The organism is Microbacterium sp. TWP3-1-2b2, from assembly GCF_049896145.1.
Lineage (GTDB): Bacteria > Actinomycetota > Actinomycetes > Actinomycetales > Microbacteriaceae > Microbacterium.
The window spans coordinates 111478-167479 of sequence record NZ_JAFCTS010000002.1 but is presented as its reverse complement, the minus strand read 5'-3'; the positions used below and the strand labels follow the sequence as shown (position 1 = coordinate 167479).

Below are 56002 nucleotides of genomic sequence, written 5' to 3'. Positions count from 1 at the left end.
TGCCGCGCCGATACGTCGCCGCGCACCCTCGGCGCCGTCCTCCCGGTGGACGAGCCCGAGGTACAGCTCCGCGATCGGCGTGAGCGCGGCGATCGGCGCGAAGTACTCCGCGTCATCGCGCGTGATCGGCACCGGCAGATGAAGCCACGTGAGCTCGCGAGCGGATGCCGCGACCACCGCATTCGCATAGCGAACCAGGGTTCCGGCATCCGTCGGCTCGAAGAAGTGCCTCTCGCCGGCGTCGCCGTAGCAGAGGTGCACACCGACCTCGACGCCTACCGGCACGGCATCGACGAGCGAAGCGAGCCGCGCGACCAAACCGTCGAACGGGTCACCCTCCCACCAGGCATCCATCACCTTGCCGTACCCCGCGGCGTGTTCGATGATGCCCATCTCGCTGGCGACGTCCCACTGCACCGCAAGGTCGTCGTGCGGCACGGCGGCCAGAATCTCATCCAGTTCGCGCAGCATCGCCGCCGTGTACACCGGCTCGAACGCCGCACGATCGTCGCCCGAGAAGAACGAAGAGATGATCGCGACGGGCGTCGGCAGCGACACTTGGAAACGGATGCCGGCAGGCACATCTCCTTCGTCGCGCAGCCGTGTGAACACCGCGTACGACTCGATCGCGGCATCCGCGTATCCGAGCGGCGGCAACTCGATGCCCGCAGCATCTACACCCTCGGCGATGCGCAGCGGACGCGCGTCCAGCCCTGCCTTGAAGGGGATCGGCTCATCAACCACCCGCTCGAGGCCATCCGCCCGCCCCAGCACGTCGGGCTGGAACATGATCCAGTGGAACCGCTTGCCGACCTCACCGTCAGGGATGCGCCCCAGGCGATCTCCCAGCAGCGCCGCCGCCGTGCGCATCGTCGTCTCGGCGTCGTCGTAATTCACACTGCCCACGAGAAGGGCGCCCTGCGGCTGAGTCATCCCTCAAGGCTATCCGCCCGTGTCGCGCCGGTCGCGGCGTCCTGCGCCTTCGGCGCGCGCTGGTTAGGATGGCCTTACGAGCGGACGGAGACGCCGGCCCGGGAAGGTTCACCACATGAGCTTCATCACGTCATCGGCGTTGCAGGAGACGGGATACGTCGCCCTCGACCGGTACGATCAGGCGGCCGACCCTGCAGAGTGGTTGGACCTCGAGTACATCGGCTGGCGATCCTCCGGCATCACCCGCTTCGCACCTCTCGCGAGCTATGCCGGCGAGGTCGAGTGCAACGGCTTCTGGAACCACACGCCGCCGCGCACCGACAAGGACGGCGTCTGGATCCCGTCACAGATCGAGAAGGCACCGAACCTCGTCCGGCGAGCGCAGGAGCCCGGCGCGAACGTCGGGCGCTGCCGCGTGATCGAACTGCAGCCGAACACGTACGCCGACGCGATCTACAACCTGCACCAGGACGACAACAACCGCATGAACGAGGAAGGCGACGGCTGGGTCGTCCGAGCCTGGTTCAATCTCACCGATGACCCTGACTCCCTCCTCATCCTGCGTGAGGACCGCTTCGACCCCAGCACCGAGGTGAGGCTTCCCCTGCCCGCAGGCAGTCGGATCATCGTCGACACCCAGCGCTTCTGGCACGCCGTCTGGCACCGCGGCCCCGCACCGCGCTACTCGCTCATCACGTCATGGACGTCGGGCCCTGAGCTCGACGCCTATATCGACGAGAACCATGGCGACCAGCATCCGCAGAGCGTCGCGCTCGACCAGCAGATCGTCGACGAGGCTCAGGTCGAGCTGCACAGGCGCATCGAGGAGCGCCGCAAGGCATTCGAAGCGCAGGGCATCGTGATGGAGCCACCCGCCGATCTGTACAACTGAGGCGCAGCCCTCAGACCGTGCGCCCGCCCTCGATCCGCACGACGCGATCGACGGTCCCCTCGGGCGGATCGACGTGCGAGATCAGCAGCACCGCCTGGTCGCCGGCGGCACCCAGCAGATCGCGCAGCAGCGCATCGGATGCTGCCGGATCCACCCCGGCGGTCGGCTCATCCAGCACGAGCACCGGAAATCCTCGCAGCAATGCCCTGGCGAGAGCGATCCGCTGGGCCTGCCCTCCCGACACGAGGGCCCCGCGGTCGCCGACACGCGCATCGAGCCCGCCGCGCTCGCGCACCCAAGCCCCCAGGCCCACGCGATCCAGCATGGCGAGCAGGTCATCGTCCGTCGCGGTCTCACGCGCGAACAGCAGGTTCTGTCGGATGTCCTCATCGAACAGCTGCGGGGACTGCTCACACACGCCGATCGTGCGTCGCAGCGTCGGACCGCTGAGCCTCGCGGCATCCACCCCGCCGATCGTGTACTCGCCTTCAGAGCGCAGGAAGCCGACCAGCACCGAAGCGAGCGAGCTCTTGCCGGCGCCGCTCGGCCCCGAAACCAGCACCCGCTCCCCCGGCTCGACATCGAGCGACACCCCACGGAGCGCGGGGGCGCCACCCGGCCATGACGCGCGAACGTCACGCAGCCGCACGGCCGTGCCCGTCGGGGCGTCATCTGATCCGGCATCCGAACGCAGCTCATCCGGAACCGACGCCGGCAGCACGTCGACGATGCGCGCGGCGCTCGCACGAACGCTCCGCCAGGATGCCGCAGCGATCGGCACCGCCCCGAACACCTCGAACACGACCATCGGTACGAGGACTGCGACCGCGAGCCACGGTCCGTCGATCACACCGGACGCGAGGCCGGGTGCCGCGGCAGCGAGCGCCCACACCGATGCGATCCCCGCGAGCACTGACAGCACGCCGGCCGCGACGGCCTGCGACAGCGAAGCGCGCGTGACCGAACGGCGCAGCATCGCATCGGCACGCTCGATCCGCTCGCGCGCCTGCGGTTCGGCGCCGTACGCGAGCAGGACGTCAAGACTTCCGAGATAGTCGACGAGGGATGCCGAGAGCTCAGCGCGCTGCGTCGACACGCGCGCCTCAGCGCGAGAGCCGAAGATCCACCCCAGTCCGATCGCCACGGCCGCCGCGACGATGAGGCACACCGCGAGCGTGAGGGAGGCGACCGGTGAGATGAAGGCGATGAAGCCGACGGCTCCGACCGAGACGACGGCAGCCACCGCGAGCGGCTGAACCACGCGCAGCGGCAGGTTCTGCAGATTCTCGACATCGTCGACCAGTGCCGACAGCACCTGTCCGCGATCCGTTCGTCCCAGTCCGGCGGGCGAGAGCGGGATGAGCCTGCGCACCATGTCGGAACGGGTCGTGGCGAGTTGGCGCAGTGCCGCGTCGTGCCCCGAGAGCCGCTCCAGGTAGCGGAACACCGCACGCGAGACCGCGAAGAATCGCACGCCGACCACGGCCACCGACAGCGGCACGAGCGAATCGACGATCGAGGCGCTGACGATCAGCCAGCCGCTGACCGCGAGCAGCGACACCGCAGCGGCCGCCGACAGCACTCCCCAGATCAGCCCTGGCAGGAACCGGCGCACCGGCGGCTGCGCGAGGCTGAGGATGGCGCGCACGTTCGTCATACCCGCACCCCCAGTGTCACGACGTGATCTGCGATGGCGCGTGCCGTGCGGCGGTGCGAGACGAGCAGGATCGTGGCGCCGGCATCCGCCCGATCTCGCAGGGCCGACCAGAGACGAGCCTCGGTGTCGGCGTCCAGCGCGCTCGACGGTTCGTCGAGCATGAGCACTCGTCCTGGGTCAGCGGCGTGCCGGTACAGTGCCCGCGCGACCGCGACGCGCTGCGCCTGACCGCCAGACAGTCCGCTGCCCTGCACACCCAGCTCCTGCGCGGGATCGAGGTCTCCCGCGCACGCTTGCATGAGCGCCTCGCTGGTCCGCTCCGCAGACGGGTTCGCATCGCCCAACGTCACGTTCGACGCAATCGTGCCCTGCAACAGGCCAGGCGCCTGCCCGGCCCAGGCGAGCCAGTCGGAAGAGGCGAGGGTACGGACGTCGTCACCGGCGAACAGGGCGGTGCCGTCGAACTCCACCGCGCCTCGCAGGGCGGCCAGAAGGCTGGACTTTCCGGAGCCGCTCGGCCCTTCGATCAGGGTGATCGTGCCTGGTTTCGCGTCGAACGAGACCGGCGGAAGAGCACGGACTCGCACCTCGGCGACGCATAACTCCGGAGATTCTGTCCGCGATCGCAGCTCCGGGGCCGACAGAACAGGGATCTGCGAAGAAACTCCGGAGTTGTGCGGGCGCACCCGGCCGGCAGCCGCCGCATCGAGCACCTCGAACACGTCCTCTGTCGCCGCTACCCCCTCCGACGCGGCGTGGAACTGCACTCCGACCTGCCTGATCGGCAGGAACGCCTCCGGGGCGAGCAGCAGCACGAACAGCCCGATCTCCAGCGGCATCTCCCCCGCCAGCAGCCGGAACCCCACCGCCACTGCGATCAGCGCGACGGCGAGCGACGCGAGCAGTTCCATCGCGAAGCCGGAGAGGAACGAGAACCGCAGTACCTTCATCGTCTCGCGGCGGTACTGGTCGGCTGTGACCTCGATCTGCGTCGCTGCTCGCCGCTCGCGCCCGAACAGCCGCAGCGTGGAAAGCCCCTGCACCGTGTCGGCGAAGCGCGCGGCCAGATGCTGCAGCGTCTGCCACTGCCTGCGCTGGACGGTGCGAGTGGCGATGCCGATGAGGATGAGGAACAGCGGGATCAGCGGCAGCGTGATCGTGGCGGTCAGCCCACTCGGCCAGTCCTTCCACCACATCACCAGCACGATCACCGGCGTCGCGATCACGGTCAGCACGAGCTGCGGCAGATACCGCGAGAAGTACGTGTCCAGCGCCTCCAGACCGTGGCCCGCCGTCACGGCGAGGGAGGCCTGATTGCGCTCAGCCAGCCAGCCAGGACCGAGCCGGCCGACGGCGCGGATAAGTGCGGAGCGCAACTGCATTCCGGTGCGAGCCGCAGCGGCCGTGCCTGCTGCATCGGATGCCGCGATCAGCGCGCCGCGCAGCAGCGCGAGCCCGAGCAGCCACACGAGCGACGCGACGAACGGGCGCCCGGCCAGCGCTCCGGTGACGGCCTCCGTCAGGAACCACGCGAAAGCGATCACCACCGCCGTCTGCAGCACGCCGATGAGCGCTGCGAGGACGAAGAAGCCTCGCGCGGCGCCGGCGTACCGCAGCAGTCTCGGATCGACGGGTTTCACGCGTGCGCCGGTGCCCCCTCGATGGATGCGCGGGTGACGCGCTTACGGAACACCCAGTATGTCCAACCCTGGTACAGCAGCACCAGCGGCAGGGCGACGAGCGCCGTCCAACTCATGATGGTGAGCGTGTACTCGGTGCTGGAGGCATTCTCGATCGTGAGGCTGAACGCCGGGTCGATCGTGGAAGGCATCACGTTCGGGAACAGCGCGGCGAACAGCATGACGACCGCGAACAGCGTGGTGGCCGCGCCGAATCCGAATGCCCAGCCTTCCCGTCCACGCAGGTTCGAGACGATGGACAGCACCAACGACACCGCGGCGAGCGCCGCGACCACGAGCACCAGAAGGGAGAAGTGCGCAGCGACCGTCCATGCGAGGAAGACCGCAGCGGCGACCAGGGTGATCAGACCGGCACGGAAGGCCAGACGCCTGGCATCGCTTCGCAGCTGACCGTCGGTCTTGAGAGCGACGAAGGTGACGCCGTGCGTGAAGAACAACAGCAACGTGACGACGCCGCCGAGCAGTCCGTACGGATTCAAGAGATCGAACACCGTCCCGATGAACACGTGCCGCTCGTCCAGGGCCACACCCTGCACGATGTTGGCGAAAGCGACGCCCCAGAGGAACGCGGGCACGGCGGAGCCGATCACGATCATGCGGTCGAAGCGCGCCTTCCAGCGCGCATCGTCGCGCTGATGCCGGTACTCGAACGAGACTCCGCGCAGGATGAGCGTGAGCAGGATCAGCAGCAGCGGCAGGTAGAAGCCGCTGAACAGCGATGCGTACCACTCGGGGAAGGAGGCGAACAGGCAGGCACCCGCGACGATCAACCAGGTCTCGTTGAGATCCCAGACCGGGCCGATGGTGTTGATGATCTGCCGGCGCGACACGTCGTCGCTGTTCTTACCGATGCCGCCGAGGAACGGCAGCGACATGCCGACGCCGAAGTCGAACCCGTCGAGCACGAAGTAGCCGACGAAGAGGAAGGCGATGATGCCGAACCAGAGTGTGGCGAGATCCATGATGTCCGTCCTTCCTCTCAGTACACGACCGACGCGACTTGAGAAGTCTCGTCATGGGGTTGTTCGCCGGTGTCCGGCCCCTTCTGGGCGGCGCGGATGATCAGGCGCACCTCGACGACGGCGAGCGCGGCGTAGATCGCGGTGAAGGCGATCAGCGAGATCAGCACCTCGATCCCCGATGTGCCGGGCGAGACGCCGTCGCGAGTGCTCATCAAGCCGAACACGATCCAGGGCTGGCGGCCCATCTCGGTGAAGACCCAGCCGACGATGTTCGCGAGCAGGGCGAGTGGGTACGACCAGATCGCGAGCTTCCACATCCACTTCGCCGGCGGGTTCTTGGCGTTCTTGCGAGTGACCCACAGGCCGACGAGGGCGATGAACGCGTGCAGCATGCCCAGGCCGATCATCCAGCGGAACGCCCAGTAGGTGATCCACAGCACCGGAGCGAAGTTGTCGATGCCGAGGTCCGCGTACTGCACCGCATATTCGGCGTTGAGGTCGTTGATCCCGTGCACACAGGCGTCGAGCGTATGGGTCGACAGCAGCGACAGCAGGTACGGCACCCGGATCGAGAACAGTTCCGAGCTGCCATCCGGTGTGCCGAGCGTGAACAGACTGAACGAGGCGTCAGCGCCGCACACGGTGTCGAAGGTCGCCTCTGCCGCCGCCATCTTCATGGGCTGCGCCGCGTACATGGCGAGTCCCAGCTGGTCGCCGGTGAGCGCCACGCCCGCGGTGGACACCAGCATCCCCCACAGGCCGAACTTCAGCGAGATGCGCATGGTGTCGGTGTGCTGGCCGCGCATGAGGTGCCATGCGGACACAGAGATGATGACCCCTGCCGCGAACATGAACGCACCGAAGATCGTGTGCGGGAACGCGGCGAGGGCGACCGGGTTGGTCAGCAGCGCCCAGATGTCGACGAGCTCGGCACGGTTCGTCACCGGGTTGTACTCGTAGCCGACCGGATTCTGCATGAACGCGTTGGCGGCGATGATGAAGTACGCCGAGAGGACGCTGCCGATCGAGACGCACCAGATGGTGGCCAGGTGCAGCTTCTGCGGCAGCTTGTCCCAGCCGAAGATCCACAGACCGATGAAGGTCGCTTCGAAGAAGAACGCCAGCAGTCCTTCGAACGCCAGCGGTGCGCCGAAGACGTCGCCGACGAAGCGCGAGTAGTCCGACCAGTTCATGCCGAACTGGAACTCCTGCACGATGCCCGTGACCACACCCATCGCGAAGTTGATGAGGAAGATCTTCCCGAAGAAGCGCGTCAGGTGCAGGTAGTGGATCTTGCCGGTGCGCACCCACGCCGTCTGGAAGATCGCGGCCGAGGTGGCCATGCCGATCGTGAGAGGCACGAACAGGTAGTGGTAGATGGTCGTCAGACCGAACTGCCACCGGGAAAGGACCAGTGGATCAAGCCACTCCATCAGAGGACTCCTTCTCTCGAAGGTGCACTGCCTGCACCCGGGAGTGGGCCGGAATCGGCCCGCAGACGAGACGTCGTTGGCGTTGTCTCCAGTATCCCGTGCGGCGGTTCAGCATGTGAGCCGAAAGCGCCTATGGGCGATAGGGATGTCGGATGCCGTCGATAGCCGCGAAGCATCGACGCGGAACCACCTACCGGATCAGCGCCGTCGGACGGCGGGCTCAGGTGTCGGATGCCGCGACTAGCCTGTAGGAATGGCAACCCGTCGCCCCGCTCCCCCTGCTTTCGTCTGCACCGAGTGCGGGTGGACGACGTCGAAGTGGGTGGGCCGCTGCGGTGAATGCCAGCAGTGGGGCACGGTGCAGGAGCAGGCCGCGAAGACGGGCATACTGCGACAGATGACCCCGCTCGCGCCAGGGGCGGATCGTGCGGCACGCCCCATCACCCAGATCTCGACGGCAGACGTCCCCCGCCGCTCCAGCGGCGTGGGCGAGTTCGATCGCGTACTCGGCGGCGGAATCGTTCCCGGTGCAGCGATCCTGTTGAGCGGCGAACCCGGGGTGGGCAAGTCCACCCTGCTGCTCGAGGTCGCAGCACAAGCGGCTCGTGGTGGCCGCAGGGTGCTGTACGCGAGCGCAGAGGAATCCCAGGCGCAGGTGCGGCTGCGAGCAGAGCGCACCGGCGCCCTGCACGACGAGCTGTACCTGGCGAGCGAGACCGATCTCGCCACGATCCTCGGTCATATCGACGAGGTGAAGCCGCAGCTCGTGATCATCGACTCGGTGCAGACCGTGGCATCCTCCCTCTCAGACGGAGCGGCGGGCCAGCCGAGCCAGGTGCGTGAGGTCGCGGCCACTCTCATCCGTGTGGCGAAGGAGCGGAGCCTTCCGGTCATCCTCGTGGGCCACGTCACGAAAGACGGGCAGGTCGCCGGTCCCCGCATCCTCGAGCATCTCGTCGACGTGGTCTGCCACTTCGAGGGAGATCGGCAGACCGCACTGCGATTCATCCGCGCACTGAAGAACCGGTTCGGCCCTACCGACGAGGTCGGCTGCTTCGAGATGACCGGCGACGGCATCGCCGAGGTGCCCGACCCGAGCGGTCTGTTCCTCGGCCACGGTTCGACCGAACCAGGCACCTGCGTCGCGATCGCGATGGAGGGCCGCCGCGCCCTGCCGGTTGAGGTGCAGGCGCTGACCGTGGAGTCGACAGCGCCGAATCCCCGTCGGGTGGTGTCAGGGCTCGACGCGGCACGGGTGGCGATGGTGCTGGCGATCCTCGAGAAGCGCGGGCACATCCCCACGGGAAAACTCGACGTCTACGTGTCGACCGTCGGCGGCGTGCGCTTCACCGAACCTGCGGCAGACCTCGCGATCGCGATCGCTGTGGCAGGGTCGATCCAGCAGTTCTCGGTGCCGCGTACGATCGCGGCAGTGGGCGAACTCAGCCTCGCCGGCGAAGTGCGCGCGGTGACGCAGGCCACGCAACGTCGATCCGAGGCAGCGCGCCTCGGGTACGAGCAGGTCATCGACGAGCGCTCGAAGTCGCTGGACGCGGCACTGAACGACGTGAAATCTCGCAGCCGGTCAGCGCATCCCACGAGGACTCGTCGCGAGGACGATCTACCGCCGTTCTGACGCCCCTTCGGCGTCCGTCACCGTGCGGGAAGCGCGGTCAGGCGTCGAGCGCGGCGAGCAGGTCGCCCGGCGGTGCCTGCATCGGATGGGGTCCTGCGATGTCGAGGAACACCGTCGTGATCGTGTCGCGGTGCGTCGTCAAGAACGCCCGCAACCACTCCGACGAGTAGATGCCAACGCCCGGCGGCAGATTCGCCGGCTTGTTCTTTGCATCGCTGAACAGCAGAAGAGCGACGTCTCCGGTGGCCCCGTCACGGTAGGTCCAGACTTCCCCGCCGTCGAGCGGGTTGTCGCGGTCGCCGGATCTGATCAACGGCACGACGGTCGTCCCGTGGCGCAGTGCGAGAGCGACCGCAGCCATGTCCTGCTTCTCGAGTGCCTGCGCGAGTGCTTCGGAGCGGAACTCCTCCGCTGCCGGCTTCTTGCCCGCACCCTTCGACTTCTTCGCTGCCATGCATCCAGCCTAGAGACTGTTCACCAGGGGCAGAGTCGGCGTGGGGAAATGATTGGGGCCCTCTCGAGTCGTCCATTGGGGACTGGAGTACTCGAAAGGGCCCTCGAACTCTCGAACGGTGAATGTCGAAGCGCTGGGGACGCTGTATACGACGCCACTGGGGATGGCTTGCACCGAAGAATCCCGAGAGTTGATCCAATGGTATCCCAAAGGAATGCGTCTGTCTGCACCACTTCGATGTCGCCGCCCGATCGGTGCACGCACTCACAGCATTTCTTGTGCTCAGTACAACAGGATCTGCCGCGTCTCCGCAGCCTCGAAACCGCCGATCGAGACCGCGACGTGGTACGACGCGCCGCCCCCAGGAGCGCGGGGACGATTCTCCTGATCGCACGTCGCGACGTCGGAGCGCGTACGGTCCCACTGGACCGGCGTCGCGCTCTTCACCGTCTGCCCCGCAGCGAGCGTCACGACCATGCTGCTCGGGCTCTCCTGGCAATCGGTGGAGCGCCACCACGTGTCGCTCCCGCTGGACACGGTGAACACCTGGGTGGTCGATCCGACGTCGATCGTGCAGTCGGATGCGCCCGTGTTCGTGAGCGAGATGGAAAGCTGCGGCAACGCGCCGGCGGGGTAGGTGTCTGCGTCCGTGACAGCCTCGACGGTGACATCGCCCGCCTGACACGGCACCGCCTTCGCGTCCTTCTTCGTGGTGGGCGTCGGGGTCGGCGCCGCAGTCGGGCTGGGGCTCGTCTCGGTGGGCGTTTCCGACGGTGCAGGCGTCGCCGCCGGCGATGGCTCTGCCCCGGCATCCGACCACGGCTGTGCGACGGCGAGCCATATGCCCGCTGCGAGCGCGAGGATCACAACGATCAGACCACCGAAGATCACGACCCGGCGTCGCCGGTATACCGCTGCCGATCTGCGACGAGCCATCACAGATTCTTCAGCATCCGCGTGTTGCCGAGGGTGTTCGGCTTCACATGCGCGAGGTCGAGGAACTCTGCGACGCCCTCGTCAGGGCTGCGCAGGAGCTGTGAATAGACATCAGGGTCGACGACCTGCTCGCCGATCGGCGCGAATCCACGGCGGGTGAAGAAGTCCACCTCGAACGTCAGGCAGAACAGTCGCCGCAGCCCGAGGGCGATCGCCCGCTCCTCGAGCCCGTCGACGATCGCACCCCCGATGCCGTGGTGCAGCCAGTCGTCGCGAACGATCAGTGTGCGCACCTCGCCGAGGTCCTCCCACATCACGTGCAGCGCACCGCATCCGACGAGCTCGCCGTCGAGCTCTGCGACGACGAACTCCTGCACCGCGCCATAGAGCACCGCGAGGTCCTTGCCGAGCAGGATGCGTCGCTCGACCAGCGGCTCCAGCAGAGTGTGGATGCCGAGGATGTCGGCGCTGCGCGCCGAGCGGACGGTGTACTCGCTCACCTCTCCAGCCTAAGGTCGCGTCGCCCCAAGCCACGCATTCGCACACTGGTTGCCTAAGGCAACTATCGGCGTAGAATGAGCTCATGAGCAGAGATCTGGCATCCACGTCGGCAGACCTGCTGGCATCGCTCACGCATCTCATGGCCAGCTGGGCATCGACCCGCACGCAGGCCGCTGTCGCCGAAGAGGCGGGCGTCGAGACGGATCCGCTCGATCTTCCGCCGCTGTACATGCTCGGACTGCAAGGACCGTCTCGAGCGGGCGACCTCGCCACAGCCCTTCACGTGACCCGACCGACGATGAGCAAACAGCTCGTGCGCCTCGAACGTGCAGGCTTGATCGAGCGCCACGCCGATGCCACTGATCGTCGTGCGAGCGTCATTCACCTCTCATCCAGCGGTGCGGCAGCGCACGACCTGCTCGTCGCCCGAGGCGTCGAGATGCTGCAGGAGGCGATCTCGGACTGGGACGACGACGAAGCGGTCCAGTTCGCCACCCAGCTCGGTCGATTCGTCGGCGCGCTGAGACGTCAACACACTGAGACGTCAACACGCTGAGACAACATCACGACCTGACCGTCCGCGCACCCGCGGACGCAACCATGCGACTGCAACAACGGTCGCGAAACGGAGGAAACCCATGACCCGCACCTATGTCGTGACCGGATCCGCTTCCGGCATCGGAGAGACCACCGCTCGGCTGCTGCGCGACCGCGGCGAGCGCGTGATCGGCATCGATCTGAAGAACGCCGATGTCGAGGCCGACCTGTCCACTCCCGAAGGGCGCACTGCAGCCGCAGCCAAGGCCATCGAGCTCGCCGGCGGCACCGTCGACGGCGTGATCGCATGCGCCGGCATCTCGGCCCCGATCCCGAAGACGATCTCGGTCAACTACTTCGGCGTCACCGAGCTTCTCGAGCAGCTTCGCCCCGCTCTCGCCGGGTCGGATGCCCCGCGTGCCGCAGTGGTCTCGTCCATGGCGTCACTGCAGAACCACTCGGAGGAGATGGTCGATGCCGCGCTCGCCGGCGACGAGACGAAGGCTCTCGAGATCGCTGCGGAGCTGACCGCTCAAGGGCCGCAGATCGGCTATCTCGTGTACCCGTCATCGAAGCGGGCACTCTCGCGCTGGGTGCGCCGCCAGTCGATCTCACCCGAGTGGGCGGGCAACGGCATCCCTCTGAACGCCGTGGCTCCCGGCACCGTGCTGACCCCGATGACGCAGAAGCTGCTCGAGACCGAAGAGAGCCGGGCGATGGTCGACGCGAGCGTTCCGATGCCGCTGAACTACCACCAGTCGCCGGAGTCGGTCGCGAACCTGCTCATCTGGCTCACGAGCGTCGAGAACACTCACCTCGCCGGCCAGGTCATCTACGACGACGGCGGTGCCGAGGTGTCGCTGCGCGGCGAAGATGTGTGGTCCTGGGCCGACCGGAAGTAGCCCGGTCACTGCTCGGGCAGAGACGAGAAAAGGGCGGATGCCGAAGCATCCGCCCTTTTCACATAGGTGCCTACTCGCCTGACGCAGCCGCCAGGTCGGGGCTCGAGGTGATCGCGCCGCCGGTGTTGATTCCGACCGAGACCTTCTCGCCGCGCGGGGCGGTCTCGAACTGGAACTTGCCGTCCTCAGCATCCACCTTCACGTGGTCGCCGGGGTTGAGCTCGCCGTGCAGGATCTTCTCCGACAGCTGGTCCTCGATCTCACGCTGCATGGCACGACGCAGGGGCCGGGCGCCGAGCGCGGGGTCGAAACCGATCTCGATGAGACGCTCCTTGGCCGGCTGCGACAGCTCCACCGTCATGTCGCGATCGAGCAGACGGTCGCTGAGACGCTTGACGAACAGATCGACGATCTGCACGAGCTCTTCCTTCGACAGCTGCGGGAAGACGATGACGTCGTCGACACGGTTGAGGAACTCGGGCTTGAAGTGCCGCTTGAGCTCTTCGTCGACCTTGCCCTTCATCCGCTCGTAGCTGGTCTGCGCGTTGCCCTCGACCTGGAAGCCCACCGGGCCTCCGGCGATCGCAGACGAGCCGAGGTTGGTGGTCATGATGATGACCGTGTTCTTGAAGTCCACGACCCGACCCTGACCGTCGGTGAGGCGACCCTCTTCGAGGATCTGCAGCAGCGAGTTGAAGATGTCGGGGTGCGCCTTCTCGATCTCGTCGAACAGCACCACGCTGAACGGCTTGCGGCGCACCTTCTCGGTGAGCTGGCCGCCCTCTTCGAAGCCGACGAACCCTGGAGGGGCGCCGAACAGCCGCGAGACGGTGTGCTTCTCGCCGAACTCGCTCATGTCGAGCGAGATCAGGGCGCCTTCGTCGTCGAACAGGAATTCGGCGAGGGCCTTGGCGAGCTCGGTCTTTCCGACACCGGTCGGGCCGGCGAAGATGAACGAGCCGGAGGGGCGCTTCGGGTCCTTCAGACCCGCACGCTGACGACGGATCGTGCGGGAGAGAGCCGCGATGGCCTCTTCCTGACCGACGACGCGCTGGTGCAGCGCCTTCTCCATGAAGACGAGCCGGCTGGACTCTTCCTCGGTGAGCTTGAACACCGGGATGCCGGTGGCCTGTGCGAGGACCTCGGCGATCAGGCCCTCGTCGACCACTGCGGCGGTCGCGACGTCGCCGGAGCGCCACTGCTTCTCGAGGCGCAGGCGCTCGGCGAGCAGGCTCTTCTCCTCATCGCGCAGCGATGCGGCCTTCTCGAAGTCCTGCTCCTCGGATGCCGCTTCCTTCTGCTCGCGCACTGCGGCGATCTTGTCGTCGAACTCGCGCAGCTCTGGCGGGCTGGACAGGATCGACAGACGCAGACGTGCGCCGGCCTCGTCGATCAGGTCGATGGCCTTGTCCGGCAGGAAGCGGTCGGCGACGTAACGGTCGGCGAGGTTGGATGCCGCGACGATCGCGCCGTCGGTGATCTGCACCTTGTGGTGCGCCTCGTAGCGGTCGCGCAGCCCCTTGAGGATGTTGATCGTGTGGGGCAGGCTCGGCTCGGCGACCTGGATCGACTGGAAGCGGCGCTCGAGCGCAGCATCCTTCTCGAAGTGCTTGCGGTACTCGTCGAGAGTCGTCGCACCGATCGTCTGCAGCTCGCCACGGGCGAGGAGAGGCTTCAGGATGCTGGCCGCGTCGATCGCACCCTCAGCGGCACCCGCACCCACGAGGGTGTGGATCTCGTCGATGAAGACGATGATGTCGCCGCGCGTGCGGATCTCCTTGGTGACCTTCTTCAGGCGCTCCTCGAAGTCACCGCGGTAGCGGGACCCGGCGATGAGCGAGCCGAGGTCGAGCGAGTAGAGCTGCTTGTCCTTCAGCGTCTCGGGCACATCGCCCTTGACGATGGCCTGGGCGAGGCCCTCGACGACGGCGGTCTTGCCGACGCCTGGCTCGCCGATCAGGACGGGGTTGTTCTTGGAGCGGCGGGAGAGGATCTGCATGACCCGCTCGATCTCCTTCTCGCGCCCGATCACCGGGTCGAGCTTGTTGTCGCGGGCAGCCTGGGTGAGGTTGCGACCGAACTGATCGAGCACGGCCGATCCGCCCTGGGCGGACTGCTGGCTGTCGTTGGTGGTCGCGCCGACCGATGCCGGCTCGCGGCCAGGAGCACCGGAGAGCAGCTGGATGACCTGCTGACGCACCTTGTTCAGGTCTGCACCGAGCTTGACGAGCACCTGAGCGGCGACGCCCTCGCCTTCGCGGATGAGGCCGAGCAGGATGTGCTCGGTGCCGATGTAGTTGTGGCCGAGCTGCAGCGCTTCGCGCAGGCTCAACTCGAGCACCTTCTTCGCACGGGGCGTGAAGGGGATGTGGCCGGTCGGCTGCTGCTGGCCCTGACCGATGATGTCCTGCACCTGCTCGCGCACGGCGTCGAGCGAGATACCGAGGGACTCCAGGGCCTTGGCGGCGACGCCTTCACCCTCGTGGATGAGGCCGAGCAGGATGTGCTCAGTGCCGATGTAGTTGTGGTTGAGCATCTTCGCCTCTTCTTGGGCGAGGACGACGACACGACGGGCTCGGTCTGTGAATCTCTCGAACATTGTCAACTCCTTGGTTCGCACCGGGGCGAATGCACTGACGCCAGACGGCTCTTCAGCGCCTGTACATCGAGCGTAACGACCACGCAGGCCGGGTATGCCCGTGTTCGCCGTCGGCATAGCGGGGTGACGCGGTCTGACGAGCGGATGTACGGGCGAGGGTTGACCGAAATATCGATAGTCGTTATGTTAACGAAAAGCGATAACAACGAATATCGATATGGGGGTACTCATGGACAATCGCAGCGCACACCCGTCGCTGAGCGAGGCAGTGGCACTCGGCCTGGTGGCGACCGGCGCCGTGAGCATCGGGGTCGCATCCGTCTTCGGCGCCGTCGGTGCGGGGATCGAGATCTTCGGGTCGCCTGTGCCCGTGAGCCTGCCGGTCGATGGCGCGCAGATGGCTTCACTCTCGGATGCCGACGGCATCGCTGCGGCGGAGTACACGCAGTCGGTCGTCTCGTTCGAGAGCCTGGATGCCGGCACCCGCTGGTTGCTGCTCGCTGAGGCCGCGCTTCCCGCGCTCGCGACAGTCATCGTGTGCGCGTCGCTGTGGTGGTTGGGCTTGTCGCTCATACGTCAGCGGGCGTTCCGACGCTCGATGGTCCCGATGCTGGCGACCGCGGCGCTCGCGCTCATCGTGACGGGGATGACGGGGCCACTGTTCGGCGCGATCGCTCGCGCCCAGGTGGTCGAGCAGCTCGCGGCGTCCGGTGCCGACACAGAAGGCTTCTGGATGTTCCTGTACGAGTTGAACCCTGCGTCGATCGGCTGGGGCATCGCCCTGGCACTCGTAGGGACGGCGTTCGAAGTCGGGCAGCGCTTGCAGCGCGAGACGGAGGGGCTGGTCTGATGATCAACTTCATGGGTGAGTTCTGGCCATCGCTGGGAAACATCGGAATCACACTCGCCGTGCTCAGCGCTGTCGTCGGCTTCGTCGTCTGGCGCGGCCGACGTCGAGGCAGTAAGACAATCGCACTGGATGCCGCGCTGACGGTCTCGGGTTTGTGGGTGATGTCGTCACTCGCCGGCGCTGTGATCATCGTCCTCAAAGCATTCACGGTGGATTGGGCAGAACTCCACGGAACGACATCCGTATGGTTCCCTTGGCCAACAGACCTGTGCAGCGCACTCGCGATGGGAGGTACGACGACCTGCCAATCTGAGAATCTGTCCGACTTCACAGTCGAAGGCGCGTCGCTCGGGCTCCGGCTGCTGGCGGGCTCAGCCCAGCTCTTCTCGATGGCGTTCTCGACGACTCCCGCCATGATGCTGGCCGTGATCTGCTTCCAGACTCTGCGTGGGCGCACCTTCTCGCGAACAGTGACGAGGGTGCTGACTGGCGGAGCAATCGCGGTGCTGGCGCTAGGCATCGTGTCTGAGCTGCTGGGCGGCGTCGCCGCGACGCTCGGACTGCGAGAAGTGGTGGACCAGAGTTCGCAATGGTACCCAATGGTGTTCCAACTCACCGTGACGCCCCTGCCGTTCGTGGGCGCCCTCGGCCTTGCCGCACTCGCAGCCGTATTCCGGCAGGGCATGCGCCTGCAAAGCGAGAACGAGCTTCTGCAACGCGAGACGGAGGGCCTGGTGTGACTCCCGCGGTCGAAGAAGAGGACACCGGCATCCACTGCCGCCTCGACGAGCTGCTCGCCGAACGCGGAATGACGCTGACCGAGCTGAGTGCGAGGGTCGGTGTGAGCATCGTCAATCTGTCGGTGCTGAAGAACGACCGCGCACGCGCCATCCGCTACTCCACGCTGCGGGCGATCTGCGACGCGCTCGATTGCGAGGTCGGCGAGCTGCTCGTGCTCGCCGCCCGCGACTGACTCGGGCGGGACGGGCATTCCTGCCCATCCCGCCCGCCAATCCGGACACCCGGACTGCGTAGGGTTGAACTCATGAACATCGACCGGAACCTGCGCTCCCGCATCCTCATGACCTTGCCGATCGCAGTTGTGGCCATCTCGCTCGCCGCCTGTGCCGGTGGACCGGGTGGCGGGTCCGGCGGCAGCTCTGACCGGCCATCCGCAGAAGAGCTCAGCACCGGCATCACGACGATCCTCGAAGACAGCGGCCAGGGTGACCTCCTCACCGCGGATCAGGTCGACTGCATCGCGGGTGAGTTCCTCGAATCCGAGGTCTCCGATCAGGATCTCAAGAACATGGCCGGCGGTGAAGACCTGCAGACCTCCGAGGAGGCGAAGCAGCTCGTCACGACGACGATGCAGGATGCCGTCGGCGCCTGCGCTGCAGAGTGATCCGCCCCGCCTAGCGCGACGCGCCCCTTTCGAAGGATGACGGATGCTTCGGCATCCGTCATCCTTCGTCATCTCCGCACCCACAACGCATGACTGCTCGTAACGTTGATCCGCACGGCGCACATCCCGGCGCCCTTCGACTTGGAGTCTCATGAGCAGCACCACTCGCGCCCAGAAAGCGCCGGACACCCGCAGCCCCGCACGGAAGCTTCTGACCTCGTTCGGGTTCCAGATCCTCGCGGCCCTCGTCCTCGGCATCGCCGCCGGGCTCATCGGCCGAAACCTCGGCGCCACCGCGGACAACCCGAATGGCCTGTCCGCGACGCTCGACACGATCGGCAGCTCCTACGTCACGATCCTGCGCGCCGCAGTCGTGCCCTTGATCTTCACCGCGATCGTCGCCAGCATCTCGAACCTCCGCCGTGTGCAGAACGCCGCGCGTCTCGCCGGTCAGACCCTGCTCTGGTTCGCGATCACCGCGTTCATCGCCGTGACGATCGGCATCGTGCTCGGGCTCGTGATCCAGCCAGGCGCCCGCGCGGGCGACGGCCTCGAGCCGAGCGAACCGTACGCGGTAGGCACCTGGTGGAACTTCCTCCTCGGCCTCATCCCGCAGAACTTCCTCGGAATCGGCGTCAGCAGCTCGTTCGACGCAGAAGCGGGCGACGTCTCGTCCAGCATCAGCTTCAACATCCTTCAGGTGATCGTCGTCGCCGCGGTCGTCGGGATCGCAGCCCTCAAGGCCGGCAAGAAGGCCGAGCCGTTCCTCGCGTTCACCGAGTCGCTGCTCAAGGTCATCCAGCGTGTCGTCTGGTGGATCATCCGCATCGCCCCGATCGGCACCTTCGGCCTCATCGGCTCGGCCGTGATCAAGTACGGCTGGGAGAAGCTCGCCTCACTGGCCTGGTTCGCCGCAGCCGTCTACATCGGCCTCGCTCTGGTGATCTTCGTCGTCTACCCGATCCTGGTCAGGACGCACGGCCTGTCGATCAAGCAGTACTTCACCGGCGTCTGGCCCGCCGTGCAGCTCGGGTTCGTCAGCCGTTCCTCGATCGGAACGCTGCCCCTCACCGAGCGCGTCACCGAGCGGAACCTCGGCGTGCCGAGCTCGTATGCGTCCTTCGCGGTGCCCTTCGGCTCGACCACCAAAATGGACGGCTGCGCGGCCATCTACCCCGCGATCGCCGCGATCTTCGTCGCGCAGTTCTTCGGCATCGAGCTGAACCTCATCCAGTACCTGCTGATCGTGCTCGTCTCGGTCCTCGGCTCCGCCGCCACTGCCGGCACCACCGGCGCGACCGTGATGCTCACGCTCACGCTGTCGACGCTGGGCCTTCCCCTCGAGGGCGTCGGGCTGCTGCTGGCGATCGACCCGATCCTCGACATGGGCCGCACCGCGGTCAACGTCGCGGGCCAGGCACTGGTGCCGACGATCGTCGCCAAGCGCGAGGGGATCCTTGATGAGGAGCTCTACAACGCTCCCCGCCAGGGCCTGCCCTTCGCCGACGACTCGGACGAGGATGCCGTGGGCGAGGCCGCTGCAGAGGGCGAGCCCGCCGCCACCCGCTGACGTTCGTCCCGCGAGACCGAGTCTGCGGCGCGAGACTTCCGTTCCCACGGTATGTCTCGTGCTGCAGGCTCGGTCTCGTCGTGCGGGTGACCCAAAGCGAGGCTCAGGCGCGGCCTGGAAGCCGCATCGCACCGCGGGTGTCGAGCGCCAACTCCTCCGCATCCATCGCCGTGATCAGCTCGCGCATCACCTCTTCGTCAAGGTTGCCCGCATCCCGCTCCTCCAGGAGCACTTCTCGCCGCACCTGCAGCCACCCGCGCGAAAGCGCGACCAGGTCCTCGGCTGAGGGCCGCGCGGCCGCCTCTTCCGTCTCCTGCGCGTGGTCCGTGTCGGTCTCGACCTTCGTCATGCGGTTCGCGAAGGCGTCGAACGCGCGCAGGTCGATGTCGCCGTACCTCTGCTCCCACAGCGCACGCTGCTCGGCGAGGAACTCCTTGCCCGCCTGCCTGCTGCGCGCACGCACCGAGGCGAGGGCGCGCATGTCCGCCTCGTGATCGACGTCGCTCGCCACACCGAGACGGCGGATGAGCAGCGGCAGCGTGAGTCCCTGCAGCAGCAGCGTGCCCACCGTGACGATGAACGCGACGATGACGATCGCATGCGACGGCCCTGTGGGGAGCTCTGCGATGTCCGCTGCGGCCAACGCGGTCGCCAGGGTCACGACACCGCGCATGCCCGCCCACGAGATCACCGCGTTGTCCCTCCAGTCGAGCGCCGGTTCGGTGATCCGCTCCTTCATCTTCTCCGGTGTGAGCGGCGGACGTCCCGGCCTCTGCCTGCTCGGATCGAACCGCCCTGCAGCCACGGCCCGGTCCCAGCGCCGCAACCGCCGACGCTCCCAGAATCGGGCCAGCGCATGCGCCGGGTAGATGTAGAGCGGACGCACCAGCAGCACGACCAGCAGCACTGCCCCTGAGAGCCACAGGATGTGCTCGACCGACTCATCGCCGAGGTCGACGAGCACTCGCCGGAACTGCAGCCCGATGTACGCGAACACGAAGCTCTCGAGCAGAAGATCCGCCGACAGCCACAGGGGCGCCTCCTGCTGCCTGGTCGTGTAGTCGGTGCGCGGGGCGTTGTATCCGACGTACAGCCCCATCGCGACGACGGCGAGCACACCGGATCCGCCGAGGTGCTCGGCGATCGCGTATGCACCGAACGGCACCAGCAGTCCGAACGTGCCGATCACCACAGGGTCGGCGACACGCATGCGCAGCTGGTGAAGGAGGATTCCGAACACGAGGCCGACCACGACGCCGATCACGACCGCGAGTACGAACTGCCAGATCCCATCCCACACCGTGAGCGTCGCGCCGGCGATGATCGCAGCGAACACCCGGTACAGCGTCAACGAGGTCGCGTCATTGATGAGACTCTCCCCCGACAGCACGGTCATGACCCGGCGCGGCAGCCCGAGCTTGCGGCCGATGGCTGCTGCGGAGACGGCGTCCGGCGGCGCGACGATCGCGCCGAGCAGCAGCGCGCCGGGAAGCGTGAGCGCGGGAAAGATGAGCCACGCGACGAGTCCGGCCGCGAGAGCGGTGATCAATACCAGCCAGATCCCAGCCGTCGGATCTGAGGAAGGCTGCGCTTGAATCCGACGAACGAGACGTCCAGAGCCGCCGAGTAAAGCAACGGCGGCAGCACGAGGTTCAGGAGCACGTGCCCGTCGATCGCCATCTCGGGCATGAACGGGAGGAAGGATGCCGCGAGCGCGACGACGGTGACGAGCAGGGGAGCCGGCCATCCTCGCCATCGGGCGATCGCCGCCACGACGACCGCTCCGACAAGCACGTAGAACAGGGTGGCATCCATGAGTGAATGCTAGCGAGGCCGACAGTGAGCGTGACAGGAGCCTCACGGACCGGGACGGGTGCCTCGATCTGTCACTCGGACGACTCGTCGAGCTGTCCGCGAAGCTCTGCGTTCTCGTCTTCCAGATCGAGCACTCGGCTGATGCCCGCGATATTGATCCCGTCATCACGAAGCCTCGCCGCCCGCTGCATCCGCTCGATGTCGTCGTCGCTGTAACGGCGGGTTCCGCCGTCGCTGCGCGAAGGTGTCAGCAACCCTCTGCTCTCGAACAGGCGCAGAGTGGCCTCGGGCAACCCGACCAGGGCCGCCGCCACGGCGATGCCGTAGACCGGAGTGTAGGACTTTCGTTCGGCCATCCTGAGAACTTCCTTAAACACTTGCAATTTTCTCGGTCGTTGTTCTATAACAAATCTATAGCACGGGTGCAGATAAGCACCCATAATCGCCCGCACGGGCCGCATGGAAGGAGATTACTCATGGCAATGTCATTCGATCCGTTCAGTCAGCTCGATCGCTTCGCCGCGAGCGTGCTCGACTCCGTTCGCGCGCCCCGGCTCATGCCGGTGGACCTCTTCCGCGACGGAGAGAGGTACGTCCTGCACGCCGATCTCCCCGGCGTCGATCCTGGTTCGATCGACGTCGATCTGGACGGCGCGCAGCTCACGCTGCGAGCGCAGCGCACGGCCGACAATCAGGAGGGCGTGCGCTGGCTCGCGCGGGAACGGGGCGCGGGAACATTCCTGCGCCAGTTCACGCTCGGCGACGGCGTCGATCTCGAGGGGATCAGCGCTTCATACGAGAGCGGCGTTCTGTCGGTGATCATCCCGGTCAGCGAGCGCGCGAAGCCCCGCAAGATCGAGGTCGAATCCAGAGAGCACCGGCAGGCCATCGACGCCTGACCAGGTGCCGATCAACTCGATGAAAGGAGTGTCGAGATGCGCATCACCCCTGACATGAGTCAGTTCCTCGCCGACATGGAATATCCGGCCACGAGGGATGACCTTCTGCGAGAGGCGAATCGGGACGGCCTGGGGCCGGCCGACATCGCTCTGCTCGAGGACCTCCCCGAGCAGAGCTACAGCGCAGGCTGGCACATCAAGTACCGCCTCGGCGCGCGGGCGCTCTCCGGTGCCTTCACGTCGGTCGAGCCGGCGCTCGCCTGACGCGGCGTCGAGCCGGCGCTCATCCGACGGACATCTGCGCCGCCGAAAAGGGGAGGGCGGGAATTCCCCGCCCTCCCCTCCTGTTGCCTTCCGTGATGACTTCCGCAGCCCCCGCCCTGTCCGTTCTCGACCTCGTCCCGGTACGCACCGGCCAGACCAGCGCGGAGGCGATCGCAGCATCCCTCAGCCTCGCTGAGATCGCCGACCGTCTCGGCTACCGTCGCTACTGGTTCGCCGAGCATCACAACATGCCTGCCGTGGCATCGACCACTCCCCCGGTACTGATCGCCGCCGCGGCGTCGCGCACCCAGCGGATGCGGTTGGGTTCGGGCGGCGTCATGCTCCCGAACCACGCACCGCTGATCGTGGCCGAGCAGTTCGCCGCCCTCGAGGCGATCGCTCCCGGTCGCATCGACCTCGGCCTCGGCCGCGCACCGGGCAGCGACCCCGTGATCACGCAGTTGCTGCGCACCACGGGAACCACCAGCGACGTCGAGCAGTTCCCTCGGTACGTCCAAGACATCTCACTGCTGCTGTCGGGTGAGGGTGCGACCGTGCGGTTCACCTCCGGCGGCGAGTACACCGTCCACTCGACGCCCGCGGCGACCGGCGCCCCAGACGTATGGCTGCTGGGCTCGAGCGACTACTCGGCTCAACTCGCAGCATCCCAGGGCCTGCCCTACGTCTTCGCGAACCACTTCTCCGGCCAGGGTCTGGAGCGCGCGCTCGACCTGTACCGCTCGGGGTATCAGCCCAGCGAGGCACACCCGGAGCCGCGCACCTTCCTGACGGTCAACGCCGTCGCGTCGCCCACGGCCGAAGAGGCCGAGGCCCGTGCGCTGCCGCAGCTGCGCATGATGTCGCGTCTTCGCCTGAACAAGCCGCTCACCGCCCTCGAGACCGTCGAAGAGGCGATCGCCGCTGGTATCGCCGAGGCGGATGCCGCGACAGAGCAGGTCGTGCAGGCCGCACGCGAGCGGTGGTTCGTCGGCACCGGAGAGTCCGTCGCCGCAGAGGTTCGCGCGTTCGCCCAGACGCATGGCGTCGACGAGGTCATGCTCTCCCCCGTGGCCGGCGCATACGACGCCGAACCGCAGGATTCAGCCGCCGGACGCGCGCAGACGCTGGAGCTCATCGCCGCCGCGTTGTGATCGCCTCGCCCCGGGTATGGCCTTAACCCTGACTCGGGGGTACGGTCAGCAGTGTCGGAAGGAGTTCAATGATGAGCACCACCAAGACCCGCGGTCTCTGGGTCGCATACGGAACGAACGGCGTCGTCGGCAGCATCCGCCATTCGGATGACGGCTACGTCGTGGTGATGGCAGGGGCGGATGCGCAGACCGGCGCGTATCCGTCGCTCGAAGTCGCCAAGGGTGCGCTGTACTCGCACATGCGCCCGGGCAGCAGCTGGCCGCGCTACCAGGAGCACTGACCCTCCGACTGACTCAGGAACCGACCGGGCTCACTCCTCCGGCGCGCCCGAGAGCAGGTCACGCAGCCAATCGCGCGCCTCGACGAACACGTCGTCGGCGTAGCGATCGGGATAGTGCACGATCTGCCGGTCGGCACGAGGGTACGACCCGAGGAACACGACGCGGGGGCTGAACCGGCGGATGCCGAGAAGCGCGTCCGCCATTCGTTCGTCGTGCACGTGCCCGTCGGCATCCAGCACGAAACGGTACCGTCCGAGCTCGTCGCCGATCGGTCGTGACTCGATCAGCGAGAGATTGATGCCGCGGGTCGAGAACTGCTCGAGCATCTCGAGCAGGGAACCGGGGCGGTCGTTGGGGAGCTCGACGATCAGAGAGGTCTTGTCGGCGCCGGTGGGCGTCGGCGGTGTGGCCGTACGGGTCACGAGCACGAAGCGGGTGACGGCAGAGGTGTTGTCGCCGATCTCCGATGCGAGCACGTCGACGTCATAGTGCTCCGCGATTCCTGGTGGGGCGATCGCCGCCTGGGCCGGCAGCGTGCCGTCGAGCACTCCGATCGCGGATGCCACGTTGCTGGCGGCCGGGACGTGAGAGTGCCGCGGCAGGTGCCCCCCGAGCCATCCATGGCACTGGGCGTACGCCACCGGATGTGCAGCGATCGATGTCACGTCCTCGAGCTTCGTACCCGGTGCGGCGACCAGCACGAAGTTCACCTTCACCAGGTACTCGCCGATGATCCGAAGCCCGGGAAGCGTCGCGAGTGCGTCCTGAGTGGTGGAGACGCCGCCCTCGATGGAGTTCTCGATAGCGATCATCGCCGCGTAGCTGCGGCCCTCGAGCACGTCGGCGAGCGCCTCGCCCACGTTGAGCACGGGCCGCCGCTCCTGGCCCCACGCCTCCGCCACCTGATCGAGCGCAGCCTCGGTGAAGGTGCCCGCTGGTCCGAGGTAGCTGTAGGTACGGCGTTCAGTCACGCGTTTCACCCTAGCCCTTCCATCCGCTGTGAGAACCGGGGGGCGATGATGCGCACACGGCCAGATCGGGGCAGACTGATCTCATGACGAGCCGTGCCGGCCTCCCTGCGGAGGAAAGTGACCTCATCGATGTCGACGAACTGATCGCCGCATACTACGACCGCGTTCCGGATCCGTCGGTGCCCGCGCAGCGCGTGGTGTTCGGCACGAGTGGCCACCGTGGGTCATCGCTGTCGAAGAGCTTCAATGAACATCACATCCTCGCCACGACTCAGGCGATCGTCGACTATCGCCGCGCGCAGGGGATCACCGGTCCGCTGTTCCTCGGTCGCGACACGCATGCGCTTTCGCTGCCGGCCGAGCGCAGCGCGATCGAGGTGCTGATCGCCAACGACGTCGACATGCGCGTCGATTCGCGCGACTCCTACGTGCCGACTCCGGCGCTGAGCCACGCCATCCTCACCCACAACCGCGCCCTTGCCGCCGATGCCGCCGGCCGAGCGGACGGAATAGTGGTGACCCCGTCGCACAACCCGCCGCGCGACGGCGGCTTCAAGTACAACCCGCCGCACGGCGGACCCGCAGACGCAGACGCCACCGGATGGATCGCGGACAGGGCGAACGCTCTGATCGAGGGCGGTCTGGCAGAAGTGAAGTGGAAGAGCTTCGCCGACATCGACTGGGACACGCTTCCGAACTACGACTTCCGCGACGCGTACGTGCGCGATCTTCCGACGATCATCGACCTTGAGGCCATCAAGAAGGCAGGCGTTCGGATCGGAGCAGACCCGCTGGGCGGCGCATCGGTCGAGTACTGGCAGCTGATCAAGGAGCTGCACGGCCTCGACCTCACTGTCGTGAACCCCGAGGTCGACCCGACCTGGCGCTTCATGACGCTGGACTGGGACGAGAAGATCCGGATGGATCCCTCGTCGCCGAACGCCATGGCCTCGCTGGTCGCGAAGAAGGGCGACTTCGACGTACTCACCGGCAACGACGCCGACGCCGACCGGCACGGGATCGTCACCCCCGATGCCGGCCTCATGAACCCCAACCACTACCTCGCCGTCGCGATCGACTACCTGTTCTCGCACCGCGCTCAGTGGCCTCGGGATGCCGCGATCGGCAAGACCCTCGTCTCGTCGATGATCATCGACCGGGTGGCCGAATCGCTGGGGCGTCGGCTGCTGGAGGTGCCCGTCGGATTCAAGTGGTTCGTGCCAGGGCTGCTCGACGGCACGGTCGCATTCGGTGGCGAAGAGTCGGCCGGCGCATCGTTCCTTCGCAAGGACGGAACAGTGTGGTCCACGGACAAGGACGGCATCCTGCTGTGCCTGCTCGCGGCGGAGATCATCGCGGTCACGGGCAAGAGCCCCTCCGAACGCTACGCGGAGCTCGAGCAGGCATTCGGAGCATCCGCGTATCAGCGCGTCGACGCCCCGGCGACGCCCGAGCAGAAGGCGACGCTCGGAAAGCTCGCACCGGATGCCGTGACGGCGACGACGATCGCCGGCGAGAGGATCACCGCGAAGCTGTCACACGCTCCGGGCAACGGCGCCGCGATCGGCGGGCTCAAGGTGCAGACCGAGCACGCGTGGTTCGCCGCGCGGCCGTCGGGCACGGAAGACGTGTACAAGTTGTACGCGGAGAGCCTGCTCGGCGCCGAACATCTCGCTGAAGTCCAGGACGAGGCCCGCGCGGTCGTTTCGGCTGCGCTCGGAGGCTGACACTTCCCTGCGTGTCACAGGCCCCTTTGAGCCGCGGGCGTGAGGTGGCGCAAATGGCCGCATCCCGGCGGGGGACGCAGCATTCAGCGACACCTCACGAACGAACCGTCCCGGCGCCCGGGCGCCCCGCGGCCTCAGTCCGCGACGGCCGGAGCGCCGAGCAGCTCGCGCACGCGACTGGACACCTGGTGGAACTCCGCAGTCTCCAGCACCGCCGCGTAATCGCGCTCGGCCGGCAGATCGACGCGGTGCTCCTCGAGAATGTGTCCAGGCCGCGGACTCATGACGACGACGCGGGTGGCGAGGTACACCGCCTCGGCCACCGAGTGGGTCACGAGCAGCACGGTCGTACCGGTCTGGCTCGTGATCCGGTTGAGTTCGACGTTCATCCGTTCGCGCGTCAGAGCGTCCAGCGCGCCGAACGGCTCGTCCATGAGCAGTACGCCCGGCTCATGCAGCAGCGCACGGCACAGCGACACCCGCTGCTGCATGCCGCCGGACAGTTCGTGCGGAAGCGCCTTCTCGAAGCCCGTCAGCCCGGTCATCTCGATCAGCTCGTCGGCGCGAGCCTGCGCCTTGCGCATGTTCATGCCGCGCATCTCCGCCTGGAGCAGGATGTTGCCGCGCACGCTCCGCCACTCCAGCAGGGCCGCCCGCTGGAACACGAACCCGATGTCCTGTCTTGGACCGCGCACCTCGTCCCCTCGCAGCTTGATCGATCCTCCGCTGGGCGTGGTGAGACCGGCGACAGCCTTGAGGAGCGTCGACTTGCCGCATCCGGACGGTCCGGCGATCGTGATGAACTCGCCCGCCTTCACATCGAGGTCGACCCCCTCGAGCGCCGTGACCTGCCCGCGTTTGGACGCGAATGTGATCGCGAGATCCTTGATCTCCAGCACGGAATCACCGCTGGGTGTCGCCGTCATGTCTGCTCTTTCCTGAATCTGCGTCGTCGGCATCCGGGACTCGCTACTCGCCAGGCGCGAAGGTCGCGTCGAAGTAGGTGTCGACGTCTCCCTCACCGGAGATGAGGCCCGCATCCGACAGCACCGCGAGAGTCGACTCCCAGTCCTCTGTGGCGTTCACGCCCGGGTCTTCACCCTCGGTGGCCTCCGTTGTCAGCAGCTTGATGGTCTCTTCCCACTGGTCCAGCAGCACGTCCTTCTCGGGCATCTGCGGGTCCTTGCCGTCCATTGCGGCGACAGCGGCCTCCGGGTCCTCCTGCGCTGCGGTGAACGCTTCGGACGTCGCGGCGACAAGCTCCTTCACGAGCTCAGGATCGCTCTCGATCGTCGAGGTCGGCGCGACCAGGCCGTTACTGAAGAAGTTGAGTCCTGCGTCGGAGTAGCGCAGGTACTCGACGTCCTTGCCGCTCTTCGCGGCGATCGTCGGGCCCTGGTCGTGCGCGAAGCCGATCAGTCCGTCGACCTGCCCGGAGAGCATGGCGGCGATCTTGCCTGCGGCATCCAGGTTCTGCTGCGTGACGTCGGACTCGCTGAGGCCGACGGCCTCGAGGTACATCGGGAAGGTCGTCGTCGGCGCATCGCCGGCGGAGACCGCGATGGTCTTGCCCTTGAGGTCCTCGGGGCTCTCGATGCCGGAGTCCGCGAAGACCTGCACGGCAGAGGGAGTCGTCTGAAGGAAGACGCCGACGCTCTTGATCGCGACGCCCTTGTCGATGTTGGCGAGCACTGCGGGTGTGTCCGCCCAACCGAAGTCGACCTGTCCCTGCCCGACCGCCTGCGCGGTCTTCGTGGAGCCCTGACCGGCCTTGATGGTGAGGTTGATGCCGTGCTCCTCGAAGATGCCCTGCTCGACGCCGTAGTAGAACGCGGCGTGCTCACCGTACGGGTACCAGTTGAGCATGAGGGTGACATCGGTCATCTCGGCGGATGCGTCACCTCCATCCGAAGACGGTGTTTCGCTCGCGCCGCCGCATCCGGTGAGGGCGAGCGCGGATGCTGCGATCAGGGCGATCGAGCTGAGGACGGTTCCCGACTTCTTCATCAGACTCCTGCTTTCGTTGTGTGGCTGTTTGGGCTGGTTCGGGGTGCGGTCAGAGCCGCACGGTCGCCGAGGCGACATCTCGTTTGGACGCGTGCCACGGGATGAGGAACTTCTCGGCGATCTGGATGATCCCGAAGAGGATGACGCCCATGAGCGACATGATGATGAGGGCGGCGAAGAGCATCGCGGTGTCGAGGTTTCCGTTGGCCTGGAGGATGACGTAGCCGAGGCCCTCGTTCGCACCCACGAACTCGCCGACGACGGCACCCGTGACGGCGAGGGTCGCAGCGACCTTCAGCCCGGACAGAAGTTCGGGCAGCGATGCCGGCAGACGCACCTTGAGGAACGTCTTGAACTTGCCGGCACCCATGGTGGAGGCGAGCTGAAGGATCTCAGGATCGACCGTGCGGAGCCCCGCGAGCCCGGAGATCACGACGGGGAAGAACGCCATCAGGACGGCGACGAGGATCTTCGGCTCTGCACCGAACCCGAGCCACACGACGAACAGCGGGGCGATGGCGATCTTGGGAATGACCTGCGCGAAGAGGATCACGGGGTAGAGCGTCTGCTCCAGGCCCTTGGAGTAGACCATGACGACGGCGACGAAGAGCCCGACGACGACCGCGATCACGAAGCCGATGACCGTCTCGTACGTCGTCACCCAGGTGTGCTGCATCAGGTACGCGAAGTTGTCCGCGAAAGCACTCCAGGTGTCGGCCGGCGACGGGATGATGAACGGCTGCACCCACTTCAGTGCGGTCGCGACCCACCACAGCGCGAGTACGGCGATGACGAAGACCACCGGGTGCCAGTTGCGCGACCACCATCCGACGATCGCATTCGGCTCGCGGCGATCGCGGTCCTTGCCCTGAGCGACAGCGAGCGTCATGGTGGCGTTCTGAGGTGACGACATGGAATTCCTCGACATCTTCGTCTGTGGGTGAGGGGGTGGGAAAGCGTATTCCCATTGGTCTTGGTGCGAGTTTATGTCGCCGATACCGCCGTGTCAATCCGTGCGGAAACCGCTCTCCGCGAGAACCGCACCAGCCGCGGTGAGCCAGCGCGCAGGCTCTGCGAGCGCGGCATCCGCCGACCCGGCGAGCTCGGTCAGAGAAGCGGATGCCGCGAACAGAGCACGATCGGCATCCGAAGTGATGCGGCCTGCGACGATCAACGCCGGCACACCGGCCTCTGCGGCGAGCGCAGCGACGAACGAGGGGACCTTGCCGTCGCCCGACTGCCCGTCGTATGAGCCCTCACCGGTGATGACCACATCGGCAACGCTCACATCGGAGGCGAGGGAGATGAGCCGCGCGACTTCCCCCGCGCCGGGTACGAGCCGCGCTCCCCAGGCCACGAGCGCTCCGCCCACACCCCCGGCAGCGCCCGCACCGCTGGTCGACTCATCCAGCTCGAGCATCCCGGCGAGGCGTGCGAGTGCAGCGTCGACGCTGTCGCGATCGGCCGCCTCGACCAGACCCTTCTGCGGGCCGAACACGTGAGCTGCACCGCGGGCACCGGTCAGCGGATTCGTCACGTCCGAGAGCACAAGCACCTCGGGGGCGACGCGCAGCTCGGAAAGGTCGGCCGCCGTGACACGAAGCAGACCACGCGCGCCGGGGTCGACCTCGATTCCGTCGGCGTCGAGAAAGCGTGCGCCCAGCGCCGCCAGCATCCCGATGCCGCCGTCCGTCGACGCGCTCGAACCTATCCCGACCACCAGGCGGGAGACGCCGTGGTCGAGCGCGCCGGCGATCGCCTGACCGAATCCGCGCGAGTGCGCATCGAACGGGCGCAGCTCGTCGAGCAGTTCGATGCCCGACGTCGAAGCGACATCGATCACCGCGGTGCCGTTCGGCGCATCGTCGGACGGCGGAAGCAGCAGCCAGTCCGTCTCCACCTGCACCCCGGCAGGACCGTCGACCGTGAGCGGCATCCGCTCGGACCCCTGCACGGCGGCAGCGAACGCCGACACCGTGCCTTCTCCCCCGTCGGCCATCGGCCTCAGCACGATCTCGGCCGTCGGATCGACAGATCGCCATCCGCGCGCGATCGATGCCGCGGCATCCGCTGCCGTGATCGTGCCCTTGAAACTGTCCGGCGCCACGACGACGCGCATCACAGTGATGCCCCCTCGGCGTTCGAACGCGGCGGCGTGCTCGCACGCACGAGCACCTCGAGCGGCGCCTCGACCTGCTGCCATTCGTCGTCGACTGTCGCTCTGAACGCCTGATATCCGAAGTCGCTCAACGGCACGCGGACAGTGGTGAGCTGAGGGGTGACGTCGCGGCTCACGGGGGTGTCGTCGAAGCCGCACATCGCGATGTCGTCACCGACGGATCTTCCTGCATCACGGATCGCGGTCATCGCCCCGATCGCGATCACATCGCTGAGTGCGAACACGAGCGTGCCCTGCTCCACACCATCGGCGAGGGCCGCAGCCATGGAGGACACCCCCGATTCGCGCGCGAAGCTCCCCCGGTACTCCCGCGACACCGTGCCGCCTCCGGCCGCGAATCCCGAGTGGAAGCCACCGAGGCGATCGTCCGAGGTGCGCACACCTTCCGCTGCCCCGATCGCGATCGCCTGGCGATACCCGAGGCGCGCCATCTCGCGGCCCAGACGCTCAGCGCCGCCGCGGTTGTCGATGCGGATGCTGCGATCGCCACCCGGCCCGAACGTGACGGTGCGTGCCCCCAGTGCACGGAAGGCCGCGAGCTCCTCGGCCGTGGAGTTCGCGCCGTCGTCGGTGCGCGATGCCGCCAGGATCACACCGCGCGGATGCTGACCTCGCAGCGCGCGCAGGATCTTCTTCTCACGCGCATCGTCGCGCTCGGTGATCGCGACGGTGACGATGAGGCCCTCCTCGTCGGCACCGCGCGCGACTCCGGAGGCGATCAGACCGAAGTACGGGTCGGCGATGTCGGCGACGAGAAGCGCTATCACGGCGGAGGTGCCGCGGGCCGTGGCCTGAGCCGAGGCGTTCGCGGTGTAGCCGAGCCGGTCGGCCGCCTCCTCGACGCGCTCGCGGAACGATTCGGCGACCTTGCGGGTCGAGCCGTTCAGCACGCGAGAGGCCGTCGCAAGAGACACCCCCGCCTCGCGCGCGACATCGTGCAGCGTCGGCGTTTCGGAGCGCGGACGCGATTCACGAGGGGTCATGCGTCGATCCTAACGAGCGGCCGAGGAGCGGATGCTGTCGCGCAGCGTCGCGGCTTCGGGGGCGAGAAGTGCGGGGTCGTCGTTCGGCACGAACTCGAGAAGCGCGTCGCGTGGAGGTGCAGGGCTCGCTGCTGCTGCAGCGAAGACCCGCCGCCAGAGCTCGCCGCGCTCGTGCAGGCGCAGCCGCTGTGTCTCGGGCCACCACGAGAAGACATGCAGTGCGCTGACGTCCGGCGCGATGGCCTCGTACTCGGCGAGCGCGATGTCATCGGAGGCGGCGACCGTCGGCTGCCAGTAGGTCGTGAGAGCGGTGCTGTCGACCTCGCGCAGCACGCTCGATGTCGTCGACGCGTTGTCGGCGAGCGTGCCGGAATGGAACTCGAGGGCGAGGCCGATGCTGCGCTGTTGCGCTTCGGATGCCGCGGACCGCAGCCGTTCGATCGTCGCGGCACGTTCGTCGGGCGTCGCCTCGGTGGAGCCCCGAGTTCCCGCCCAGATGCGCACGCGGTCGGTTCCCAGTGCCTCTGCGCTGTCGAGGACGGGGCTGAGGTCTTCACCCGCTCGCGCACGGAAGTAGGAACCGTACGAGGCGACGACGAGCCCGGCATCCGCGGTGGCCTTCGCCACCTGCTCAGCGCGGATCGGTTCGCCCGGACGAACGTGCCCGTCGCCGCCCCACTCGATCGACTCGAGGCCGGCATCCGCCGCGAGATCGATGATGCGCTCCGGACTGAGGGCGCGGAAGGTCACCGAGCACAGGCCTGCGCGGATCGCTGTCATGGGGGTCATCCTCTCACCCGGACAGGCAAAGAGGCTCAGCGGAGGTGCGGCGATACCGTCGCGGCGAATGCCTCGGCAGTGCGCCGCACCACATTCTCCGGCGCGTCTGCCCAGATGTCGGCGTTGAAGATCTCCACTTCGATGTCGCGGTCGTAGCCGGTCGCGATCACGGCCTCGGTGAGCGAGGCGAAGTCGATCACGCCGTCGCCCATGTAATGCCGTCCGAGCAGCACGTCGGCGGGCAGAGGGGTCTTCCAATCGCACACCTGATACGTCGCGATGCGTCCTTCGCGGCCCGCGCGTGCGATCTGCTCGAGCACCTGCGGATCCCACCAGATATGGAACGTGTCGACCGCGGCACCGACGACCTCGGCGTCGAAGTCCGCTGCGATGTCGAGTGCCTGCCCGAGCGTCGAGACGACAGCACGGTCCGACGCGTACATCGGATGCAGCGGCTCGATCGCCAGCGTCACACCGGCCGCCTGCGCGTCCGGGGCCAGCGCGCCGATCGCGTCGCGCACCCGTTCGCGCGCGCCGACGACGTCGCGGTCGCCCTCAGGAAGACCGCCGGCGACGAGCACGAGCACGGCGGTCGAACCTTCCGCGCCGGCCGCCGCGAGAGTCGCCGTCTCTTCGATCGCCCTGCGGTTGTCGTCGAGCGCGGCGTTTCGCTGCGGCCCGTCCGGCAGTGTGAAGAACCCCCCACGGCAGTGCGTGGAGAACCGCAGCCCAGAGTCGGCCAGCATCCGCACCGCCACGTCGAGCCCGACCTCGTTCACCGGCTCCCGCCAGAGCCCGATCGCCTGTACGCCCGCTGCCGCAGTGACCCGCAGTGCGGTCTCGAGGTTCGCGTGCTTGATCGTGGCCTGGTTGATCGACAGTCGCGGATCCGGGTCGCTCACGCGTCGGTCCTTCCTGCGTCGATGCCGTTCAGTCGCAGCATCCCGTGCCAACGCTCTCGGGCGAGTTCGGGATTCTCGAGGGCGAGCGAGAAGTTCGCGAGCTCGACGATGCGGCTGAGGTGCGGCAGGCTCCTGGCCGAGTGCAGCCCGCCGACCATCTGGAACGCGGGCTGGTGACCGTTGAGCCATGAGAGGAACGCGACACCGGTCTTGTAGTAGAACGTGGGCGCGGCGAACACCTGGCGGCTGAGCTCCTCTGTGGGGCCGAGGATGCGCCGATACGCCTCAGGGTCGCCGACGTCGAGCGCCTGGATCGCGGCGGATGCCACGGGTGTGATCGCCGCGAACGCACCCAGCAGCGCATCCGAATGGCCGTCGCCCTGGCCGATCGTGTCGCCGCCGATCAGGCCGACGTAGTTGAAGTCGTCGCCGGTGAACATGCGCACGCCCTCCGGCAGACGCTCGCGCACCGAGATCTCGGACTCGGCGTTGAGAAGGCTCATCTTGACGCCGGCGACCTTGTCCTGGTTCTCCGCGATGATCTCGAGGAGGACGTCGGATGCTGTCTGCCAGTCCTGCGCCCCGAAATAGCCCGCGAGTTCGGGATCGAATGCGGTGCCGAGCCAGTGCAGCACGACCGGCACGGTCGCCGACTGCAGCACTTCTCGATACACGCGGCGGTAGTCCTCGGCATCCTTCGCCACCCGAGCGAGGTGGCGAGACGCCATCAGCACCGGGCCTGCGCCCTCCTGATCCTCGGTGAAGTGCAGCTGCTCCTTGTAGGCGTCGATCACCTGATCGATCGTGATGTGCGTCTCGACGCCGTGATCAGAGGCGAGGTGGTCGGTGTTCACGCCGACGACGACGGATCCACCCTCCTCACGCGCGACCTGCGCGCTGCGGGCGATGAGCTCGCGGGTGGCTGCGGCATCCAGGCCCATGTTGCGCTGCGCGGTGTCCATGGCGTCGGCGACGCCGAGACCCCACGAGTACACGTTGCGGCGGAATGCGAGAGTCGCGTCCCAGTCGATGTCCGCCGGCTGCCCAGGAGTGTTGTCGGCGTGCGTCTTCGGCACCACGTGCGCGGCAGCGTAGGCGACGCGACTCTGCAGCGGCGCGGTGGGACGTGTGTAGACACCGGAATCGTTCAGGGCAGCATCCGATGCGGTGCCGTCCGGTGAGAGAAGGCGCAGGGTGCTCATGACAGGCTCAACGGCTCGATCGTGACCTTGCGACCTTCTGCGCTCGAGGTCAGCCCTGCCTCGGCGAACTGCACGCCCTTGGCCCCGGCGAGCAGGTCGAAGGGGTAGTCGGTGCCGAGGGCGTAGGAGGTCAGGTACTCCTCCCACTGCTGACGGAACCCGTTGAGGAACACGTCATTGGTGGGCACGCTCTGCCAGTCGGCGTCGTAGTCGCGGGTGTCTTCGAGGTCGGGGTTCCACACCGGCTTCGGTGTGGCGTTGCGGGGCTGGATCTTCGCGCCGAACAGTCCGACCACGGCAGAGCCGTGCGTGCCGTCGACCTGGAACTCGACGAGCTCGTCACGGTTCACGCGCACTGTCCAGCTGGAGTTGATCTCGGCGACGATGCCGCCCTCGAGTTCGAAGATTCCGTAGGCGGCATCTTCAGCGGTCGCGACGTACTTCTCGCCGTTCTCGTCCCAGCGCTCCGGGATGTGCACTGCGGCCTGCGCGTAGACGCTCTTGACCTCGCCGAACAGGTTCTCGAGCACGTAGTTCCAGTGCGGGAACATGTCAGTGATGATGCCGCCGCCGTCCTCGGTGCGGTAGTTCCAGCTCGGGCGCTGCGCCGGCTGCCAGTCACCCTCGAACACCCAGTAACCGAACTCGCCACGGACGGAGAGGACCCGACCGAAGAAGCCCGAGTCGATGAGGCGCTTGAGCTTCTGCAGGCCGGGCAGGTAGAGCTTGTCGTGCACGACGCCGGTCTTGACCCCCGCCGCCTTCGCGAGGCGTGCGAGTTCGAGGGCCTCCTCCAGCGACTCGGCGGTCGGCTTCTCCGTGTAGATCGCCTTGCCTGCCGCGATCGCCTTGCGGATGGCGGATGCGCGCGCCTTCGTCACGAGGAAGTCGGCGTAGATCTCCCACCTCTCATCAGCGAGCGCCGCATCGAGGTCGGTGGTGTAGTCCTCGATGCCGTGCAGGGCGGCGAGTTCGGCGAGCTTGGCCTCATTGCGTCCGACGAGAATCGGCTTGACGGTGACCTTCGTGCCGTCCGGAAGCTCGATGCCGCCCTGATCACGGATGGCGAGGATGCTGCGCACGAGGTGCTGCCGGTAGCCCATGCGCCCGGAGACGCCGTTCATGATGATGCCGATCTCGCGGGTCGTCGCCTGTGACATGTGTGATCCGTTCTGTGGGAAGCAGCTGCCCCACCCGTTGGGTAAGCGCTTTCCGACATACTGACACGTTCATGCCGATCGACGCAACCGTCACGCCGATCATGGCGGTCGACGATCAGGCCGAAGCGGCGCTCTCCCGCTCGATCAGACGCGTGCGAATGATGCCCTGAGCACCGCCGTCGCGCGAGACACCGGCAGTCGCGACCTCGTCGCCTTCGATCTCCGCCACGAGAGCGTCGACGGCTGCGACGGCGAGTGCAGTGAAGTCCTGACGGACGGTCGTCAACGGTGGACGGTAGTTCGCCGCATCCGGCACGTCATCGAATCCGATCACGCTGACCCGATCCGGCACGCAGCGTCCCTGCTCCGCGAACCCTCGGACGAGACCCAGCGCCATCTGGTCGTTCGCGCTGAAGACCGCCGTCGCCTGTGTCAGTTCGGATGCGGCGAGGTGTCCGGACTCGGCCGACCAGTCGCCGCGAACGACGGGGCTCGGCGTGACGCCTCTCGCCTGCAGCATCTCACGCCAACCGCGTTCCCGCTCTGCGGCGGCGAACGAATCCGTGGGACCCGCCAGGTGCCACACGTTCTCGTGACCGAGGTCGAGGAGCTTGCCGGTGGCGACCGCCGCTCCCCCGGCATGATCGCTGTGCACCACGCGCAATCCGGACGATGCCGGCGCATCCACGACGACGAGGTGCAAGCCCTCCGGACGATCGGCGGCCAGGGTGAGCGCCGACGCCTCATTCAGCACGATCGCACCGTCGACGCCCTGATCGCGCAACCGATCGAAGGCGTCGGCGACCGCGTCACCGGCGGTGACGAGCAGAAGTGCGTATCCGCGCTCTTCCGCCGCTTCGGCGGTGGCCTGCAGCATCCGCGAGTTCCCGACCGTGGCGAGGGTCGTCACCACCAGGCCGATCGTCTGGGTGCGCCCCGTGCGCAGTGCGCGCGCAGCACGGTGCGGACGGTAGCCGAGTTCGACCATCGCCGCCTCGACGCGGGCGCGCGTGGCGGGGTCGACGCGGGGGCTGCCGTTCACGACTCTCGAGACCGTCTGTCCGGAGACCCCGGCGCGACCGGCGACCATGGCCATGGAGACGCGGCCCGACGGCGCACGGCCCGACGAGGCGCGGTCTGCTCTCGCATCGCCCGACGAGGAGCGGTCGGACGCGGTCCTCTCCGCTCGCACGAGCCGACCCAGATCATCCCGCTCGCGCATCCGGTTCCCCCTCTTGCCGCCTGCCGCTGACAACTCCTGAATGTTGACGTTATCACCGCCGGGACGGTACCGTGTTTACGTGAACATCCAAGATTCTCCGGAGTTGTGCGCGACCGAGCTGAGCGGCGGCGTCACCAAGCGCGCCACGATGCTGGCGGACGGCCGCGACCTCATCTACTACGACGATCCCGGCACGACACTGGGTGCGGACCGTGCCGTCGACGCACGCACTCTCGACCCCCGCCCTGACACCGCGACCATGCGACTCGACGTACTCACCGGAGACTGGATCACCGTCGCGGCCAACCGTCAGAACCGCGTCATGATGCCCAGCGCTGACGCCGATCCACTCGCACCGCAGACACCGACGAACCCTTCGGAGGTTCCGTCGCTCTACGACGTCGCCGTGTTCGAGAATCGCTCCCCCGCGTTCGGCCCCGCTCTCACGGAAGCTCTGGGCACGGCGCCCGGCGCCTCGAACCCGCCCCGCGGACTCGACGATCTCGACGCGCTGGGCCTCGGCCGCACACGCACCTCGGTCGGGCGCTGCGAGGTCGTGTGCTTCAGCCCCGATCACTCCGGCTCGTTCGGCACGCAGTCCGTCACCCGCGCCCGCACGGTCATCGAGGCCTGGGCGGATCGCACGGCCGCGCTGTCGCAGCTTCCGGGCATCCAACAGATCTTCCCGTTCGAGAACCGCGGAGAGGCGATCGGCGTCACGCTGCCGCATCCGCACGGTCAGATCTACTCCTACCCCTACATCACCCCGCGCACTCAGCGACTGCTGGAAAGCATCGACCGCACCGCGCCTGATCTGTTCCAGCGCATCCTCGAGTTCGAGCAGGGGTCTGAGCGTGTCGTGCTCCAGGGCCAGCACTGGACGGCGTTCGTGCCGTTCGCTGCGCGCTGGCCCGTCGAGGTGCACCTCATGCCGAATCGTCACGTCGCTGATTTCGCCGAGACGACCGAGGCCGAGAGGGACGAGCTCGCTCCGCTCTACCTGCGCCTGCTGCGCGGCGTCGACGCGCTCTACGAGACCCCGACACCGTACATCGCGGCATGGCACCAGGCCCCCGTGAACGTCGGTCGCGACTCGGTGCGTCTGCACCTCGAACTCACGAGCCCGCGCCGCGGTGAGGACAAACTGAAGTTCCTCGCAGGTTCCGAGGCCGCCATGTGGGCGTGGACCGCCGAGATCCCCCCGGAGCAGTCCGCCGCGCGGATCCGTGAGGCCATCGCGCGCGCCGAGGAGGTCGGACAGTGACGGCCCTCCAGCAGTCCGCCGAACTGTTCGAGCAGCTGACCGGCCGCGCTCCCGACGGCATCTGGTCTGCGCCCGGTCGCGTGAACCTGATCGGAGAACACACGGACTACAACGACGGTTTCGTGCTGCCGTTCGCGATCCCGCACCGCACATATGCCGCTGCCGGCATGCGCGACGACGGCCGCATCCGCGTCGTCTCGACATTCGCCGGTGACCAGCCGGTCGAAGTCGCCCTCGACGAACTGGCGACGTTGTTCCCTACGCCGACCGGCGAAGAACCCGCGGTCGCCGAATGGGCCGCATACCCGCTCGGGGTCGCCTGGGCGCTGCAGCTGGCCACGCCTTCGACGGGCTCAGGGACCACGCGCTCCGGGACTCAGTTCAAGGGTGTCGACATCGCGATCGCATCCGAGGTTCCGGTCGGCGCCGGACTCTCATCGTCGGCTGCGATCGAGGGGGCGACAGCCTCCGCCCTCAACGACCTCTGGGACACCGCACTCGATCGCACGGCACTCGCCCGTATCGGACGTCGCGCAGAGAATGAGGCCGTCGGCGCTCCCACCGGGATCATGGATCAGATGGCGTCGATGCTCGGTGAACCGGACGCGGCGATCTTTCTCGACTGCCGCACACTCGACGCGAATCTCGTTCAGGTCGGCATCGCAGAGGCCGGACTCGCGATCCTCATCATGGACACCCGCGTGCAGCACTCGCACGCCACCGGCGGCTATCGCGAGCGCCGGGAGGCATGCGAACGCGGCGCGGCCATCATGGGCGTGCCGGCACTGCGCGATGTGTCCGTCGCCGACCTCGGCCGCGCCGAGAAGCTGATGGATGACGTGACCTTCCGCCGAGTGCGCCACATCGTGACCGAGAATCAGCGGGTGCTCGACACGGTCACCACGCTGCGCGAACGCGGCGCCAGGGCGATCGGAGACCTGCTCGTCGCCTCACACGCCTCGATGCGCGACGACTTCGAGATCTCGGTTCCAGAACTCGACACAGCGGTCGACGCAGCCCTGGCCGCGGGCGCGATCGGCGCACGCATGACCGGCGGCGGCTTCGGCGGTGCCGCGATCGCATTGATCGAGCGGGATGGCGTGCAGGCCGTGTCGGATGCCGTGACAGCCGACTTCGCGGCCTCCGGGTTCGCCGCACCGCACATCTTCACGGTCACACCTGCTGCCGGGGCACGCCGCGACACCTGAACTCGAAACTGCACGACCGCGCCGAGGCGACGCGAGCGAATCGCGCACGCCTCGGCGTGATCGAGCGGTCACTCGGCGTCAGCCTCGGCGAGCGCTCGTCGGATGTCGCTGCGGCTGCGGATCTTGCCGGTCTTGATGCCGTCTGTGATCACGACTTCCTGTGAAGCAGTGACCACCGGCACCTCTTCACCGTCGGCGTCCAGCACCTTGCCGTCCTTGATCGTGTCACCGTCGAAAAGGGTCTCGTTCGCGAGGAGGCGGGCGAGATCGTCCTCGCGGATGATGCGTCCGGTGCCGGGGATGAACGCGGAGCGCTCAGGGGACTTGCCACCGAGGTGGTTGAACAGCAGATTGAGCAGCACCGCCATGATCGCGGCGGATGAGATTCCGGAGTGCAGGATGATCCCCACCCAGCTCGGCAGCGCGTCGTAGAAGCCGGGCATGACCACGGGGATCACGCCGAAGCCGAGCGAGACCGCGACGATGACCATGTTCATGTTGCCCTCGTAGTTCACCTTCGCGAGGGTGCGGATGCCCGCAGCGGCGACCGACCCGAACAGCACGATGCCGGCACCACCGAGGACGGGAGGCGGTACGGCTGCGACGAGTCCGCCGACGATCGGCAGAAGTCCGAGCACGACGAGGATGACGCCACCCGCGGTCACGACGAACCGCGACTTCACTCCGGTGATCGCGACGAGGCCCACATTCTGCGCGAACGCCGACTGCGTGAACGAGTTGAACACGGGGGCGACAGCGGAAGAGATCATGTCGGCGCGCAGGCCGTTGGCGATCCGCTTCGAATCGACCTTGGTGCCGACGATCTCGCCGACCGCGATGATGTCAGCGGTGGTCTCGGTCATCGTCACGATGATCACGATGAACATCGAGATGATGCTCGCGATGCCGAACGTCGGCAGGCCGAACGCGAACGGCTGTGGCAGCGCGACGATGCCGCCGTCTGCCACGTTCGAGAAGTCCGCCCACCCGAAGATCGCGGCGAACGCGGTGCCGAGCACGATCGAGATGAGGATGGCCAGGCGCGAGATGGTCGCAGACGCGACCTTGCTCAGCACGAGCACGACGAGCAGGGTTCCCATCGCCAGACCGATGTTCTGCAGGCTCCCCCAGTTCGGGTCCTCTGCGGATGTGCCGCCCATCGCCCAGCCTGCCGCGACGGGCATCAGCGTGAGTCCGATCGTGGTGATCACGGTTCCGGTCACGACCGGCGGGAAGAACCGCACGATCATCGCGAAGAACGGAGCGACGATGAGGCCAGCGACAGATGCAGCGATCACCGCTCCGAACACACCGGGCAGTCCTTCGCCGGCGGCGAGGATGGCCATCATGGTCGCGACGCCTGAGAACGAGACGCCCTGCACCAGAGGCAGCTGCGACCCGAAGAAGGGCACGCCCCATGACTGCAGAATCGTAGCGAGGCCGCCGATGAACAGACACGAGGCGATCAGAAGGCCGATCTCGCCCGGCGTGAGGCCGGCGGCGTTGCCGATGATCAGCGGTACAGCGATGATTCCGCCGTACATCGTCAGCACATGCTGAAGCCCATACGCGAAGGTGGGACCGAGGCGGAGCCTCTCGTCTTCGGGGCGGCGGATTCTGGGCGTTCTCGACATTGATCTCTCCGTTGAGGTGCGTCTGTCATGGATTCACGCGGTTTCCATATTGTGGAAACGATTTTCCACAATTCTGGTAGCGGCGATGCTAGCACCGAATGCGCGTCGCATGCCAGCATCGTGCCTCATCATCGGGGAGGTCTCTTGCCGCGAGTGCGGAAAGATGGCGACGTGACTGAGAGAATGGATGCTTCGAGGAGAGGAAGTCCATGTCCTGGATCGTCACCGGCGGAGCCGGCTACATCGGAGCGCACGTCGTGCGCGCGCTCGCGGATGCCGGGCTCACCCCAGTTGTTCTGGATGACCTGTCCAGTGGGAAGGCGTCGTTCGTGCCGGAGGGCGTCGTGTTCGTGCAGGGCAGCATCCTCGAACGCGAACTGGTCGAGAAGGCGCTCCGCGAGCACAAGGCCGATGGGGTCATCCACGTCGCGGGCTTCAAGTATGCAGGCGTCTCCGTGCAGCGACCGCTGCACACGTACGCGCAGAACGTCGAGGGCACGCGGGTGATCCTCGAGGCGATGGAAGCCGCTGGTGTCAGCAACATCGTCTTCTCCTCCTCCGCCGCGGTCTTCGGCACCCCTGACGTCCCGCTCGTCGTCGAGGAGACCGCGAAGAAGCCCGCGAGCCCGTACGGGGAGTCCAAGCTGATCGGTGAGTGGATGCTTCGCGACCAGGCGATCGCGACCGCCGAGTCGGAGCATCCGCTGCGCCACACCTCGCTTCGCTACTTCAACGTCGTCGGATCGGCCGACGAGACCGTGTACGACGTCAGCCCCCACAACCTCTTCCCGATCGTGTTCGAGGCGCTGCTCGCGGGCAGGACGCCCAAGATCTTCGGCGACGACTACGCCACGGAGGACGGCACGAACGTGCGCGACTACGTGCACGTCGGTGACATCGCGGCCGCGCACGTCGCAGCGGCGAAGCGCCTCGCAGGCGGTGAGAGCATCGAGCCCGCGTACAACCTCGGCTCCGGTGCCGGCCTGAGCGTCAAGCAGATCATGGATGCCGTGGTTCGCGTCACGGGCGTCGACTTCACCCCCGAGATCGGCCCACGCCGTGCCGGCGACCCTGACCGCATCGTGGCCACGGGCGAGCTCGCCGCACGCGACCTGGACTGGAAGATGCGCTACACCGTCGACGAGATGGTGCGAACCGGCTGGGAGGCACGGCGCGCCGCGGAGTGACAGGCCAAGCTCGGTGTCACGATCAGCGGAGGGCGTCCCATATAGCGGAGGTTTTGGGCGAATTCCTCCGCTGATCGTGACATGCTCCGCAAATCGGGACAGGCCGCCCTACCGCCGGCACGTCAAGGTGCTGCGATGAGATCGCGCACCCGGATCGGGTAGAGGAAGAAGCACACCCACGCCAGCGCTGTGAAGGCCATCGGTACGACAGCGAGCATGATCCGGATGCCGCCGTCCACAGCATCCGGCTGCGCGTCGCCGAGCGCAGCATCGAAGCCGCTCGCATTGAGCACCCAGGCGGCGACGACCGCTTGCAGCACCACCGAGCCGCGCACGATGAATCCGTTGACCCCGAAGTACATGCCCTCCCGGCGGTGCCCGGTGCGTGCGGCGTCATCGTCGATGATCTGAGCGAGCACGACCTCGAGCAACTGCAGCAGTCCGCCGACGCCGACGCCCACCGCGACGCCGACGAGCGCCGCGCCCAGCACAGAGGCAGGAATCAAATATCCGAGCACGGCGACACCGAACACCCCGACGGCCCACAGCAGCGCCGCCCGCGGTGACGTGAGCTGCACCACCTTGCTCCACAGCAGGATCGCCGGGATCGCCACCACGAAGATCACCCCGAGCAGGATGCTGCCCTCGCCCTCAGCCGCATGCAGCGAGTACCGCACGTAGAACGGGATCGCCGCGAGGATCACCGCGATCGCGGTCTGCACGAACAGCGACCCGAGCACGTACGGCACGAACGCGCGGTTGGCGAAGGTGTGGCGCAGCTGCGCGGTCCACCGCATCGGCGCCTCGGATGCCGTCTCTCCTCGACGCTCCAGCATCCCGCCGGCGAATGACCAGGTGAACATCACCAGACAGACGAAGCCCAACGCGATCGCCATTCCCGGCCACCCGATGCTGTCATACAGCAGAGGAGCGCCGGCCGTGCCGAGGATCATGCCGGCGATCGCGAACACCTGCCGCGGCACGTTGCCCCTGGCGCGCTCCGCTGTGGTGCGGAAGATCTCGGGGAAGAGGGCCGAGATGTTCAACACGACCACGACGAAGGCGATGTCGTACACGGCGACGACGGCGAGGAACCAGACGATCAGCCCGCCCGCGGACAGCGACGGCGGCATCCAGATCAGCGCGAACGCGACCACGAGGGGCACGATGCCGAACCCGACCCACGGAATGCGCCGCCCCCACGGAGTACGCACCCGGTCGGAGACGGCACCGACGAGCGGGTTGAGCAGAGCGTTCAGGATGCCGTGCGCGATCATCGCCGCCGCCACCCACTCCGCCGGCACGGCGAGATGGGCGACATAGAAGTAGACGACGAAGGCGGAGAACGTCTGCGCCATCAGCTGGGTCGGAAAACCTGAAGCCCCGAATGCCACGGACTGGGCGCGGGTGGGCGCAGCGTCCAGACGACGATCACGGATTCGCGCTGCAAGGCTCGTCACTGGGGCTCCCGTCGACGCTGCACATCGCGCAGCGCACGCCAGCTTAGCCGGACGAGTCCCTCCTTCTCGATGGTGTTCTTCACGATCGGGTCGGCGAGCAGGCGCTGTTCATGACCGCGTTTGGCGGCACCGTAATCGACTGCAGCGCGCAGCTCGTGCCCGTCGACCATCGGATGCAGGTAGATCTCCGTCACGCCGGCCGGCACCCTTCGGAGCAACGCGAGGAAACCGTCGCGGACCTGCTCGTACGTCTCCTCGTCATCGGTGCCCTCGCCGGCCAGTTCGAACGGATGCGTCCACAGCCGGTCGAGGATCACGATGCCGGCGGCGTCCGCAGCCGCCGCGGCGCGGTCGAGAGCCGGCTGCATCGCCATGTCGATCGCGGCGCCGTCGACGACCCGAGGCAGCCGGAACGGCAACCCGTACCGCGCGGCGAGCGCGAACACTGGCTCGAGAAGGTCCCGGCCCGTGTGCAGGCCGTAGACCGAGCCCATGTGGTTGTCGAGGTGTGTGACGTCGACTCCCGCCGAGAGCGCGGCGTCGAGCTGAGCGGCGAGTTCGGCTGCGACGTCTTCGATCGAGGCGCTCTCCTCCACCGTCCGCACTTCACGAGGGAAGTATCCGTCGCCATCGACCAGGCTCGTCCCGTTCCCCGTCAGCGGGCGCCACCGGTAACGGCTCCACTCGCTGGTGAGCACCAGGTGGACACCGACGCTCAAGTCGGGATGAGCAGCCGCGAACGCGAGCGCCTCCGGAGCCCAGGCGCACGGCACCATGACCGTCGCCGAATCGGCATGCCCGGCCACCAGCAGCTCGGCGATCGCCTCGTTCGCCGCGTGGCACATGCCGAAGTCATCCGCGTTGAGAATGATCGCCCTCGCCTGCGATCCGAGTCCGAGCCGAGCCGTGAGATCCGACGGCGCCGTCATGCCGTGCCCATACCGCCGGGCGCGACGAAACGGGAGAACGAGCGCTCGCGCAGGGCGGATGCCGCCTGACCGATGGCTCCGACCATCGTCGCCTCGTGCCCGAACGCTGAGGTGAGGAATCGCAGCACGAGCAGGTGGGAGACGTTCGCCGCAGCGCGGTGCACAGCGGCGACGAAGCACGGGTGAGCCGCGTGGCCCGCCAACACGAAGGCCTCCGGATCGATCACGAGGGTCACGGTGCCCGCCACTGTCACCAGGCGTCTGGCCAGTTCGTCGATCATCGCCTGCGCCGCGTCGTCACCACGGCCGCACGCGTCCAAGTGCACGAGCAGCGGATCGGCAGGATCACGCCCGTGCAGCAGCGCAAGATCCGCCACGACGTCCTCGTTGATCACCGGCGCTCCGATCGGCAGCGGCGGCTGCGGGAGATACACCACCTCACCCGCGATGCCGGCGGCGCCGCGGTGCAGGACGCCGCCGAGCACGGTGCCCGCGCCGAGACCTTGGTCTATCAGCAGCAGTGTGAAACTCGACAGCTCCCGGCCGACGCCGGATTCCGATTCGGCCAGAGCAGCCAGATTGACGTCGTTCTCGATGTGGACAGGGCACTCGACCTGCGTGGTGAGCGTTGCACGCAGCGCCCCACCATCCGGGCCCTGGTCGTCTCTGATCTCACCGTCAGGAGTGACGATCCCTGGCATCGCGACGACGACATGCCGCAGCGGCCCCTGCACCGTCTCACGGCATTCGGCGATCAGTGCGGCGATGTCCGCAGCTCGATCCTCGACACGTCCGAGCGGCGCATCGTGCTGGGCGCGCACCGCCCCTGTCGGATCGACCAGGGTGACGTGCATCGCGGTGTGATCGACGTGCACTGCGGCCGCGAATCCGAGTCCTGGATGAAGGGAGACCCGGGTCGCCGCCGGACCTCGCGTCGCTCGGTCCACCCCAGCGGATGCTACGGCGCCCCCAGCTTCGAGCATTCGAAGGACCTGAGTGACGGCTGTCCGTGACAACCCGGTCTCACCCATCAACTCCGCTCGAGTCAAAGGCCCGCGTCGTGCCAACGCCTCCAGGATCGCTCTCGCGTTCAGTGTTCGCAGCAGGGTCTGCGGACCCGCCAGAGGTTTTGTCACTAAGTTTCCTCGTGCATCGTTTGGGAAAGTATGCCACGAAGTGTTCAAAAGTGCGACACTTTTCGTCACACCGGTGCCGGTACTCTCTAGTCGTGACCGAATCGCCCATCGTGAGCACCGCATCTGGACCAGTGCGCGGATTCTGGCGGGATCACGGCACAGCCGAGGCATCCGCGGCGTTCCTCGGCATCCCGTTCGGTCAGCCGCCCGTCGGCGACCTTCGATTCGCCGCCCCCGTGCCGCCGGCGCCATGGCCCGAGGTCCGCGATGCCACTGAGTACGGTGCGACCGCGCTGCGCACGACCGGCACCGATACCCTCATCCCCGAGCCAGCGATCGCCGGCGACAGCACCCTGAACGTGAACGTCTTCACGCCATCGCTGAATGCGTCACTGCCGGTGCTCGTGTGGATTCACGGCGGCGGCTACACCGAGGGTTCGCCGGCGAGTCCCTGGTATGACGGCAGCCGCTTCAATCGGGATGGCGTCGTGACGGTGTCGATCTCGTATCGGCTCGGCTTCGACGGGTTCGGTTTCATCGAGGGCGCGCCCCACAACCGCGGAGTGCTCGACTGGATCGCCGCACTCGAATGGGTGCAGCAGAACATCGCGGCCTTCGGCGGTGACCCTGCTCGTGTCACGATCGGCGGGCAGTCGGCCGGTGGCGGTGCTGTTCTGACCCTGCTGGGCATGCCGACCGCGCAGCACCTGTTCCATCAGGCGATATCCATCTCCGGCGCTCTCGCCGACGTCCCCTTCGACGAGGCACGCGCGCGCTCGACACGGCTGGCCGCGCTCGCCGGCGTCACTGCTGACGTCGACGGCTTCCGTTCCGTCGACGAAGCCACCCTGCGCGGCCTGCAGAGCAAGGCTGCGAGCGCCAAGCGCGGCTTCGCCGCTCTGACCGATCAGCTCGCGAACGGTCTGCCCTGGGGGCCGATGATCGACGGTGACCTCATCGCGCAGCCGACGGTCGACGCACTGCGCGCAGGAGTTGGCGCAGATCGACCACTGCTGCTCGGTGCGGCCGATGACGAGTTCACAATGGTCGCGGAGCGCGAACGGGCGCGGCTCCGGCCGATCCCCGCGGCGCTTCTGCTGCATCCGTTCATCAAGAATCGAGATGCACGCCGCGCGTACCTCGAAGCGAACCGGCCGCAGCGCGCGCTCGGCACCGCCGCGATGGTCGGGCGCTACATCAGCGACCACATCTTCCGCGTTCTGGTCCCCCGCGTGGCTGAAGCGCGCCTGAGTGCGGATGCGGCGACCTGGGCCTACCGATTCAGCTGGGTCTCACCCACGAAGGGCTGGGCCTGCCACTGCCTCGACGTGCCGTTCTGGTTCGACGGGTTGGACAGGGTGCGCGTGGATGCTCTCGCCGGCCCCCATCCGCCGCAGTCTCTCGCTGATGAGATGCACACGGCCGCGGTCGCACTGGTCGCCGACGGCGATCCGGGCTGGGCGTCGTGGCACTCCCAGCCGGGGACCACGCGGGTGTTCGACGGGTCAGGCCCACACGTCACCGACACCGCGTATGACAGTGTGCTCGCGCTGCTCTGAGCAGATCCCTGAGCTCACGCACGGCGAGCCCGTCGAAGCGACACCATCCGCTCCGACGGGCTCACTCCGCTAGCCGACGACGGCGATCTCGTTGGGCACCTCGGGAAGCTCCCCTGTGGCGAGAACCTCTCCGGTGGCGGCATCCAGCGCGACGATCGTGCTGTTCGCGGAATCGGTCACATAGACGACGTCGCCGAGGGCGGCGATGGCCGGGTGCGGCTGCTGCCACTCGCTCGGACCCTCCCACGCGTCGATCGCGTCATGGGATGCGGTGATCGCACCGGTCGCCGGGTCGATGACATGCAGTTTTCCGTCGGAGCCGATGAGTGCGGCGTCACCGCTCTCGACACGGGTCACCCCGCGGAAGGTGTAGCTCACGCCGTCCGGAAGCTCGACCTTCTCCAGGGTCTTCGCCTCGGTGTCGACCAGGGCGATGTCGGTCAGGAGGTAGCCCTCCATGTCGGGGTCGTCCTTGTAGTCCATGACGACGAGCGGGCTGTTCTCGGAGACGTAGGCGTTGCCGATGCGGCCGAACTCATCGGGAGAGGTGAGCTTGGTGATCTCGCCGTCGTCGAAGACGAGCGCGCCGTTCTCGCAGCCGAAGACGACTGCCTCACCCTGAGCGGTTCCCTCACCATGCACGCCGGGGCACTCTGCGCTCGTCGCGATCTCGGTGCCGTCGGCATCCACGGCGCGGATGCCGGAGCGCCCACTCGCGTCTCCTACGGTGGTGACGAAGGTGCCGTCCTCCAGAAGAACCGAGACGCCGTGGTGCGCTTCGACGCCTTCGATGATCTGTGCGTCGGGCAGAGCGCCGTCGACGTCAGCGAGGGACTCGGTGTCGAAGATGGTGGTGTCGCTGGTCGCGTCGTCGTACAGCACGGTCTTCCCGCCGTGACGGACGACGTGCCCTGCTGCGGCGGCCTCGACGACCAGGTCGGTGAGCTCGGGCTCGCGCACGTCGAGCAGTTGGAAGCCCTCCGACGTGGTCACGAACGCATGCCGTCCGTCGCCCGCGGGATTGAGTCGGACGAACTCCTCGGTCGGCAGATCGTCGACGACCTCGAGGGTCTCGCCGTCGACGATGAGCACCCCGCCTTCGTACGCCACGGCGACGCGGGGGCCGTCGGCCGCTGCAACCGTGCTCGTCGGGGCGGTGTCGGCTGTGTCCGCCACCGACCCCGTGCTGCACCCGGTCAGCAGCAACGCGGCGACTCCTGCTCCGACCGCGAATCGCGCGCTTCGTTTCAGCTGTGTCATGGTTCTTCCTTTCGTGTCGCCCTCTCAGGCGGTGGTCATGGGCTGAGGCCCTTGGTGATGCGCTCGGTGTTGACGTGCATCATGTCCAGGTACGTGTCTCCGGGTTCTCCGGGTGGCGCGAGGGACTCGGTGATGAGCTCGACGACGGCGACCTCTCGATCGGCCTCCTCTGCGAGCACCTGCACGAGTCGGTCGGGTTGCGACGACTCGGCGAAGATCGTGCGGACTCCGGATGCGTCGATCGCGTCGACGAGTTCCTGCAGGTCAGCGGGGCTGGGTGCGGCGAGCGTCGTGCCTCCGGGGATCGCCGCACCGAGAAGCGCGACGTCGTACTGCTCAGCGAGATATCCGAAGACATGGTGATTGGTCACGAGCGCCCGGCGCTCTGAAGGGATATCTGAGAGCGCGTCCGTCATCTGCTCGTCGAGCGCGACCAGGTTCCCCCGGTACGCCGCCACGGACGCGAGGACATCGTCGCCTTCCTCACCGGCGAGCTCCGCGAGCATCGGCGCGAGGGCGTCGACGACGAGGATCATCTGCTCCGGGTCGGTCCAGAAGTGCGGATCAGGGCCGGCTCCCTCCGCATACTCGAGCACCTCGACGTGTTCGCCTGCCTCGACCACGGTCACACCCTCGTCGGCTGCGGCCTCGACATGCTGGGCGAGCCCCTCCTCGAGTCCGAGTCCGTTCGCCACGATGAGCTCGGCGTCGCGCAGGCCGGCCGCCTGCTGGGCGGAGAGCTCGAATGAGTGCGGATCAGCACCCGGAGCCATCAGGGTCACCACGTCAAGCTGGTCTCCGGCGATCTCGGAGACGACGTCGCCGAGGATGTTCGTGGTCACGTAGACGCTCGGCCGGTCGACCCCAGCGGGTGCGCACCCGGCGAGAACGCCGGCGGCGATGGCCGCGGTCAATAGGGCCGCTGCTGCTCGGTCGACGCCGCTCATCGACCGGTCCCCGACAGGTGCAACGGCGCGGTCGCCGTCTCGAATGTCCGGGCGATGCGAGCGCCGTCCGCCGGGTCGATCTCCCACATCGTGTGCTCGGCGGGCCCGTTCAGATAGACCCTGTTCTGGTCTACGACGAAGGTCACGCCCGCTGCGAGTTCGGTGTCCGCAAGCGATTCCTCGACGAGCGGCTCGGTTCGAGCGACGATCTCCCCTTCGGCGAGCACCAGCACCGATCCGGTCGCGGTGAGCGCCAGCATCCGGTCCGCATCGTCACCCACGGCCGCGACTCGGACGATCTCTTCACCGAGATCCTGGAACGTCCAGCCTCGGTCGCGGGTGTCCAGGAGCCACGCTCCATTCGTCCCGGCGAGGGCAGCCACGCTCGGACGGCCCTTGCGACCGGCGAAGTCGGTCGCCGGCGGTGCTGCGCTCTCGGGGTACGCGATGCGCTCCCAGTCGGATGGATCACCTGCGACCGAGAGCGCCGCCCCATCCGCGCAGCCGATGACGACGCCGACGACGGTGGTGACCGTCCCCGTCGCGTTCGCGCACGGGACGGATTCGCCCGCGCTGCCTTCCGCGTCCACGACGCGCAGCGTCTGTGCGATGCCGTCGGCGTCCGGCTCAGTGACGACCGCTCCATCGACCAGGGGCACGACGAGACCCGTATGCGGTTCGACCTGTGTCCGGAAGTGCTCGACGATGTCTCCGTCCGCGAGCGAGGGCGTGTCGATCAGCACCGCTTCGTCGTCGAACAGGATGCCGGTGCCGGTTTCACCGGGGACCACTGTCGCGAGACCGCTCCCCTCGATGTCGCCGACCACGCGAGACGGCGCCTCGTAGTAGTGGAAGTGGTCGACATGGCTCCAGGTCCACACGCCGCTGTCGATGACCGTCACCGATCCGTCTCGGATGCCGAACAGATACCGGCCGTCGCTCACCAGATCGTCGATCGGCTCGATCTCGGCGATCACTTCAGTGTCCTCATCGAGCAGATCGAGGTGATGCACATCGCCGTCCGCGTCGACGGTGCTCAGATGCAACGCGGGCTCGGCGAGCTCGTGCGCCCCGGCGATCTCGCCGTGCCCGTCGCCGACGGATTCGTCCGCCTGCCCCGCGGGCGGCTCGGGGGTCGCGGCGCATCCCGCCAGCGCGAGCAGGAGGATGCCGGAAGCGGCGGCAAGACGGGTTCTCATGAGGGCCTTTCGACGAGGACGTGGGCGCGTCGGCGCCCGGAACGGTGCAGGGAGAAGAGGGCGTGAAGCGCGGCGGATGCTGCGGCCGAGGCGATCGCGACGAAGGCGATCGTGGCGCCGGCGGCTGTTCCCGCGTGCCAGGAGATGAGGAGGCCGACGGCGACGGAGGAGGTGCCGATCAGCGCGGCGAGCGCCATGGTCGAGGGGATGCGCGTCGCCCAGCGGCCTGCAGCGACGGCGGGGCCGAGCAGCATCCCGACGACGAGGAGCGAGCCGACGGCCTGATACGCCGCGACGACTGCGAGCGTGATGAGGCCGACCAGCAGCACATGCGCGACCTGCGGACGCAGCCCCAGCAGCTGCGCCCGTCGCGGATCGACCATGACCGCGACGAACGAGCGGTGGCCCATGGCTGCGACGACCAGGGTGATCACGGCCACGATGGAGAGAGTGAGCACGTCACTCGGCGCGGCGGCGAGGATGTCGCCGAACAGGATCGCCGTGGCATCCGTCGCGAAGCTGCGCGAGGCGGAGATCACGATGATGCCGAGCGCGAGGCTCGCCACGAACAGCAATCCGATACTGGTGTCGGCGGAGAGGCGCCCGCGGCGCTGGAGTGCACCGATCCCGAGCGACATGCCGGCGGCGCTGACCGCCGCGCCGAACGTCGGCGGGATACCGACCAAGGTCGCGACGGCGATGCCTGGGAGCATTCCGTGAGCCATGGCCTCTCCGAGGAAGGCCATACCGCGAAGGACGACCCAGGTACCGACGACACCGCAGATGACGGCGACGAGCGCGCCCGTCAACAGGGCGCGCTGCACGAAGACGACGGTGAAGGGATCGAGCAAGGAGGACACAGTGAGCGACTGTAGCAGTTATTGAGAATGATTTTCATTTGCAATAATGGCGGGCGTGTCTTCTACTCCGCTCCTCCTGCCGACCACTCGGGTGCTGTCGCTTCACGACATCGCCGTAGATCTCGACGGTCATCCCGCGTTGCGCGGCGTCGACGCCGAGGTGCATGCAGGTCGCCTGCTCGCGGTCGTCGGAGCCAACGGTTCGGGAAAATCGACGCTGCTCGCAGTGGCCGCCGGGCTGGCCTCCCCCGACCGTGGGACGGTGGAGCGGCGCGCCGGCATCCGTGTCGCGCTGGTGCCGCAATCCACGCCGTTGGCCCCGCATCTTCCACTGAGCGTCACCGACATCGTCACGATGGGCACGTGGGGGCGACTCGGCGCCTGGCGACCATCCCGACGAAGCGACCGCGATCTCGTCCGAGACGCCATCGCGACAGTGGGTCTCACCGACCTCGCCAGAAGGCAGATCGGCACGCTCTCGGGCGGTCAACGGCAACGCGCTCTCTTGGCGCAGGCACTCGTGCAGCGCGCCGACCTGGTGCTGCTCGATGAACCGATGGCGGGGCTCGACTCGCACTCGCGCGCCGTCATCGCCGCGACGATCGCCCACCTCACCGCGACCGGATCAGGGGTCGTCGCCGTGACGCACGACGTCTCGGAGTTCACGGCGGTCGACGACGTCCTCGAGCTTCAGGACGGTCGGGTGCTCAGAAGGTCGTGACCTCGGCGTGCGGCATCCGCTGCGTCATGACGCGCACGGCCTCCGGGTTGTGGTCGACGAGCACCGCGTCGCGCCCGAGAGCGGAAGCCACTGCTCCTGTCGTGCCGCTGCCTGCGAAGAGGTCGAGCACCAGGTCGCCCGGTCTGCTCGAGGCCTGAACGATCCGGCGCAGGACCCCCTCCGGCTTCTGAGTCGGGTATCCGGTCTTCTCCCGACCGGTCGTCGGCACGATGGTGTGCCACCAGACGTCGGTGGGCAGCTTTCCCCTTGCCGCCTTCGCCGCGGTGACGAGGCCCGGCGCCATGTACGGCTCGCGGTCGATGTCGTCGGCGTTGAAGACGTGCGCGCCGGGCGTCTTCACGTACACGAGGATCGTGTCGTGCTTGGTCGGCCACCGGCGACGGGACTTGGCGCCGTAGTCGTACGCCCAGATGAGCTCGTTGAGGAAGCAGTCGCGGCCGAACACGGCGTCGAGCATCACCTTGGCGTAGTGGGCCTCACGGTAGTCGAGGTGCAGATAGAGGGTGCCGTCGGCGGCGAGAAGGCGCCAGGCCTCTTCGAGACGCGGCATGAGGAAGTCGCCGTAGTCGTCGAAACTGTCGTCGTAGGTGCGCAGCATGCCGCGCACGCGTTCGTACTGATGCCCGTGGAAGCCGTGCCTGATCTCCTTCGGGGCGGGCTCGGGGTCAGTGTCCGGAGCGACCGCCGCAGCCTCCACCGCGCCCGCCGCAGCCACGCCCGCCGCAGGCACCGCGCCGGGCGCATAACTCCGGAGATTCTCGTCAGTTCCGCCTGCCTGGTGCACCGAAGTCGCCGTCTCCGCTTGGTTCTCCGGAGTTGTGCGGGTGCGGCGGGCGGTCACGACCTGACGATTCTGCGCGCGTCCGGTGTTGAAGGGCGGATCGAGATAGACGAGCGTGACGGATGCCGAGGGCAGCGTGCGCGCGACGTCGAGACTGTCGCCCTGGATGATCGAGACGGCGCCCTGCGCGGGTGCCGCCTCCGACGGGGACTGCGGCGGAACGTCCGTCACGGGACGCGATGCAGCCATGCGTCGGTCGCGAACTTCGATTCCACGAGCGCCTCCGCGTCGGCGTACTCGTCGGCGGTGATCGCACCGTCTTCTGCATCGGTGAGCGAACGGAACGTCGCCTTGAAGCTCTCGATGATCTCCGCGCGGCTGAGCCCGGTCTGCGTGCGGAGCGGATCGACGCGCTTCGCGGCGGAGGTCGTGCCCTTGTCGCTGAGCTTCTCGCGTCCGATTCGCAGCACCTCGGTCATGACCTGGCCGTCGATGTCGTATGAGATCGTCGCGTGGTGCAGCACTCCGCCGTTCGCAAGGCGCTTCTGCGCCGCTCCGCCGATCTTCCCGGTCGGACTCGCGATGTCGTTGAGCGGCTGGTACGTCGCATCGATGCCGACCGACTTCAGCGCCTGCAGCACCCAGTCGTCGAGGAACGCGTACGAGTCGGCGAACGTCATCCCCTGGACGAGGGATGCCGGCACGTACAGCGAGTAGGTGATGATCTGCCCTGCGGCCATGAGCATGGCGCCGCCGCCGGAGATGCGGCGGACCACGTCGAAGCCGTGCCTTGCTGCACCCTCCGGATCGACCTCGTTGCGGTACGACTGGAACGAGCCGATGACGACGGCCGACTCATCCCATTCCCAGATCCGCAACGTGGGTCGACGGCGTCCCTCGCCGACGCGGGACGTGAGCACCTCGTCGAGCGCGAGGTTCATGCGCGGCGAAACGGCCTTCTCGTGCACGATCTCCCAGTCGAAGTCGCGCCAGCCGGGGGCAGTGACGAGCGCGCGGCGCACGGCGGTGCCGACCGACTCGGGGTTGAAGCCCAGCAGCTGCGTTCCCGCGGGCAGCGCTTCGCGTACCGCTGCGGCGATGGCCGTGGCATCCGTCTCGACGGGCAGTCCGTTGACTGCTGCGTTGATGTCTTCCAGCGCGCTGTCGGGTTCGAGGAAGAAGTCTCCCGCGAGACGGAAGTCGCTCAGGCGGCCGTCTTCGACCTCGAGATCGACGACGACGAGCTTTCCACCAGGGACCTTGTACTCACCATGCACGTCTACAGCTTAAGCCGCGCGCCGTTCGACAGGCTCAGCGACCGCCAGCCGCGTGCCGCGCCGGCCCAGTCCCGCGCGGCTCAGTCCCGCGCCGGAATGTGCTTGCCGAGCCACGCGAGGACGTCGGCGCGGACCTCGTCCTGCTGCAGTTCATTGAAGATCTCGTGCCGCGCGTCCGGATAGACGAGCGTCGTGACATCGGTGAGACCGGAGCGGCTGCGGTACTCGTCGGCGAGCTTGTGCACGCTGTGCGGGCCGCCGACCGGATCGTCGCGGCCGACCAGAAACAGCATCGGGATGTCGCGGGAGAGATTCTTCGCCGGTCTTCCATAGAGCTTGAGCGCCTCGATCGGGCCGAACAGCTTCAGCAGAGGAACATTCGTGGTGAGGGGATCGTCGCCGAACTCCTTCCACACGGCCGAGTCACGGCTGAGCCATTCGTAGCCGGTCGCGTCCGCGACCTCCCAGCGCGCGTTCAACGGTGCGGCGTTGAGGTCGCGTGGTGTGCGCAGCGCCGACCCGGAGAGGATCACCGCGTCCCATGCGTCCGGATGCTCGTTGACGAGCATCTGCGCGAGGAACGATCCCCAGGAATGCCCGAGCAGCACGAGCGGCAGGTCCGGATGCTCGTCACGGATGATGCCGGTGAGCTGCCAGATCGCCTCCTTGGCGGCGCGCAAGCCGCCCTTGCCGAGCTTTCCGAGTCGGGCGGGCTTGCCATCGTGCTGACGGATGCCGGTGCGCCCATGTCCGCGATGATCATCCGCGTACACGATGAACCCATCAGTTGTCAGCGCATCGATCAGCGCTCCGTAGCGCCCGGCGTGCTCGCCCACACCATGCAGAAGCTGCACCACACCGCGCGGCTTGCCCACTGCCGCGTGGACGTCGTAGACGATCGCGACGCCGTACGCGTCGGTGAACTCCGAGGTCTGGGGCATGCGTCGAGTCTACGGATCACACACGCGGGCGCCAGCGGCATGTCAGAGGCACCGTCACATTCGCCGACGCACCGCAGGTGACGTTCGCCGCCTCCGTCAGAGTGCGAGGGCGCGACGCACGGCGAACGCCGCGTCGCGGTCGGTGACCTCGTATTCGCCGACGCCGTCCGAGGCGGATCCCATCCGCACCTGCCCCCCGTCTCCGGCGACGGCGCGCTTGGCCGAGAAGTGCAGCGCATCGACACCGGTGGCCGCCAGAAGGGCCGCTCCGGTCGCCACGACCCCGCTTCCCGCCATGATCTCGATGCGACCGTCGGCAGCTTTCACGAGCGCACGCAGCGTGTCCACCCCCTCGATCGCTGTCGACGCACCGCCCGAGGTCAGCACCCGTCGCAGCCCGAGCTCTACGGCGTGCTCCAGGGTGGCCACGGGGTCGACCGTGACGTCGATCGCGCGGTGCAGAGTCACAGAGGCCTCGCCTGCCGCATCGCGCAGACGCGCCATCGCGTCGAGATCGAGAGCGCCGGACGCGTCCAGCGCGCCGATGACGACGCCATCCGCTCCGTTCGCTACCGCCCACTCGACGTCGCGCACCGAGAGCGCGACCTCGTCGGCGTCGTAGTGGAATCCGCCGGCGCGAGGGCGGATCAGCACATGGATCTCCGGGCCGCTCTCCCCTGCCGCTTCCCGTGCGAGCTGGAGTGTCGCCGGCGACGGCGTGAGGCCGCCGAGCGCGAGCGCCTGAGTCAGTTCGACGCGTGCAGCACCGATCTCACGTGCGACGCGCACGCCTGCAGGATCCTGGACGGCGAGCTCGAGTGCGATGTTCACGGCATCCATTCTGCCCCCATTCTCAGAAAGATTAGTTAGACTACCTAAGTAATGACTGAACCCGATGATCTTCTGCACGCCACCGCCACCGACCTGCGCATGGCGACGTTCCGCCTCGCACGGCGCCTGCGCCGCGAACGCGCCGTCGACAGCATCAGCGACGCGCAGTTCGCCGTGCTCGCCAACCTCCGCGGCAACGGACGGCTGCCCGTGGGTGAGCTGGCGCAGCGCGAGCGGGTGAGCGCTCCGACGATGTCGAACATCGTCGATGCCCTG

General features: G+C 67.4%; 55 protein-coding genes (2 of these 55 running past the window's edge). 20 read left to right on the top strand and 35 right to left on the bottom strand.

The features are described 5' to 3' along the window. Window positions 1-933 carry the 5' portion of a hypothetical protein gene (locus tag ACP7AR_RS16285; protein ID WP_426188121.1) on the bottom strand. 114 nt of this gene lie to the left of the window's left edge, so only the first 933 of its 1047 coding nucleotides appear in the window; it begins with the start codon at window positions 931-933; its stop codon lies beyond the left edge, outside the window. Between the two features lie 115 nt (window positions 934-1048). Here ACP7AR_RS16285 and ACP7AR_RS16280 point away from each other — a divergent pair, with 115 nt between their 5' ends. Then, window positions 1049-1825, top strand: a complete 777-nt coding sequence (locus ACP7AR_RS16280) for a hypothetical protein (protein WP_426188119.1) — start codon at window positions 1049-1051, stop codon at window positions 1823-1825. 10 nt (window positions 1826-1835) lie between these two features. Here ACP7AR_RS16280 and cydC read toward each other — a convergent pair whose 3' ends face one another. Genes cydC through ACP7AR_RS16260 form a run of 4 tightly spaced genes read right to left on the bottom strand, consistent with a single transcriptional unit; the run spans window position 1836 to window position 7577 of the window. Beyond that, complete coding sequence (gene cydC / locus ACP7AR_RS16275) at window positions 1836-3482, bottom strand: thiol reductant ABC exporter subunit CydC (protein ID WP_426188117.1); 1647 nt, start codon at window positions 3480-3482, stop codon at window positions 1836-1838. After that, window positions 3479-5122: a thiol reductant ABC exporter subunit CydD gene (gene cydD, locus ACP7AR_RS16270; protein ID WP_426188115.1), complete on the bottom strand. Its 1644-nt coding sequence runs from the start codon at window positions 5120-5122 to the stop codon at window positions 3479-3481. The genes cydC and cydD overlap by 4 nt, the downstream gene beginning before the upstream one ends. Beyond that, window positions 5119-6144, bottom strand: coding sequence for a cytochrome d ubiquinol oxidase subunit II (cydB, locus tag ACP7AR_RS16265; RefSeq protein WP_426188113.1), 1026 nt, complete (start codon window positions 6142-6144; stop codon window positions 5119-5121). Before cydB ends, cydD begins: the two co-directional genes overlap by 4 nt. Window positions 6145-6161: 17 nt before the next feature. After that, the gene (locus ACP7AR_RS16260; RefSeq protein ID WP_426188111.1) at window positions 6162-7577 is read right to left on the bottom strand and encodes a cytochrome ubiquinol oxidase subunit I; all 1416 of its coding nucleotides are present in this window, start codon (window positions 7575-7577) and stop codon (window positions 6162-6164) included. 253 nt (window positions 7578-7830) lie between these two features. On the opposite strand from ACP7AR_RS16260, the gene radA reads away from it, so the two are divergent. Further along, the gene (gene radA, locus ACP7AR_RS16255) at window positions 7831-9213 is read left to right on the top strand and encodes a DNA repair protein RadA (RefSeq protein WP_426188109.1); all 1383 of its coding nucleotides are present in this window, start codon (window positions 7831-7833) and stop codon (window positions 9211-9213) included. Between the two features lie 37 nt (window positions 9214-9250). On the opposite strand, the gene ACP7AR_RS16250 is transcribed toward radA, so the two are convergent. From ACP7AR_RS16250 to ACP7AR_RS16240, 3 genes are all read right to left on the bottom strand, one after another. Next, complete coding sequence (locus ACP7AR_RS16250; protein WP_426188107.1) at window positions 9251-9667, bottom strand: dehydrogenase; 417 nt, start codon at window positions 9665-9667, stop codon at window positions 9251-9253. Between the two features lie 282 nt (window positions 9668-9949). Continuing rightward, window positions 9950-10603, bottom strand: a complete 654-nt coding sequence (locus tag ACP7AR_RS16245) for a hypothetical protein (protein WP_426188105.1) — start codon at window positions 10601-10603, stop codon at window positions 9950-9952. Continuing rightward, a complete protein-coding gene (locus tag ACP7AR_RS16240) occupies window positions 10603-11103 on the bottom strand; it encodes an amino-acid N-acetyltransferase (RefSeq protein ID WP_426188103.1) in 501 nt (166 codons plus the stop codon). Before ACP7AR_RS16240 ends, ACP7AR_RS16245 begins: the two co-directional genes overlap by 1 nt. Window positions 11104-11186: 83 nt before the next feature. Here ACP7AR_RS16240 and ACP7AR_RS16235 point away from each other — a divergent pair, with 83 nt between their 5' ends. After that, window positions 11187-11660, top strand: coding sequence for a MarR family winged helix-turn-helix transcriptional regulator (locus ACP7AR_RS16235; protein WP_426188101.1), 474 nt, complete (start codon window positions 11187-11189; stop codon window positions 11658-11660). An 82-nt stretch (window positions 11661-11742) separates the two neighbouring features. Next, window positions 11743-12543, top strand: a complete 801-nt coding sequence (locus ACP7AR_RS16230) for an SDR family oxidoreductase (protein WP_426188099.1) — start codon at window positions 11743-11745, stop codon at window positions 12541-12543. Window positions 12544-12613: 70 nt separating this feature from the next. Here ACP7AR_RS16230 and ACP7AR_RS16225 read toward each other — a convergent pair whose 3' ends face one another. Then, entirely contained in the window at window positions 12614-15142 is a 2529-nt protein-coding gene (locus ACP7AR_RS16225; RefSeq protein WP_426188097.1) for an ATP-dependent Clp protease ATP-binding subunit, read from the bottom strand. 229 nt (window positions 15143-15371) lie between these two features. Between ACP7AR_RS16225 and ACP7AR_RS16220 the strand changes: the two genes are divergently transcribed. The 5 genes from ACP7AR_RS16220 to ACP7AR_RS16200 all read left to right on the top strand — a co-directional run bounded on the left by ACP7AR_RS16220 (window position 15372) and on the right by ACP7AR_RS16200 (window position 18967). Continuing rightward, window positions 15372-15992 carry a hypothetical protein gene (locus ACP7AR_RS16220; protein ID WP_426188095.1) on the top strand — a complete coding sequence of 207 codons (621 nt, stop codon included), beginning with the start codon at window positions 15372-15374 and terminating at the stop codon, window positions 15990-15992. Next, a complete protein-coding gene (locus tag ACP7AR_RS16215) occupies window positions 15992-16732 on the top strand; it encodes a hypothetical protein (protein ID WP_426188093.1) in 741 nt (246 codons plus the stop codon). Before ACP7AR_RS16220 ends, ACP7AR_RS16215 begins: the two co-directional genes overlap by 1 nt. Continuing rightward, on the top strand, window positions 16729-16965 hold the full coding sequence (locus tag ACP7AR_RS16210) for a helix-turn-helix domain-containing protein (RefSeq protein WP_426188091.1): 237 nt from the start codon (window positions 16729-16731) through the stop codon (window positions 16963-16965). Before ACP7AR_RS16215 ends, ACP7AR_RS16210 begins: the two co-directional genes overlap by 4 nt. Before the next feature lie 72 nt (window positions 16966-17037). Continuing rightward, window positions 17038-17397: a hypothetical protein gene (locus ACP7AR_RS16205; protein WP_426188089.1), complete on the top strand. Its 360-nt coding sequence runs from the start codon at window positions 17038-17040 to the stop codon at window positions 17395-17397. A gap of 151 nt (window positions 17398-17548) precedes the next feature. Next, on the top strand, window positions 17549-18967 hold the full coding sequence (locus tag ACP7AR_RS16200) for a dicarboxylate/amino acid:cation symporter (RefSeq protein WP_426188087.1): 1419 nt from the start codon (window positions 17549-17551) through the stop codon (window positions 18965-18967). 103 nt (window positions 18968-19070) lie between these two features. Here the strand turns inward: ACP7AR_RS16200 and ACP7AR_RS16195 are convergent, their stop codons facing one another. From ACP7AR_RS16195 to ACP7AR_RS16185, 3 genes are all read right to left on the bottom strand, one after another. Next, the gene (locus tag ACP7AR_RS16195; protein ID WP_426188085.1) at window positions 19071-20516 is read right to left on the bottom strand and encodes a cation:proton antiporter; all 1446 of its coding nucleotides are present in this window, start codon (window positions 20514-20516) and stop codon (window positions 19071-19073) included. After that, window positions 20513-20782, bottom strand: coding sequence for a hypothetical protein (locus ACP7AR_RS16190; RefSeq protein WP_426188083.1), 270 nt, complete (start codon window positions 20780-20782; stop codon window positions 20513-20515). Before ACP7AR_RS16190 ends, ACP7AR_RS16195 begins: the two co-directional genes overlap by 4 nt. A gap of 71 nt (window positions 20783-20853) precedes the next feature. Continuing rightward, the gene (locus ACP7AR_RS16185) at window positions 20854-21138 is read right to left on the bottom strand and encodes a MerR family transcriptional regulator (RefSeq protein ID WP_426188081.1); all 285 of its coding nucleotides are present in this window, start codon (window positions 21136-21138) and stop codon (window positions 20854-20856) included. Between the two features lie 120 nt (window positions 21139-21258). On the opposite strand from ACP7AR_RS16185, the gene ACP7AR_RS16180 reads away from it, so the two are divergent. The 4 genes from ACP7AR_RS16180 (at window position 21259) to ACP7AR_RS16165 (ending at window position 23377) form a co-directional block, all read left to right on the top strand. Continuing rightward, window positions 21259-21681 (top strand): Hsp20/alpha crystallin family protein, encoded by a 423-nt coding sequence (locus ACP7AR_RS16180; RefSeq protein WP_426188079.1) that lies wholly within the window; start codon window positions 21259-21261, stop codon window positions 21679-21681. Window positions 21682-21717: 36 nt separating this feature from the next. Further along, window positions 21718-21945 carry a DUF2795 domain-containing protein gene (locus ACP7AR_RS16175; protein WP_426188076.1) on the top strand — a complete coding sequence of 76 codons (228 nt, stop codon included), beginning with the start codon at window positions 21718-21720 and terminating at the stop codon, window positions 21943-21945. Between the two features lie 95 nt (window positions 21946-22040). Beyond that, window positions 22041-23096, top strand: a complete 1056-nt coding sequence (locus ACP7AR_RS16170; protein WP_426188074.1) for an LLM class flavin-dependent oxidoreductase — start codon at window positions 22041-22043, stop codon at window positions 23094-23096. A gap of 71 nt (window positions 23097-23167) precedes the next feature. After that, window positions 23168-23377, top strand: a complete 210-nt coding sequence (locus ACP7AR_RS16165) for a methyltransferase (RefSeq protein WP_426188072.1) — start codon at window positions 23168-23170, stop codon at window positions 23375-23377. A gap of 30 nt (window positions 23378-23407) precedes the next feature. Here the strand turns inward: ACP7AR_RS16165 and pheA are convergent, their stop codons facing one another. Continuing rightward, window positions 23408-24358, bottom strand: coding sequence for a prephenate dehydratase (pheA, locus tag ACP7AR_RS16160; protein ID WP_426188070.1), 951 nt, complete (start codon window positions 24356-24358; stop codon window positions 23408-23410). A 74-nt stretch (window positions 24359-24432) separates the two neighbouring features. Here pheA and pgm point away from each other — a divergent pair, with 74 nt between their 5' ends. Continuing rightward, window positions 24433-26076: a phosphoglucomutase (alpha-D-glucose-1,6-bisphosphate-dependent) gene (gene pgm / locus ACP7AR_RS16155; RefSeq protein WP_426188068.1), complete on the top strand. Its 1644-nt coding sequence runs from the start codon at window positions 24433-24435 to the stop codon at window positions 26074-26076. 134 nt (window positions 26077-26210) lie between these two features. On the opposite strand, the gene ACP7AR_RS16150 is transcribed toward pgm, so the two are convergent. The 10 genes from ACP7AR_RS16150 to ACP7AR_RS16105 all read right to left on the bottom strand — a co-directional run bounded on the left by ACP7AR_RS16150 (window position 26211) and on the right by ACP7AR_RS16105 (window position 36385). Continuing rightward, entirely contained in the window at window positions 26211-27002 is a 792-nt protein-coding gene (locus ACP7AR_RS16150) for an ABC transporter ATP-binding protein (RefSeq protein ID WP_426188066.1), read from the bottom strand. Between the two features lie 43 nt (window positions 27003-27045). Continuing rightward, window positions 27046-28083 carry an ABC transporter substrate-binding protein gene (locus ACP7AR_RS16145; RefSeq protein WP_426188064.1) on the bottom strand — a complete coding sequence of 346 codons (1038 nt, stop codon included), beginning with the start codon at window positions 28081-28083 and terminating at the stop codon, window positions 27046-27048. A gap of 49 nt (window positions 28084-28132) precedes the next feature. Next, window positions 28133-28996 carry an ABC transporter permease gene (locus ACP7AR_RS16140; RefSeq protein WP_426188062.1) on the bottom strand — a complete coding sequence of 288 codons (864 nt, stop codon included), beginning with the start codon at window positions 28994-28996 and terminating at the stop codon, window positions 28133-28135. A gap of 93 nt (window positions 28997-29089) precedes the next feature. Beyond that, the gene (locus tag ACP7AR_RS16135; protein WP_426188568.1) at window positions 29090-30202 is read right to left on the bottom strand and encodes a glycerate kinase; all 1113 of its coding nucleotides are present in this window, start codon (window positions 30200-30202) and stop codon (window positions 29090-29092) included. Further along, window positions 30202-31245, bottom strand: a complete 1044-nt coding sequence (locus tag ACP7AR_RS16130) for a LacI family DNA-binding transcriptional regulator (RefSeq protein ID WP_426188060.1) — start codon at window positions 31243-31245, stop codon at window positions 30202-30204. Before ACP7AR_RS16130 ends, ACP7AR_RS16135 begins: the two co-directional genes overlap by 1 nt. Window positions 31246-31254: 9 nt before the next feature. Then, the gene (locus tag ACP7AR_RS16125; protein ID WP_426188058.1) at window positions 31255-32025 is read right to left on the bottom strand and encodes a sugar phosphate isomerase/epimerase family protein; all 771 of its coding nucleotides are present in this window, start codon (window positions 32023-32025) and stop codon (window positions 31255-31257) included. Window positions 32026-32060: 35 nt separating this feature from the next. Then, on the bottom strand, window positions 32061-32927 hold the full coding sequence (locus ACP7AR_RS16120; protein WP_426188056.1) for a sugar phosphate isomerase/epimerase family protein: 867 nt from the start codon (window positions 32925-32927) through the stop codon (window positions 32061-32063). Continuing rightward, window positions 32924-34129 carry a dihydrodipicolinate synthase family protein gene (locus tag ACP7AR_RS16115; protein ID WP_426188054.1) on the bottom strand — a complete coding sequence of 402 codons (1206 nt, stop codon included), beginning with the start codon at window positions 34127-34129 and terminating at the stop codon, window positions 32924-32926. Before ACP7AR_RS16115 ends, ACP7AR_RS16120 begins: the two co-directional genes overlap by 4 nt. Further along, complete coding sequence (locus ACP7AR_RS16110) at window positions 34126-35289, bottom strand: Gfo/Idh/MocA family protein (RefSeq protein ID WP_426188052.1); 1164 nt, start codon at window positions 35287-35289, stop codon at window positions 34126-34128. The genes ACP7AR_RS16115 and ACP7AR_RS16110 overlap by 4 nt, the downstream gene beginning before the upstream one ends. A 115-nt stretch (window positions 35290-35404) precedes the next feature. Further along, window positions 35405-36385 (bottom strand): LacI family DNA-binding transcriptional regulator, encoded by a 981-nt coding sequence (locus ACP7AR_RS16105; protein WP_426188566.1) that lies wholly within the window; start codon window positions 36383-36385, stop codon window positions 35405-35407. Window positions 36386-36659: 274 nt separating this feature from the next. On the opposite strand from ACP7AR_RS16105, the gene galT reads away from it, so the two are divergent. Together galT and galK are read left to right on the top strand one after the other, a co-directional pair. Beyond that, entirely contained in the window at window positions 36660-37775 is a 1116-nt protein-coding gene (galT, locus tag ACP7AR_RS16100) for a galactose-1-phosphate uridylyltransferase (RefSeq protein ID WP_426188564.1), read from the top strand. Further along, window positions 37772-38983, top strand: a complete 1212-nt coding sequence (gene galK / locus ACP7AR_RS16095) for a galactokinase (protein ID WP_426188050.1) — start codon at window positions 37772-37774, stop codon at window positions 38981-38983. The genes galT and galK overlap by 4 nt, the downstream gene beginning before the upstream one ends. A gap of 68 nt (window positions 38984-39051) precedes the next feature. Here galK and ACP7AR_RS16090 read toward each other — a convergent pair whose 3' ends face one another. Beyond that, window positions 39052-40617, bottom strand: coding sequence for a nucleobase:cation symporter-2 family protein (locus ACP7AR_RS16090; protein ID WP_426188048.1), 1566 nt, complete (start codon window positions 40615-40617; stop codon window positions 39052-39054). Window positions 40618-40826: 209 nt separating this feature from the next. On the opposite strand from ACP7AR_RS16090, the gene galE reads away from it, so the two are divergent. Next, entirely contained in the window at window positions 40827-41804 is a 978-nt protein-coding gene (gene galE, locus ACP7AR_RS16085; RefSeq protein WP_426188046.1) for a UDP-glucose 4-epimerase GalE, read from the top strand. Between the two features lie 122 nt (window positions 41805-41926). On the opposite strand, the gene ACP7AR_RS16080 is transcribed toward galE, so the two are convergent. The 3 genes from ACP7AR_RS16080 to ACP7AR_RS16070 are packed head-to-tail and all read right to left on the bottom strand — an operon-like array spanning window position 41927 to window position 45329. Then, window positions 41927-43264 (bottom strand): MFS transporter, encoded by a 1338-nt coding sequence (locus ACP7AR_RS16080; protein ID WP_426188044.1) that lies wholly within the window; start codon window positions 43262-43264, stop codon window positions 41927-41929. After that, window positions 43261-44193 carry a polysaccharide deacetylase family protein gene (locus tag ACP7AR_RS16075; protein WP_426188042.1) on the bottom strand — a complete coding sequence of 311 codons (933 nt, stop codon included), beginning with the start codon at window positions 44191-44193 and terminating at the stop codon, window positions 43261-43263. The genes ACP7AR_RS16080 and ACP7AR_RS16075 overlap by 4 nt, the downstream gene beginning before the upstream one ends. After that, entirely contained in the window at window positions 44190-45329 is a 1140-nt protein-coding gene (locus ACP7AR_RS16070) for an ROK family transcriptional regulator (RefSeq protein WP_426188040.1), read from the bottom strand. The genes ACP7AR_RS16075 and ACP7AR_RS16070 overlap by 4 nt, the downstream gene beginning before the upstream one ends. A gap of 92 nt (window positions 45330-45421) precedes the next feature. Here ACP7AR_RS16070 and ACP7AR_RS16065 point away from each other — a divergent pair, with 92 nt between their 5' ends. Then, on the top strand, window positions 45422-46888 hold the full coding sequence (locus tag ACP7AR_RS16065; RefSeq protein ID WP_426188038.1) for a carboxylesterase/lipase family protein: 1467 nt from the start codon (window positions 45422-45424) through the stop codon (window positions 46886-46888). A 69-nt stretch (window positions 46889-46957) separates the two neighbouring features. Here the strand turns inward: ACP7AR_RS16065 and aztD are convergent, their stop codons facing one another. Genes aztD through aztB form a run of 4 tightly spaced genes read right to left on the bottom strand, consistent with a single transcriptional unit; the run spans window position 46958 to window position 51154 of the window. Then, a complete protein-coding gene (gene aztD, locus ACP7AR_RS16060) occupies window positions 46958-48148 on the bottom strand; it encodes a zinc metallochaperone AztD (protein WP_426188036.1) in 1191 nt (396 codons plus the stop codon). 35 nt (window positions 48149-48183) lie between these two features. Next, complete coding sequence (locus tag ACP7AR_RS16055; RefSeq protein ID WP_426188034.1) at window positions 48184-49095, bottom strand: metal ABC transporter solute-binding protein, Zn/Mn family; 912 nt, start codon at window positions 49093-49095, stop codon at window positions 48184-48186. Further along, a complete protein-coding gene (locus ACP7AR_RS16050) occupies window positions 49092-50294 on the bottom strand; it encodes a hypothetical protein (RefSeq protein ID WP_426188032.1) in 1203 nt (400 codons plus the stop codon). The genes ACP7AR_RS16055 and ACP7AR_RS16050 overlap by 4 nt, the downstream gene beginning before the upstream one ends. Continuing rightward, window positions 50291-51154: a zinc ABC transporter permease AztB gene (aztB, locus tag ACP7AR_RS16045; RefSeq protein ID WP_426188030.1), complete on the bottom strand. Its 864-nt coding sequence runs from the start codon at window positions 51152-51154 to the stop codon at window positions 50291-50293. Before aztB ends, ACP7AR_RS16050 begins: the two co-directional genes overlap by 4 nt. A 55-nt stretch (window positions 51155-51209) precedes the next feature. On the opposite strand from aztB, the gene aztA reads away from it, so the two are divergent. Further along, complete coding sequence (aztA, locus tag ACP7AR_RS16040) at window positions 51210-51875, top strand: zinc ABC transporter ATP-binding protein AztA (protein ID WP_426188028.1); 666 nt, start codon at window positions 51210-51212, stop codon at window positions 51873-51875. Here aztA and ACP7AR_RS16035 read toward each other — a convergent pair. The 4 genes from ACP7AR_RS16035 to ACP7AR_RS16020 form a co-directional block, all read right to left on the bottom strand. Then, on the bottom strand, window positions 51862-52926 hold the full coding sequence (locus ACP7AR_RS16035) for a DNA-methyltransferase (protein ID WP_426188026.1): 1065 nt from the start codon (window positions 52924-52926) through the stop codon (window positions 51862-51864). The two genes, aztA and ACP7AR_RS16035, sit on opposite strands and share 14 nt — an antisense overlap. Further along, complete coding sequence (locus ACP7AR_RS16030) at window positions 52905-53954, bottom strand: lipoyl protein ligase domain-containing protein (RefSeq protein WP_426188024.1); 1050 nt, start codon at window positions 53952-53954, stop codon at window positions 52905-52907. The genes ACP7AR_RS16035 and ACP7AR_RS16030 overlap by 22 nt, the downstream gene beginning before the upstream one ends. 80 nt (window positions 53955-54034) lie before the next feature. Further along, window positions 54035-54895, bottom strand: a complete 861-nt coding sequence (locus ACP7AR_RS16025; protein WP_426188022.1) for an alpha/beta fold hydrolase — start codon at window positions 54893-54895, stop codon at window positions 54035-54037. A gap of 96 nt (window positions 54896-54991) precedes the next feature. Beyond that, window positions 54992-55735, bottom strand: coding sequence for a copper homeostasis protein CutC (locus tag ACP7AR_RS16020; protein ID WP_426188020.1), 744 nt, complete (start codon window positions 55733-55735; stop codon window positions 54992-54994). A gap of 42 nt (window positions 55736-55777) precedes the next feature. Here ACP7AR_RS16020 and ACP7AR_RS16015 point away from each other — a divergent pair, with 42 nt between their 5' ends. Beyond that, window positions 55778-56002 carry the 5' portion of a MarR family winged helix-turn-helix transcriptional regulator gene (locus ACP7AR_RS16015; RefSeq protein WP_426188018.1) on the top strand. It continues 216 nt past the right edge of the window, so the window shows 225 of its 441 coding nt (coding positions 1-225); its start codon is at window positions 55778-55780; its stop codon lies beyond the right edge, outside the window.

Excerpts from the sequence above, each read along its gene's own strand:
- ACP7AR_RS16105 (WP_426188566.1), bottom strand. The coding sequence starts at position 36,385 with ATGGCCATGGTCGCCGGTCGCGCCGGGGTCTCCGGACAGACGGTCTCG.
- ACP7AR_RS16025 (WP_426188022.1), bottom strand. The coding sequence starts at position 54,895 with ATGCCCCAGACCTCGGAGTTCACCGACGCGTACGGCGTCGCGATCGTC.
- ACP7AR_RS16220 (WP_426188095.1), top strand. The coding sequence starts at position 15,372 with ATGGACAATCGCAGCGCACACCCGTCGCTGAGCGAGGCAGTGGCACTC.
- ACP7AR_RS16185 (WP_426188081.1), bottom strand. The coding sequence starts at position 21,138 with ATGGCCGAACGAAAGTCCTACACTCCGGTCTACGGCATCGCCGTGGCG.
- ACP7AR_RS16075 (WP_426188042.1), bottom strand. The coding sequence starts at position 44,193 with ATGACGGCGCCGTCGGATCTCACGGCTCGGCTCGGACTCGGATCGCAG.
- ACP7AR_RS16180 (WP_426188079.1), top strand. The coding sequence starts at position 21,259 with ATGGCAATGTCATTCGATCCGTTCAGTCAGCTCGATCGCTTCGCCGCG.
- ACP7AR_RS16215 (WP_426188093.1), top strand. The coding sequence starts at position 15,992 with ATGATCAACTTCATGGGTGAGTTCTGGCCATCGCTGGGAAACATCGGA.
- radA (WP_426188109.1), top strand. The coding sequence starts at position 7,831 with ATGGCAACCCGTCGCCCCGCTCCCCCTGCTTTCGTCTGCACCGAGTGC.
- ACP7AR_RS16150 (WP_426188066.1), bottom strand. The coding sequence starts at position 27,002 with ATGACGGCGACACCCAGCGGTGATTCCGTGCTGGAGATCAAGGATCTC.
- cydB (WP_426188113.1), bottom strand. The coding sequence starts at position 6,144 with ATGGATCTCGCCACACTCTGGTTCGGCATCATCGCCTTCCTCTTCGTC.
- ACP7AR_RS16130 (WP_426188060.1), bottom strand. The coding sequence starts at position 31,245 with ATGACCCCTCGTGAATCGCGTCCGCGCTCCGAAACGCCGACGCTGCAC.
- ACP7AR_RS16145 (WP_426188064.1), bottom strand. The coding sequence starts at position 28,083 with ATGAAGAAGTCGGGAACCGTCCTCAGCTCGATCGCCCTGATCGCAGCA.
- ACP7AR_RS16165 (WP_426188072.1), top strand. The coding sequence starts at position 23,168 with ATGAGCACCACCAAGACCCGCGGTCTCTGGGTCGCATACGGAACGAAC.
- ACP7AR_RS16200 (WP_426188087.1), top strand. The coding sequence starts at position 17,549 with ATGAGCAGCACCACTCGCGCCCAGAAAGCGCCGGACACCCGCAGCCCC.
- ACP7AR_RS16280 (WP_426188119.1), top strand. The coding sequence starts at position 1,049 with ATGAGCTTCATCACGTCATCGGCGTTGCAGGAGACGGGATACGTCGCC.
- ACP7AR_RS16250 (WP_426188107.1), bottom strand. The coding sequence starts at position 9,667 with ATGGCAGCGAAGAAGTCGAAGGGTGCGGGCAAGAAGCCGGCAGCGGAG.
- ACP7AR_RS16170 (WP_426188074.1), top strand. The coding sequence starts at position 22,041 with ATGACTTCCGCAGCCCCCGCCCTGTCCGTTCTCGACCTCGTCCCGGTA.
- ACP7AR_RS16230 (WP_426188099.1), top strand. The coding sequence starts at position 11,743 with ATGACCCGCACCTATGTCGTGACCGGATCCGCTTCCGGCATCGGAGAG.
- ACP7AR_RS16190 (WP_426188083.1), bottom strand. The coding sequence starts at position 20,782 with ATGGATGCCACCCTGTTCTACGTGCTTGTCGGAGCGGTCGTCGTGGCG.
- pgm (WP_426188068.1), top strand. The coding sequence starts at position 24,433 with ATGACGAGCCGTGCCGGCCTCCCTGCGGAGGAAAGTGACCTCATCGAT.
- aztD (WP_426188036.1), bottom strand. The coding sequence starts at position 48,148 with ATGACACAGCTGAAACGAAGCGCGCGATTCGCGGTCGGAGCAGGAGTC.
- ACP7AR_RS16205 (WP_426188089.1), top strand. The coding sequence starts at position 17,038 with ATGAACATCGACCGGAACCTGCGCTCCCGCATCCTCATGACCTTGCCG.
- galE (WP_426188046.1), top strand. The coding sequence starts at position 40,827 with ATGTCCTGGATCGTCACCGGCGGAGCCGGCTACATCGGAGCGCACGTC.
- ACP7AR_RS16115 (WP_426188054.1), bottom strand. The coding sequence starts at position 34,129 with ATGAGCACCCTGCGCCTTCTCTCACCGGACGGCACCGCATCGGATGCT.
- ACP7AR_RS16055 (WP_426188034.1), bottom strand. The coding sequence starts at position 49,095 with ATGAGCGGCGTCGACCGAGCAGCAGCGGCCCTATTGACCGCGGCCATC.
- ACP7AR_RS16260 (WP_426188111.1), bottom strand. The coding sequence starts at position 7,577 with ATGGAGTGGCTTGATCCACTGGTCCTTTCCCGGTGGCAGTTCGGTCTG.
- ACP7AR_RS16125 (WP_426188058.1), bottom strand. The coding sequence starts at position 32,025 with ATGACAGCGATCCGCGCAGGCCTGTGCTCGGTGACCTTCCGCGCCCTC.
- cydC (WP_426188117.1), bottom strand. The coding sequence starts at position 3,482 with ATGACGAACGTGCGCGCCATCCTCAGCCTCGCGCAGCCGCCGGTGCGC.
- galT (WP_426188564.1), top strand. The coding sequence starts at position 36,660 with ATGCTGGCGGACGGCCGCGACCTCATCTACTACGACGATCCCGGCACG.
- ACP7AR_RS16175 (WP_426188076.1), top strand. The coding sequence starts at position 21,718 with ATGCGCATCACCCCTGACATGAGTCAGTTCCTCGCCGACATGGAATAT.
- ACP7AR_RS16135 (WP_426188568.1), bottom strand. The coding sequence starts at position 30,202 with ATGCGCGTCGTCGTGGCGCCGGACAGTTTCAAGGGCACGATCACGGCA.
- ACP7AR_RS16090 (WP_426188048.1), bottom strand. The coding sequence starts at position 40,617 with ATGTCGAGAACGCCCAGAATCCGCCGCCCCGAAGACGAGAGGCTCCGC.
- ACP7AR_RS16140 (WP_426188062.1), bottom strand. The coding sequence starts at position 28,996 with ATGTCGTCACCTCAGAACGCCACCATGACGCTCGCTGTCGCTCAGGGC.
- ACP7AR_RS16020 (WP_426188020.1), bottom strand. The coding sequence starts at position 55,735 with ATGGATGCCGTGAACATCGCACTCGAGCTCGCCGTCCAGGATCCTGCA.
- ACP7AR_RS16225 (WP_426188097.1), bottom strand. The coding sequence starts at position 15,142 with ATGTTCGAGAGATTCACAGACCGAGCCCGTCGTGTCGTCGTCCTCGCC.
- ACP7AR_RS16035 (WP_426188026.1), bottom strand. The coding sequence starts at position 52,926 with ATGGCTGCATCGCGTCCCGTGACGGACGTTCCGCCGCAGTCCCCGTCG.
- ACP7AR_RS16050 (WP_426188032.1), bottom strand. The coding sequence starts at position 50,294 with ATGAGAACCCGTCTTGCCGCCGCTTCCGGCATCCTCCTGCTCGCGCTG.
- ACP7AR_RS16245 (WP_426188105.1), bottom strand. The coding sequence starts at position 10,603 with ATGGCTCGTCGCAGATCGGCAGCGGTATACCGGCGACGCCGGGTCGTG.
- ACP7AR_RS16110 (WP_426188052.1), bottom strand. The coding sequence starts at position 35,289 with ATGTCACAGGCGACGACCCGCGAGATCGGCATCATCATGAACGGCGTC.
- ACP7AR_RS16235 (WP_426188101.1), top strand. The coding sequence starts at position 11,187 with ATGAGCAGAGATCTGGCATCCACGTCGGCAGACCTGCTGGCATCGCTC.